General features: G+C 65.6%; 41 protein-coding genes and 1 rRNA gene (1 of these 42 running past the window's edge). 29 read left to right on the top strand and 13 right to left on the bottom strand.

The window, feature by feature from the left end; translation table 11 throughout:
• The 4 genes from rrf to adeC form a co-directional block, all read left to right on the top strand.
• Positions 1 to 102, top strand: a 5S ribosomal RNA gene (gene rrf / locus AC3FJ6_RS16120); the annotation flags it as partial.
• 1,474 nt (positions 103 to 1,576) lie between these two features.
• Positions 1,577 to 2,740, top strand: a complete 1,164-nt coding sequence (locus AC3FJ6_RS16115; protein ID WP_488772819.1) for an efflux RND transporter periplasmic adaptor subunit — start codon at positions 1,577 to 1,579, stop codon at positions 2,738 to 2,740.
• A gap of 26 nt (positions 2,741 to 2,766) precedes the next feature.
• Positions 2,767 to 5,913: an efflux RND transporter permease subunit gene (locus tag AC3FJ6_RS16110; protein ID WP_400394429.1), complete on the top strand. Its 3,147-nt coding sequence runs from the start codon at positions 2,767 to 2,769 to the stop codon at positions 5,911 to 5,913.
• Positions 5,910 to 7,391: an AdeC/AdeK/OprM family multidrug efflux complex outer membrane factor gene (adeC, locus tag AC3FJ6_RS16105; protein ID WP_488772818.1), complete on the top strand. Its 1,482-nt coding sequence runs from the start codon at positions 5,910 to 5,912 to the stop codon at positions 7,389 to 7,391. Before AC3FJ6_RS16110 ends, adeC begins: the two co-directional genes overlap by 4 nt.
• Before the next feature lie 119 nt (positions 7,392 to 7,510).
• On the opposite strand, the gene rocF is transcribed toward adeC, so the two are convergent.
• A complete protein-coding gene (gene rocF, locus AC3FJ6_RS16100; RefSeq protein WP_488772817.1) occupies positions 7,511 to 8,413 on the bottom strand; it encodes an arginase in 903 nt (300 codons plus the stop codon).
• A 218-nt stretch (positions 8,414 to 8,631) separates the two neighbouring features.
• Between rocF and AC3FJ6_RS16095 the strand changes: the two genes are divergently transcribed.
• Both AC3FJ6_RS16095 and AC3FJ6_RS16090 read left to right on the top strand, forming a co-directional pair.
• Positions 8,632 to 10,245 (top strand): MFS transporter, encoded by a 1,614-nt coding sequence (locus AC3FJ6_RS16095; RefSeq protein ID WP_488772816.1) that lies wholly within the window; start codon positions 8,632 to 8,634, stop codon positions 10,243 to 10,245.
• 24 nt (positions 10,246 to 10,269) lie between these two features.
• A complete protein-coding gene (locus AC3FJ6_RS16090) occupies positions 10,270 to 10,725 on the top strand; it encodes a MarR family winged helix-turn-helix transcriptional regulator (protein WP_092602590.1) in 456 nt (151 codons plus the stop codon).
• A 25-nt stretch (positions 10,726 to 10,750) separates the two neighbouring features.
• Here AC3FJ6_RS16090 and AC3FJ6_RS16085 read toward each other — a convergent pair whose 3' ends face one another.
• The 3 genes from AC3FJ6_RS16085 to AC3FJ6_RS16075 all read right to left on the bottom strand — a co-directional run bounded on the left by AC3FJ6_RS16085 (position 10,751) and on the right by AC3FJ6_RS16075 (position 14,147).
• On the bottom strand, positions 10,751 to 12,028 hold the full coding sequence (locus AC3FJ6_RS16085; protein WP_488772815.1) for a cobyrinic acid a,c-diamide synthase CobB: 1,278 nt from the start codon (positions 12,026 to 12,028) through the stop codon (positions 10,751 to 10,753).
• Positions 12,029 to 12,189: 161 nt separating this feature from the next.
• Positions 12,190 to 12,855 (bottom strand): response regulator, encoded by a 666-nt coding sequence (locus AC3FJ6_RS16080; protein WP_488772814.1) that lies wholly within the window; start codon positions 12,853 to 12,855, stop codon positions 12,190 to 12,192.
• 335 nt (positions 12,856 to 13,190) lie between these two features.
• A complete protein-coding gene (locus tag AC3FJ6_RS16075) occupies positions 13,191 to 14,147 on the bottom strand; it encodes a LysR family transcriptional regulator (protein WP_153949183.1) in 957 nt (318 codons plus the stop codon).
• Positions 14,148 to 14,994: 847 nt separating this feature from the next.
• On the opposite strand from AC3FJ6_RS16075, the gene AC3FJ6_RS16070 reads away from it, so the two are divergent.
• From AC3FJ6_RS16070 to AC3FJ6_RS16055, 4 genes are all read left to right on the top strand, one after another.
• Positions 14,995 to 15,285 (top strand): transposase, encoded by a 291-nt coding sequence (locus AC3FJ6_RS16070; RefSeq protein ID WP_194946572.1) that lies wholly within the window; start codon positions 14,995 to 14,997, stop codon positions 15,283 to 15,285.
• A gap of 101 nt (positions 15,286 to 15,386) precedes the next feature.
• Positions 15,387 to 15,725, top strand: a complete 339-nt coding sequence (locus AC3FJ6_RS16065) for a hypothetical protein (protein WP_153949185.1) — start codon at positions 15,387 to 15,389, stop codon at positions 15,723 to 15,725.
• Positions 15,726 to 15,818: 93 nt separating this feature from the next.
• Positions 15,819 to 17,177 carry a DUF3300 domain-containing protein gene (locus AC3FJ6_RS16060; protein WP_488772813.1) on the top strand — a complete coding sequence of 453 codons (1,359 nt, stop codon included), beginning with the start codon at positions 15,819 to 15,821 and terminating at the stop codon, positions 17,175 to 17,177.
• A gap of 2 nt (positions 17,178 to 17,179) precedes the next feature.
• Complete coding sequence (locus AC3FJ6_RS16055; RefSeq protein ID WP_488772812.1) at positions 17,180 to 18,055, top strand: DUF2950 domain-containing protein; 876 nt, start codon at positions 17,180 to 17,182, stop codon at positions 18,053 to 18,055.
• A 7-nt stretch (positions 18,056 to 18,062) separates the two neighbouring features.
• Here AC3FJ6_RS16055 and AC3FJ6_RS16050 read toward each other — a convergent pair whose 3' ends face one another.
• A complete protein-coding gene (locus tag AC3FJ6_RS16050) occupies positions 18,063 to 18,704 on the bottom strand; it encodes a Crp/Fnr family transcriptional regulator (RefSeq protein WP_488772811.1) in 642 nt (213 codons plus the stop codon).
• Positions 18,705 to 19,313: 609 nt separating this feature from the next.
• On the opposite strand from AC3FJ6_RS16050, the gene AC3FJ6_RS16045 reads away from it, so the two are divergent.
• The gene (locus AC3FJ6_RS16045; protein WP_488772810.1) at positions 19,314 to 20,162 is read left to right on the top strand and encodes an extracellular catalytic domain type 1 short-chain-length polyhydroxyalkanoate depolymerase; all 849 of its coding nucleotides are present in this window, start codon (positions 19,314 to 19,316) and stop codon (positions 20,160 to 20,162) included.
• Positions 20,163 to 20,245: 83 nt separating this feature from the next.
• Here AC3FJ6_RS16045 and AC3FJ6_RS16040 read toward each other — a convergent pair whose 3' ends face one another.
• A complete protein-coding gene (locus tag AC3FJ6_RS16040; RefSeq protein ID WP_488772809.1) occupies positions 20,246 to 21,556 on the bottom strand; it encodes an MFS transporter in 1,311 nt (436 codons plus the stop codon).
• Between the two features lie 301 nt (positions 21,557 to 21,857).
• Between AC3FJ6_RS16040 and AC3FJ6_RS16035 the strand changes: the two genes are divergently transcribed.
• Both AC3FJ6_RS16035 and AC3FJ6_RS16030 read left to right on the top strand, forming a co-directional pair.
• A complete protein-coding gene (locus AC3FJ6_RS16035; protein WP_488772808.1) occupies positions 21,858 to 25,829 on the top strand; it encodes a DUF748 domain-containing protein in 3,972 nt (1,323 codons plus the stop codon).
• Positions 25,830 to 25,958: 129 nt separating this feature from the next.
• Complete coding sequence (locus AC3FJ6_RS16030) at positions 25,959 to 26,144, top strand: rubredoxin (RefSeq protein WP_153949192.1); 186 nt, start codon at positions 25,959 to 25,961, stop codon at positions 26,142 to 26,144.
• Positions 26,145 to 26,380: 236 nt separating this feature from the next.
• Here AC3FJ6_RS16030 and AC3FJ6_RS16025 read toward each other — a convergent pair whose 3' ends face one another.
• Positions 26,381 to 26,563, bottom strand: a complete 183-nt coding sequence (locus tag AC3FJ6_RS16025) for a hypothetical protein (RefSeq protein ID WP_092602616.1) — start codon at positions 26,561 to 26,563, stop codon at positions 26,381 to 26,383.
• Positions 26,564 to 26,836: 273 nt separating this feature from the next.
• Between AC3FJ6_RS16025 and AC3FJ6_RS16020 the strand changes: the two genes are divergently transcribed.
• From AC3FJ6_RS16020 to AC3FJ6_RS15990, 7 genes are all read left to right on the top strand, one after another.
• The gene (locus AC3FJ6_RS16020) at positions 26,837 to 27,340 is read left to right on the top strand and encodes a hypothetical protein (protein ID WP_400394341.1); all 504 of its coding nucleotides are present in this window, start codon (positions 26,837 to 26,839) and stop codon (positions 27,338 to 27,340) included.
• A gap of 292 nt (positions 27,341 to 27,632) precedes the next feature.
• The gene (locus AC3FJ6_RS16015; RefSeq protein ID WP_488772806.1) at positions 27,633 to 28,799 is read left to right on the top strand and encodes a cytochrome c oxidase subunit II; all 1,167 of its coding nucleotides are present in this window, start codon (positions 27,633 to 27,635) and stop codon (positions 28,797 to 28,799) included.
• A 14-nt stretch (positions 28,800 to 28,813) separates the two neighbouring features.
• Positions 28,814 to 30,571 (top strand): cytochrome c oxidase subunit I, encoded by a 1,758-nt coding sequence (gene ctaD, locus AC3FJ6_RS16010; RefSeq protein ID WP_488772805.1) that lies wholly within the window; start codon positions 28,814 to 28,816, stop codon positions 30,569 to 30,571.
• A complete protein-coding gene (locus tag AC3FJ6_RS16005) occupies positions 30,568 to 31,233 on the top strand; it encodes a cytochrome c oxidase subunit 3 (RefSeq protein ID WP_488772804.1) in 666 nt (221 codons plus the stop codon). Before ctaD ends, AC3FJ6_RS16005 begins: the two co-directional genes overlap by 4 nt.
• 13 nt (positions 31,234 to 31,246) lie before the next feature.
• Positions 31,247 to 31,945 carry a heme-copper oxidase subunit III family protein gene (locus AC3FJ6_RS16000; protein WP_153949197.1) on the top strand — a complete coding sequence of 233 codons (699 nt, stop codon included), beginning with the start codon at positions 31,247 to 31,249 and terminating at the stop codon, positions 31,943 to 31,945.
• 8 nt (positions 31,946 to 31,953) lie between these two features.
• Positions 31,954 to 32,310, top strand: a complete 357-nt coding sequence (locus AC3FJ6_RS15995) for a cytochrome C oxidase subunit IV family protein (RefSeq protein ID WP_488772803.1) — start codon at positions 31,954 to 31,956, stop codon at positions 32,308 to 32,310.
• Positions 32,311 to 32,360: 50 nt separating this feature from the next.
• Positions 32,361 to 33,554 (top strand): DUF2252 family protein, encoded by a 1,194-nt coding sequence (locus tag AC3FJ6_RS15990; RefSeq protein ID WP_488772802.1) that lies wholly within the window; start codon positions 32,361 to 32,363, stop codon positions 33,552 to 33,554.
• Between the two features lie 88 nt (positions 33,555 to 33,642).
• On the opposite strand, the gene AC3FJ6_RS15985 is transcribed toward AC3FJ6_RS15990, so the two are convergent.
• Positions 33,643 to 35,073, bottom strand: coding sequence for an NAD-dependent succinate-semialdehyde dehydrogenase (locus AC3FJ6_RS15985; protein ID WP_488772801.1), 1,431 nt, complete (start codon positions 35,071 to 35,073; stop codon positions 33,643 to 33,645).
• Positions 35,074 to 35,331: 258 nt separating this feature from the next.
• Here AC3FJ6_RS15985 and AC3FJ6_RS15980 point away from each other — a divergent pair, with 258 nt between their 5' ends.
• The 4 genes from AC3FJ6_RS15980 (at position 35,332) to AC3FJ6_RS15965 (ending at position 39,678) form a co-directional block, all read left to right on the top strand.
• Positions 35,332 to 36,789: an MATE family efflux transporter gene (locus tag AC3FJ6_RS15980; protein WP_488772800.1), complete on the top strand. Its 1,458-nt coding sequence runs from the start codon at positions 35,332 to 35,334 to the stop codon at positions 36,787 to 36,789.
• A 426-nt stretch (positions 36,790 to 37,215) separates the two neighbouring features.
• Positions 37,216 to 37,677 carry a tripartite tricarboxylate transporter TctB family protein gene (locus tag AC3FJ6_RS15975; protein ID WP_153949202.1) on the top strand — a complete coding sequence of 154 codons (462 nt, stop codon included), beginning with the start codon at positions 37,216 to 37,218 and terminating at the stop codon, positions 37,675 to 37,677.
• Positions 37,678 to 37,690: 13 nt separating this feature from the next.
• Positions 37,691 to 39,193, top strand: coding sequence for a tripartite tricarboxylate transporter permease (locus tag AC3FJ6_RS15970; protein ID WP_488772798.1), 1,503 nt, complete (start codon positions 37,691 to 37,693; stop codon positions 39,191 to 39,193).
• 185 nt (positions 39,194 to 39,378) lie between these two features.
• Positions 39,379 to 39,678 (top strand): helix-turn-helix transcriptional regulator, encoded by a 300-nt coding sequence (locus tag AC3FJ6_RS15965; protein WP_488772797.1) that lies wholly within the window; start codon positions 39,379 to 39,381, stop codon positions 39,676 to 39,678.
• A 163-nt stretch (positions 39,679 to 39,841) separates the two neighbouring features.
• Here the strand turns inward: AC3FJ6_RS15965 and AC3FJ6_RS15960 are convergent, their stop codons facing one another.
• From AC3FJ6_RS15960 to AC3FJ6_RS15945, 4 genes are all read right to left on the bottom strand, one after another.
• Positions 39,842 to 40,633, bottom strand: coding sequence for a DUF4397 domain-containing protein (locus AC3FJ6_RS15960; protein WP_487522754.1), 792 nt, complete (start codon positions 40,631 to 40,633; stop codon positions 39,842 to 39,844).
• 351 nt (positions 40,634 to 40,984) lie between these two features.
• A complete protein-coding gene (locus AC3FJ6_RS15955) occupies positions 40,985 to 42,988 on the bottom strand; it encodes a protein-L-isoaspartate(D-aspartate) O-methyltransferase (protein WP_488772796.1) in 2,004 nt (667 codons plus the stop codon).
• Between the two features lie 161 nt (positions 42,989 to 43,149).
• Positions 43,150 to 43,581 (bottom strand): PRC-barrel domain-containing protein, encoded by a 432-nt coding sequence (locus AC3FJ6_RS15950; RefSeq protein ID WP_488772795.1) that lies wholly within the window; start codon positions 43,579 to 43,581, stop codon positions 43,150 to 43,152.
• A gap of 101 nt (positions 43,582 to 43,682) precedes the next feature.
• Complete coding sequence (locus tag AC3FJ6_RS15945; RefSeq protein WP_488772794.1) at positions 43,683 to 44,237, bottom strand: BON domain-containing protein; 555 nt, start codon at positions 44,235 to 44,237, stop codon at positions 43,683 to 43,685.
• 327 nt (positions 44,238 to 44,564) lie between these two features.
• Here AC3FJ6_RS15945 and AC3FJ6_RS15940 point away from each other — a divergent pair, with 327 nt between their 5' ends.
• From AC3FJ6_RS15940 to AC3FJ6_RS15920, 5 genes are all read left to right on the top strand, one after another.
• Positions 44,565 to 45,227: a hypothetical protein gene (locus tag AC3FJ6_RS15940; protein WP_488772793.1), complete on the top strand. Its 663-nt coding sequence runs from the start codon at positions 44,565 to 44,567 to the stop codon at positions 45,225 to 45,227.
• A 21-nt stretch (positions 45,228 to 45,248) separates the two neighbouring features.
• Positions 45,249 to 46,010 carry a meso-2,3-butanediol dehydrogenase gene (budC, locus tag AC3FJ6_RS15935; RefSeq protein WP_488772792.1) on the top strand — a complete coding sequence of 254 codons (762 nt, stop codon included), beginning with the start codon at positions 45,249 to 45,251 and terminating at the stop codon, positions 46,008 to 46,010.
• 7 nt (positions 46,011 to 46,017) lie between these two features.
• Positions 46,018 to 47,127, top strand: coding sequence for a flavodoxin family protein (locus AC3FJ6_RS15930; protein ID WP_488772791.1), 1,110 nt, complete (start codon positions 46,018 to 46,020; stop codon positions 47,125 to 47,127).
• Positions 47,128 to 47,199: 72 nt separating this feature from the next.
• Positions 47,200 to 47,850 (top strand): BON domain-containing protein, encoded by a 651-nt coding sequence (locus AC3FJ6_RS15925; protein WP_488772790.1) that lies wholly within the window; start codon positions 47,200 to 47,202, stop codon positions 47,848 to 47,850.
• A gap of 16 nt (positions 47,851 to 47,866) precedes the next feature.
• Positions 47,867 to 48,487, top strand: a complete 621-nt coding sequence (locus AC3FJ6_RS15920) for a UdgX family uracil-DNA binding protein (RefSeq protein ID WP_488772789.1) — start codon at positions 47,867 to 47,869, stop codon at positions 48,485 to 48,487.
• A 38-nt stretch (positions 48,488 to 48,525) separates the two neighbouring features.
• On the opposite strand, the gene AC3FJ6_RS15915 is transcribed toward AC3FJ6_RS15920, so the two are convergent.
• Positions 48,526 to 49,467, bottom strand: the 3' portion of a protein-coding gene (locus AC3FJ6_RS15915; protein WP_488772788.1) for a catalase. 1,305 nt of this gene lie beyond the right edge of the window; the window shows 942 of its 2,247 coding nt (coding positions 1,306-2,247); the start codon falls outside the window, past its right edge; its stop codon occupies positions 48,526 to 48,528.

Genomic DNA, 49,467 nt, shown 5'->3' with positions numbered 1-49,467 from the left:
AGCGAGTTGGAACCACCCCTTCCCATCCCGAACAGGACCGTGAAACGACTTTGCGCCGATGATAGTGCGGACTACCCGTGTGAAAGTAGGTCATCGCCAGGCTCTTATACCCAGAACCCCCAAGCCCTTAAAGCTTGGGGGTTTTGCTTTGGCGGGTGCGAAACGTGCGAGCGCATTCGAGTCCCGCACACCCTCCTGCGTCGCGCATTCCAGGCGCGCGGACAGTCGGCAGCGGTGCAGCCGTTACAGTAGTCTTGTAAAAGCGCATGCAGACACCGGCTCAACCTTCGATATTTCCCCTTATATTGTGCCCAATAAGGCGCAAATATAACCGGCACGGCTTTCGCTCCGTAGTGGCTACAGGGACAGCACCTCCGTTGTTCCACTGCTTTCCGGAGCTGACCATGCCAATGATTCGACCCCGAAGTGTTATCGCCGCAGGCGCACTTGCGCTGCTTTCGATCTCGGCTTGCGCCCAGATGACGCCGGGTCCGCGCGATCCGTATACCCAAGGTGGTGCGACCAGCGGGACTTACGATCCCAACACCAGTGGAGCCCGCGCCGGCGACAAGTTCGATCCGTACTCCCAGGGTGCGGACAGTTCGACAAGGCAAAACCTGGCCCCGCAACCGCAGACTTATCAGTCGCCTGCCCCGTCGTACCAGCCAGCGCCGACTGCTGGCATGGCTCCTGACAGCGCGCCCGGCTATCGGGGCGACATGCGCTGGAGCGGGCCGATGCTCGGCACCCGACTGGGTCCTCGCAATCGTTTCCTCGACGGCGCATAACGAACTTATCCGTCATCGAAATACGACGTCCCCGCCTGTTGGCGGGGATTTTCATTGGCGCGCCTGGCACTCACTGCCTCGAACCACTGTCCCGGCTACGCAACACACTGTCTCGCGAACCGGCAAATCGGTGCCCGGTCCCCTTCGATCCGGCGGTCATCGTTTCAAGTTTCCCCGATTCGATCGAGTATTTCACTTCATTACGCGCAATTTTCTGTCATCCTGATTTATCTCCGAGCTGGTAGCATATCGGCCGACGCGCGAAATAGGCAGCATGCTTATTGAACTGTTTGCCAGGCAGGCGGCTCAAATGCTGCATTGCGGTATCGACGGCTCACCTTGGAGGAGGGAGCGGTCAAAGCCGGCAGTTTCGGCGCATATTGTGTGAAAGGCGCCACAACAGACATGAGCGTCTGCAGATATCGGTGAAAACGATTATTGTTGTCGGTCGGCAGGACGATGCCCGCACAGATCGGCGCACGGCCTACGCATGCAACGGTAATCCCGATAATCGAAGATCGGGCAGGACATTTGAGAGTACGGGGAGCAGGATCGTCCTGATGGGCGGCCCTGTGCCGGACGCGCGCGCGGCGTGGCCGGTGTTCAGATTTTCCTCCAGGCCGGCGAAGCCGGCGAAAGCAGGGGCCCATGGTGACAATCCGTTGAGCCGTAATCCGATACGTGCCTGGTGACAGGTACGCCAATTGCGTCCACGCGCGCCGTGGCGCCCACCCGGCCCAGGCCGGGAACAAGAAGACCAATTCCGTTTCATCCTCGAGGAAATCGCTATGCAAGCAATGCGCGCCAGGCGTGCTTTGATTCCAGGCATGCTGGCTCTTGCCGTGACGGCTCTGACCGCCTGCGGCAAGAAGAATGAAGCCCCCGCGGCCCAGACGCCTGAAGTGAAAGTTGTCACGCTGAAGGACGAAACCGTCACGCTGGATACGTCCCTTCCCGGTCGCACCCTGCCTTACCGGATCGCCGAAGTTCGCCCGCAGGTCAACGGCATCATTCAGAAACGTCTGTTTGTCGAAGGCACGGACGTCAAGCAGGGGCAGCAGCTGTACCAGATCGATCCATCCACCTACGAAGCCACGGCGAAGAGCGCCGAGGCCACGCTTGCGTCGTCGAAACTGCTCGCCGAACGCTACGGCCGTCTGGTCGGCGACGAAGCGGTCAGCAAGCAGCAGTACGCCGAAGCCCAGGCGTCGTACCTGCAGTCAAAGGCTGCCGTGGACCAGGCCCACATCAACCTGCGTTACACCCGTGTGCTGGCACCGATTTCGGGCCGCATCAGCCGTTCGCTGGTGACCGAAGGCGCGCTGGTCACCAACGGCCAGGCCAACGCGCTGGCCACGATCCAGCAGCTCGACCCCATCTATGTGGATGTGACCCAACCGTCGGCGGCGATCCTGCGCCTGCGCAAGGAACTGTCCGATGGCAAGCTGCAGGGCGCCGGCGCCAATGCCGCCAAGGTGACGCTGCAGCTCGAGGATGGCAGCACCTATTCCCAGGCCGGCCGGCTGGAATTTTCCGAAGTGGCCGTGGATCAGAGCACCGGATCGGTGACGCTGCGCGCGGTGTTCCCGAACCCGCGCAATGAACTGCTGCCCGGCATGTTCGTGCACGCGCGCCTGGCCGAAGGCGTGCGGCAATCGGCCATCCTGGCGCCGCAACGTGCCGTGACGCGTGACCTGAAGGGCCAGCCCACGTCGCTGGTGGTCAACGCCAACAACGAAGTGGAACTGCGCGTGCTCAAGACGGACCGCACCATCGGCACCAGCTGGCTGGTGACCGACGGCCTCAAGGCCGGCGACCGTGTCATCGTCGAAGGCCTGCAGTTCGTGCGCCCTGGCGCCAAGGTGAAGGCTACCGAAGCCACTGCGGCGCAGGCGGGTGCAGGACCTGCCTCCGCACCGGCCGCCGCTTCGGCGCCGGCCGCCAAGTCCTGACCGGGACCGACGCATAAGGATTTTCCATGTCTAATTTCTTTATCGAGCGGCCGATCTTTGCGTGGGTGATCGCGCTCGTGATCATGCTGGCGGGCGTGCTGTCGATACGCTCGCTGCCGGTCACGCAATACCCCGCCATCGCGCCGCCCACGATCGCCATCTCGGTGAACTATCCGGGCGCATCGGCACAGACCGTGCAGGACACGGTGGTGCAGGTGATCGAGCAGCAGTTGAACGGCCTGGACCGGTTGCGCTACATCTCGTCAGAGTCGAACTCCGACGGCAGCATGACCATCACGGCGACGTTCGAGCAGGGCACCAACCCCGATATCGCGCAGGTGCAGGTCCAGAACAAGCTGGCCCTGGCTCAGCCTTTGTTGCCGCAGGAAGTGCAGCAGCAGGGCATCCGCGTGACCAAGTCGGTGCGTAACTTCCTGATCATCGTCGGCCTGATCTCGACCGATCCGGCGACCACGCGCGAAGACCTATCGAACTACATCGTCTCGAACCTGCAGGATCCGATCTCGCGGACTTCGGGCGTGGGTGACTTCCAGGTGTTTGGTTCGCAGTACGCCATGCGGATCTGGCTCGACCCGGCCAAGCTCAACAGCTTCCAGCTGGCGCCGCTCGATGTCAGCAACGCCATCAAGGCGCAGAACGTCCAGGTGGCCTCGGGCCAACTGGGCGGCCTGCCGGCGGTGCGCGGGCAGCAGCTCAACGCCACGGTGATCGGCAAGACCCGTCTGCAGACCGCCGAGCAGTTCGGCGACATCCTGCTGAAGGTGAACCCCGATGGCTCGCAGGTGCGCCTGCGCGACGTGGCCGAAGTCGGGCTGGGTGGCCAGGATTACTCGATCAACGCGCAGTACAACGGCAGGCCCGCTTCGGGTATCGCCATTCGTCTGGCATCGGGTGCCAACGCGCTCGAAACGGTCAAGAACATCCACAACACGCTGAACCAGCTGGAGCCGTCGTTCCCGCCGGGCATCAAGGCGGTGTTCCCGTATGACACCACGCCGGTGATCGCCGACTCCATCCAGGAAGTGGTCAAGACGCTGCTCGAAGCCATCGTGCTGGTGTTCCTGGTGATGTACCTGTTCCTGCAAAACTTCCGCGCCACGCTGATCCCGACGATCGCCGTGCCGGTGGTGCTGCTGGGCACGTTCGGCGTGCTGGCCGCCTTTGGCTATTCGATCAACACCCTGACCATGTTCGGGATGGTGCTGGCAATCGGCCTGCTGGTCGACGATGCCATCGTGGTGGTGGAAAACGTCGAGCGGGTGATGTCCGAGGAGGGGCTGGGGCCGAAGGAGGCCGCCCGGAAATCGATGGGGCAGATCCAGGGCGCCCTGGTGGGTATCGCGCTGGTGCTGTCCGCCGTGTTCCTGCCGATGGCGTTCTTTGGCGGCTCCACCGGCGTGATCTATCGCCAGTTCTCGATCACGATCGTCTCCGCGATGGTGCTGTCTGTGCTGGTGGCACTGATCCTGACGCCGGCGCTGTGCGCGACGATGCTCAAGCCGATCGAAAAGGGCGACCACGGCGAGCACAAGGCCGGCTTCTTCGGCTGGTTCAACCGCGGTTTCATCCGGTCCACGCAGAAGTACGAACGTGGCGTGGTGGGCATTCTCAAGCGCCGCGCCCCGTTCCTGCTGGTCTACGTGCTGATCCTGCTGGTCATGGCCTTCCTGTTCACGCGGATCCCGACGTCGTTCCTGCCGGAAGAAGACCAGGGCGTGCTGTATGCCCAGGTGCAGACGCCGCCGGGTTCGTCGGCCGAGCGGACGCAGGCCGTGCTGGACCAGATGCGCAACTACCTGCTCAATGACGAAGGCAAGATCGTGGAATCGCTGTTCACGGTCAACGGCTTCAATTTTGCCGGTCGTGGCCAGAGCTCGGGTCTCGCGTTCATCCTGCTCAAGCCGTTCAAGGATCGCGAAGGCGATGCCACGAGCGTGTTCGACCTGGCCAAGCGTGCGCAAGCCAAGTTCGGCACATTCCGCGACTCTTTGGCCTTTGCCTTTGCGCCGCCCGCCGTGCAGGAGCTTGGCAACGCCACCGGCTTCGACTTCTACATGCAGGACCAGGCCGGCCTGGGCCACGAGGCGCTGATGGAAGCCCGCAACAAGTTCCTGGCGCTGGCCGCCAAGAACCCGGCGCTGCAACGCGTGCGGCCGAACGGCCTGAACGACGAGCCGCAGTACGTGCTCGAGATCGACGACGAACGCGCGCGGGCGCTGGGCATCTCGCTGAGCGACATCAACAGCACGGTGTCGATCGCGTGGGGTTCCAGCTACGTGAACGACTTCATCGACCGTGGCCGCGTCAAGCGCGTGTACCTGCAGGGCCGTCCCAACGCGCGGATGAACCCCGAGGACCTGAACAAGTGGTTCGTGCGCAACGACAAGGGCGACATGGTGCCGTTCTCGGCGTTTGCCACCGGCAAGTGGGGGTATGGCTCGCCGAAGCTGCAACGCTACAACGGCGTACCGGCCGTGGAAATCCTGGGCGAGCCGGCAGCCGGCAAGAGTTCGGGTGAGGCCATGGCCGCTGTCGAGGAAATCATGAAGCAGATGCCGCAGGGTATCGCGTACTCGTGGACCGGCCTGTCGTACGAAGAGCGCCTGTCGGGTGCGCAGGCGCCGGCGCTCTACGCGCTGTCGCTGCTGGTGGTGTTCCTGTGTCTGGCGGCCCTGTATGAAAGCTGGGCGATTCCGTTCTCGGTGATGCTGGTGGTGCCGCTGGGCGTGATCGGCGCCCTGCTGGCGACGCTGGCGCGCGGACTGTCGAACGACGTGTTCTTCCAGGTGGGCCTGCTCACCACGGTGGGCCTGTCGGCCAAGAACGCGATCCTGATCGTCGAGTTCGCCAAGGACCTGCATGACCAGGGCAAGGGCGTGATCGAGGCGGCGGTCGAGGCCTGCCGCATGCGTCTGCGTCCGATCATCATGACATCGCTGGCGTTCATGCTTGGCGTGTTCCCGCTGGCGGTGTCGCAGGGCGCCGGCGCGGGCAGCCAGCACGCCATCGGTACCGGCGTGATCGGCGGCATGATCACCGCCACCGTGCTCGCCATCTTCTGGGTGCCGCTGTTCTTCGTCGTGGTGACGTCGATCAAGGAGCGGCGCCGCAAGTCCGGACCGTCCTCCCAGGAAACGGGAGCCCAAGCATGAGAAAGACGCTACTTTGCCTGGCCGCAGCGGCGGCCCTTGCCGGCTGCAGCCTGATCCCATCGTATGAACGCCCGGCCGCGCCGGTCGATGCCGCGTATCCGCAAGGAGACGCCTACGCCGCTTCTGCCGGCGATGCGCAGGTGGCTGCCGCGGCGGAGCTTGGCTGGCGCGATTACTTTGCCGATCCGCGCCTGCAGCGGCTGATCCAGATCGCGCTGGACAACAACCGCGACCTGCGCGTGGCGGCGCTCAACGTCGACGCCTATCGCGCGCAGTACCGCATCCAGCGTGCCGACCTGTTCCCCGAGGTGGGGGCGACCGGCCAGGGCACGCGCCAGCGCGTGCCGGCGGATCTTTCCTCTACCGGCCAGCGTGTGATCAGCAGCCAGTACGGCGTGTCGCTGGGCACCACGGCATGGGAGCTCGACCTGTTCGGGCGGCTGCGCAGTCTCAGCGAAGCGGCGCTGGAGCAATATTTCGCCAGCGAGGAAGCGCGCCGCAGCACGCAGATCGCGCTGGTGGCCAGCGTGGCCAATGCCTATCTGACGCAACTGGCGGACGAAGCGAACCTTCAGGTCACGCGTGACACGCTCGGTGCGTACGAGCGCACGTACAACCTCACGCGGCGCAGCTTCGAGGAAGGCATTGCATCGCGGCTGGACCTGCGCCAGTCGCAGACGCAGGTCGAGAACGCGCGGGCACAGCTGTCGCGCTATACGCGCCTGGTGGCGCAGGATGTCAACGCGCTCACGCTGCTGCTGGGCGCCGGTATCCCGGCCGACCTGCCTGCGGGCCTGACGCTGGACCAGAAGCTCGTGGCGGAAGTGCCAGCCGGCATGCCGTCGGACCTGCTGCAGTTCCGCCCCGACATCCTGTCGGCCGAGCACCGCCTGAAATCGGCCAATGCCGATATCGGCGCGGCGCGCGCGGCGTTCTTCCCGCGCATCACGCTGACGGCGTCGGGTGGGACGGCCAGTCGCCAGCTGTCCGGCCTGTTCGATGCGGGATCGGGCACGTGGCTGTTCTCGCCGCAGATCACGCTGCCGATCTTCACGGCCGGCAGCCTGCGCGCAAGCCTGGACTACGCGAAGATCCAGAAGGACATCAACGTCGCCACGTACGAGCGCACCGTGCAGTCTGCGTTCCGCGAGGTGTCCGATGGCCTGGCCGCACGCGGCACGTTCACCGATCAGGTGGCGGCACAGACCCGGCTGGTAGAGGCTAGTTCGGACTACTACCAGCTGGCGGAAGGGCGCTACCGTACCGGCGTGGACAGCTACCTGACCGTGCTAGATGCGCAGCGCCAGCTGTTCACGGCGCGCCAGGCGCTGATCGAGGCCCGCCTGAACCAGCTGACCAGCGAGGTCAACCTCTACAAGGCGCTGGGCGGCGGCCTGAACGAGGCCACCGGCGCACCGGCGCCCGACGCCGGCACCACCACGGGCAGCACGTCGAACGGCAGCAAGTCGGCGTCCTGATCGGCACTGCGGCATGGTCCGCAGGCAATGAGGGAGGCAGCTTCGGGCTGCCTCTTTTTTTGGCCGACGATGCGTCCGGTGCCATGCGCCGCGAGCGGCAGGCATGGCGCCGTAGCCGCCTACAACGTCGATTTGCCGAACAGGCTTTCGAGCAGCTCCACCACCAGTTCGGCCGTCTGGTTGTGCACGTCGCGCGCGGGATTCAGTTCGAGCACGTCGAGCGAGCCGAGCGCGCCGGTATCCTCGATCATCTCCAGGGCAAGGTGGGCTTCGCGGTAGGTCGGGCCGCCGCGCACGGGCGTGCCCACGCCAGGCGCGATCTGGCTGTCCAGGAAATCGACATCGAAGCTGACGTGCAGGTGCGTATTGCCGTCGATACCCGCCAGGGCGTGCTCCATGGTCAGGCGCATGCCGTTCTCGTCGATATAGCGCATGTCATAGACCGTCAGGCCCAGTTCCCGCAGCCGCATCTTCTCTTCGGCATCGACGCTGCGGATGCCGATCTGGCGGATCTGCCGCGCCGTCACAGCCGGGGTGACGCCGCTGAGCGCAGTCAGCGGTGCCGGCCCGTCGCCGCAAAGGCAGGCCACCGGCATGCCGTGTATGTTGCCGGTAGGGCTGGTGCTGCCGGTATTGGCATCGGCGTGGGCGTCGAGCCACAGCACCATCAGTCGCTTGCCCTGTTCGCGACAGTGGCGGGCGGCCGCGCTGACCGACCCGATGGCCAGGCAATGATCGCCCCCCATCAGCAGCGGCATGTGGCCCGCCGCCAGCGTCGCATAGGCGGTCTCGAAAACCTGCTCGTTCCAGGTCAGCACCTCCTGCAGATGCCGCATGCCGTCGACCGGCGCCTGCCACGGGTTGCCCGGCCCACTCAGGTTGCCCAGGTCGCGGACCTGCAGCCCGTTGCGGGCCAGCGCACTGGCGATGTCGGCCACGCGTAATGCGTCCGGGCCCATCGAAGCGCCGCGAATGCTGGCACCGACATCGGTGGGCGCGCCAATCAATGTGACTGACTTCATGCAATCTCCCCGGAGCTGGATGAATGTGTCGTGGGCCCGGTGCATCGAATGTCTCCTGTGATGCACCCGTGGCCCGCTGTCAATGAATGTGCTGATACCCATCATCGCACCGATCCTGAAAACCATCGTAGGAACGCCAAAAATCTTCTGCCGGAACAAATTGCCGCCCCTATAATCTGAAGATCATTGATCGCACAATTATTGATCGGGCAATAGATATGGCATCGGATTCGGGGCACACGCAGGGCAAGGCACAGGCAGGCAGCCAAGGGCAGGTCTTGCCATTTCGCGAGTCGCTGCTGGCGATGCTCGGCATTGCCTTTGTCGTGATGCTGGTCGCACTGGACCAGACCGTGGTGTCCACGGCGCTGCCGACCGTGGTGGCCGAGCTGCAGGGGTTCGAGTACTACGCGTGGGTGGCCACGGCATATCTGCTCACTTCGGTGGTCACGGTGCCGATCTTCGGCCGGCTCGGGGATTACTACGGGCGCAAGCCGTTTGTGCTGGCGTCGATCGTCGTCTTTCTGGTGGCTTCGGTGTTATGCGGCATGGCTTCGAGCATGCCGTACCTGGTGGCGGCGCGTGCGCTGCAGGGAATTGGCGGCGGCATGCTGGTCGGCACGGCGTTCGCCTGTGTTCCCGACCTGTTTCCCGATTCGCATGTGCGTCTGCGCTGGCAGGTCATCCTGAGCACGGCATTCGGGCTGGCCAACGCGCTCGGCCCGTCGCTGGGCGGGCTGCTGACCGAATGGTATGGCTGGCGCGCGGTGTTCTATATCAATGTGCCCGTGGGCCTAGTGGGGCTGGTGATCGCCTGGCGCTACCTGCCGCATCTACGCCAGTCGCGGCATGAGGGGCCGATTCGCATCGACTGGCTCGGGGCGCTGCTGATTGCGGCCGGGCTGGGCAGCCTGCAGCTGTCGGTGGAATGGTTGCCGGAACGCGGCTTCGACATCGTGACCATCGGCCTGCTGGTGCTGTCCTTCGCGTCGTTCATCGCGCTGTGGCAATGGTCGCGCCGGTGCGAGGCGCCGATCCTGCCGCTCGACATGTTCCGCAATCCGGCGCTGGCGCCGCTGTTCCTGCTGGGCGTCCTGGGCGGTTTTGCGATGTTCGCGCTGCTGCTGTACGCGCCGCTGCTGTTCCAGGGCGGATTTGGCTATTCGCCGAAGGAAGCCGGCCTGCTGGTCACGCCGCTGGTGGTCTGCATTACCGTCGGCAGCATCGTCAATGGCCGTATCATTACGCGCATTCCGCAGCCCAACAGCATGCTGTATGCAGGGTTTGCCATGCTGGCGCTGGCGCTGCTCGGCCTGTCGCAGGCGACGCGCAGCATGCATCACAATGTGCTGCTGGCCATCATGCTGTGCGCCGGCCTGGGGCTCGGCTTCGTCCTGCCTAACCTGACCGTATTCGCACAACAGACGGCGGGGCGCGCGCACCTGGGCATCGCCACCGCCATGTTGCAGTCTCTGCGCATGGTGGGCGGCATGGTGGGCACGGCGCTGGTGGGGACGCTGGTGACGCGCAGCTACACCACAGGGGTGACGGCGTCGCTGGCAGCGGCGAATGCATCGGACTGGGCGTCCCGGCTGACCGATCCGCAGATCCTGATCGACAAGGCCGCCCAGGCGGAATTGCTGACCCATCTGCAAAAGGCAGGGCACAATGGAGCCCTGCTGCTGGAACAGGCGCGGGTGTCGCTGGTAAGCGCCATCCATCTTGGCCTGTTGCTGGCGGCCGTCGCGGCGCTGATCGGCATATGGCGGGTGCGCCGCGTACCGCCGATCAGGCTGGCGCGGGTGCATGAACCCGCGATGGCCGCGGACTGATATCTGCCAACTGGAGACTCGATTTTGGAACTGGAGCGACAAAGCCTGGCCGTGCTGCAACAGTTCGGACGCACTTACCGCGCATACGCCGCCGCGTTCGAACAGCGCATCGGGCATCCGTTGCCGCGCTGGCGCATTCTGTTTGCCCTGTACGGACACGAAGGCCCGATTGCGCAAAAGCCGCTGGCCGACCGCGTGGGCATGGACCCGGGCGCCCTCACGCGCCAACTCAAGGCGCTCCAGGAACTGGGCTGGATCGAGCGTTCCACGAGCGAGCGCGACAACCGCATGACCAACGTGACGCTCACCCAGCTGGGCCGCGACATCGTTGACCAGGCCATGCCGCGCCGTTCGGCATTCCTGCAGGACGTACTGACGGGCGTGTCGGAAACAACGATGCACAACCTGTCGAAGGGGCTGGCCCAGCTGGAAGCCGGCATCGCCGACGCCGTGGCACGCACCGAACGCGACGCCGCCTGACCCGCCGCCCGCTATCGCGCTTCCGTCAGCATGCGCCCAGCACCGCCGCAATCGCGGCGGGATTCGACGGAAAATAAAAATGGACGTACGACGCGGTGAGGCTGCCGGCCTGATAGACCGCTTCTCCCGTGCCGCCATCGCGTGGCGACACGGCCCTGACCGCTGGCGTCAGCGGCGTTGCTGCGCTCGAATAGTGGAACGTATGGCCGCGCAGCACTTCGCCTGTGCCCGGTAGTGTGACGGCCTGGTGGCCAATCGCAGCGAGCCTGCGCTGCATCGTCACCGTTCCGGGCAGCAGACCGGCCATGGCATGGCTGACGCCGTCCTTGTCGAAGAGGCGCTCGAACAGCGCCATCATTCCGCCGCATTCCGCCAGTATCGGCACGCCGCGCGCATGCGCGTCGCGCAGTGCATCGTGCATCGCCGAGTTGGCTGCCAGTGTGGCGCCATGCAGCTCAGGGTATCCGCCCGGAAGCCACACGGCGTCGCAAGGCGGCAAGGCGTGGTCGCGCAGCGGCGAAAACCATGCGACATGCGCGCCCATAGCCGTCAGCGTATCGAGGTTGGCCGGATAGATGAAGCGGAAGGCGTCGTCACGCGCAATGGCGATGCGCTTGCCCGCCAGCAGCCGTGGCAGCGGGGCCGCAGTGTTGGCCGGCCCAAACGTCACGGGCGCGGGCAGGTGCGACAGCGGCAGTGCGGCCAATGCGTCGGCCAGCCTGTCGAGCCGCGTCATCAGGTCCGGCAGTTCGTCGGCACTGAACAGTCCAAGATGCCGCTCAGGCAGGCTGGCCGATGCGTCGCGGGCCAGCGCGCCGGCCCACGCAATGCCCGGCGGCACGCTTTCGCGCAGCATCTCGGCATGACGGGCCGTGGCAACGCCATTGGCCAGCACATGCATCGCCCGGAACGGCTCGCCGTAGTGCGCCAGCCCGTAGGCCAGCGCACCGAACGTCTGGGCCATCGCGCCGGCCTGGATCACCGCCAGCACCGGCAGGCCGAACAGGCGCGCCACATCGGCGCTGCTCGGCGTGCCGTCGTGCAGGCCCATCACGCCTTCCACCAGGATCAGGTCTGCGTCGGCCGCGGCGTCGCCCAGGCGCGCCCTGGCATCGGCTTCGCCCGTCATCCAGAGATCGATCGACTGCACTGGCGCGCCGCTTGCCGCGGCCAGCAGCGTCGGGTCCAGGAAATCGGGCCCCGTCTTGAAGACCCGCACGCGGCGGCCCTGGCGTGCGTGCAGCCGCGCCAGCGCCGCGGTGACGGTGGTCTTGCCCTGGCCTGACGCTGGTGCGGCGATCATCAAGGCGGGCACCGCGCGGCCAGGGGGCGCGTCGGGAGGTAGCGAAGGCGGTGGCGATGTCGGCAACATGAACGTAGCGGGTGCGGCGGGCCGGTCCCCGCACGGTGAGGGCTTCGGAGGGGCCGGTTGGCGTGGCCGATTATAGCGAGCGGCGTCCATGGTCATCCGCCTTGTGGCAGCACCATGCCCTGCAGGGCCGCACATTCGAACAGCTCGCGGTCGTTGGTGACCCCGAGCTTGTGCATGGCGCAGTTCTTCTGCCGGCTGATGGTCTTGACGCTGCGGCACAGCGTGGCGGCAATCTCGGTGACCGAGCGTCCGGTCAGGTACAGGCGCAGCACTTCCGTTTCGCGCGCCGACAGCCGCTGCATGCCTTCGCGCCCGATCGGCATCATGGGGCGCACTTCGGTCGGCGCCAACGCCCGTAGCGCCGACTTGCCGATATAGGTGAAGCCGCGCTGGGCACGGGCAATCGCTGTCACGATTTCGGAAAGCTGGCTGTCCTTGAGCAGCAGGCCCTGCACGCGGACATCGAGTATCGTGCGCAGCACCAGCGGATTCGTGATCATCGTCAGCACCACGACCGCCATGGCCGGATAGCGGCGGCGCAAGGCCGTGAGCAGGCGTACGCCATCGAGCTCGGCCGGCCCGGGCATGTGATAGTCGGTGACCACGACATCGGGCCGCAAGTTGTCGGCCTGCTGCAGCAGGTCGGTGGCACTGATCACTTCCCCGCAGACCTCCCAGCCGGTCTGCGTCTGCAACCTGGCCCGGATCGCCGCCGTAATGACGGGGTGGTCGTCGGCCAGCAAAATCCTCAACGTCATCCATCGACTCCTGTCCTGTTCACATGGCTCTTCAGCGTTCGGCTTCGCGCTGGCGTCAAAAAATGCGCCGCACGCGGGAGTGGCGTGCGGCGCCAACACGCATCGACTGCGTGCACGCGCATGGCGGACTGCATGGGAGACAGCCCGCAACACTGCGATGCCCGGCGAGGTTAATGCCCGCAGGCGCGGATGGGAGTAAGAGGATTCGCAAAATGCACGAAAGACTGCTGCGATTGCGCAGGGGAAATGCAGACGGCCCCGCGATGTCGCCATCGCGGGGCCGTGTCAGTGGGTCGGGGCCGTAGTTGGGGCTGGTGCTGGCCGGATCGCCAGGCTCAGGCGATCGCCGCCAGCGCGGGGGTGCGGTGCTGTGCGTGGCGGCGCCCGTCGATGGCCTTGAGCGGATCGCGCAGGATCGACGCGCCCACGTCCATGATGTCGCGCAGCGCGGCGGGGTCCTGTGCCCGCTGCGGCGTCCAGAAATGCAGCGCCGCCCAGGCCGGAAACGCGGCAGGCGGTGCCAGCAGCCGGGTTTTGCGGTCGCGGGTGACCAGCGGCACGTTGAAATCCAGGACCGGGCAGATGCCGCCGGCGGAATGCAGCAGCGTGATCTGCGTATGCCATGACGGCACCACGGTCTCGCGATGGCCTGGCGTATTGGCGCGCCGCGCCAGAAACGCATGCAACGGGCTGCCGCTTTCGCAGTCCTCCTGCAGCAGGATCCAGTCGGTTTCCGCTTCGTCGTTCGTGCCCCCACGCGCGGCGCTTACCAGGCGGCGCGGCGTGGCCAGGATGCTATGCGGCAGCACGCTGTCGGGCACGTTGGCGCCATCCACCACGAACGCGCAATCGAGATGGCCGGCGTCGAGACTGTCCCCCAGCGACGCATCGGCAATGACCGGCCGCGTGACGAAGCTGTCATGTGGAAAGCGTTCGCACAGCGTGGTAAGGATTTCCGTGATGACCGGATCGCCGATCGACGATGAGAATCCGATCGAAATGCGCCGACGGTTGCCGGTGGCATGGGCCGAGTGGTCCTGCGGCTGGACCAGATGGTTCCAGCGCGCCAGGATTTGCCGGGCCGTCTGTTCGAGCCGCAGCGCGTGGGGCGTAGGCTCCAGCGTGCCATTGCGCTTGACGAACAGCGCATCGCCGGTGATCTCTCGCAGGCGGGCCAGGCTGTAGGCCACGGTTGGAATGCGTCCCTGTGTGCAAGCTGCCACCGCGCCGAGGTCGCGGTACTCCATGAGCAGGACGAACACATGCAATAGCTTGGTACTGACGTGCCGCATACTGACTTCTCCCGATCCGAACTTCTGTTTTTCTTGTTGTGGCGAAGCGTTGCAACTTCGTGACTGCGAGACCTGCCGTTGCCGGTCCTGCCATCACGCAACGCCTGCGACCTGTACAGCATGAAACTACGGGGGGGGGGAACGAAAAACATGTGCGCCCGGGCAATGCCACCCGCGTCTTTGCACGCGGGTATATCCACGATTGCCGCGCTTCTTCGACAGCGCATCGAAGGCATGTGCGGTACGGCAGTGGCTCCTCTTCCTCAGGCCCGGACCCGGCAATCGCCATCATCACCATGGCGGTGAAGGGGCTGCCGGACGCCTGTCTGGGTGCGCCGGGGAGGCGTGCCCTGCAGGCGTTTGAAATTTAGTTGATGCGAAGAAATCTTAATACAACATTTTGGAAACTACTAGAACGGCGTGTGATGTCATGTTTGTCATCTGACTTGCAAAGGCCCCTTTGTTCGCACATCCATACAAAGCGAAAACCCGCATGACACGTACGTCGCAGGGCGATGCACCTGACGCGGCACTGACCCGGAGGCGATTGCACGGTGTGCCAGAAAAGTGTTTCAACCCGATGTTCCGGCATGAATTCGGAATCGGAATATTCCAAGATGGAAAAACAAAATTTGGTCGCGGTGCCAAGGCTTGCGCCATAGGGGCGGAGTCCGCATGGGATGGCCGCCGCCAGCGTCGTTGATCATGCCGATGCTTTCATTCAATTTGCTTAACTCGTGCGGCGAAGACACTGAATTCCTTTTGCGCAAGGGCTGGGCTACCTTACCGGCATGAACGGCAGGCCGTTGCGCCCGCCGCGCGGGGGGAGCCACGAGCGGAGGCATCGGTGAACAGACGCTATTCGGAGGAGCAGATCCGCATGTACCTCGCCGAGGCCGCGAATGGCGTGCCCGTGCGGGAACTGTGCGCGCGCTATGGTTTCAGCGATGCCTCGTTCTACGGCTGGCGTGCCAGGTATGGTCCGACACGGCATGGCGACGGCGCCGACACGCGGCGCGTGCGTCAGCTCGAGGAAGAAAATGTGCGCCTGAAGAGTATGCTTGCGGATGCGCTGCTGCAACTTGAGCTGCTGCGCAACCGAACCGGCAGGCGGAGCCACGGCAAGACGGATGCATGACATCGTGCCCGGACACCTCGCCTGCCGGAAGCCGTCGCAAGGCAACTTCGATGTTGCCAATGAATTCTGGAGTTTTTCTGGTGAGAAAGGTTTTGGCAGCCATGGCTGCAGCCGTATGCGTGGTCCCATTCGTTGCCTACGGGCAGGCGCCATCGACGGATCCGTCCACGCCGATGATCGCCCCGCCGCCCCCGCGCATGCTTGATCCCGCCACGTCCACGGTAGATGATCCGGGCGGCGCGTCAGGCACATCGCAGCGCGAGCATTGCCGCCAGCTGCTCGACAAGATCAATGCATTGCCCGCGGGGCCGCAGTGGTCGCAGGGCCAGTCGAATGTCACCACCGCCGACGGGCGCAGCTATTCCACGCTCGAACGCGCGCCGGAACGCAAGCGCCTGGAAGAAGCCTACCGGCAGGAGTGCGCGCAGGCCCGCAAGTAAGTCAATCAGTCAGCCAGTCAGTCGGGGTAACGGGCCTGGGCCAGCATTGGCAGGCAGGTGTAGCGGTCCTTTTTCGTCATTGAGGGAGTGATCATGTTGCGCGTGCGACGAATCGTGGCCTGGCTGCTCGGGCTGACCCTGCTTGCCACGGCTGGCAGTGCGTTGGCCCAGGCCAAGCTGGACAAGCCTCATCTTGACCAGTTGCTGGCGCCCGTGGCGCTTTATCCCGATGCGCTGCTGTCGCAGGTGCTGATGGCTTCGACCTATCCCGCCGACGTGGCGGCAGCCGCGCAGTGGTCGAAATCGAATGCAAGCCTGTCGGGCGATGCCGCCACCAAGGCCGTGGCCAATGAGCCATGGGACCCGAGCGTGCAGTCGCTGGTGGCCTTTCCGTCGGTCATGGACATGATGGGGCGCCAGCCGCAATGGGTGCAGTCGGTGGGCGATGCGTTCCTGGCGCAGCCTGACGACGTCATGGATTCGGTGCAGCGGCTGCGCGTGCAGGCCCAGAAGGCCGGCACGCTGAAGACCACCGAGCAGCAGAAGGTGGTGACGCAGCAAAGTGGCGGTACGACGATCGTACAGATCGAGCCGGCCAATCCGCAGGTCGTGTACGTGCCCGCCTACAACCCCACCGTGGTCTATGGCACGTGGCCCTATCCTGCCTATCCGCCCGCCTACTATCCGCCGCCGCCGGGCTCGGTGTTCGCGACGTCGCTGGTGGCCGGCATCGGCTTCGGGCTGGGTGTGGCGGCGGTGAATTCGATGTGGGGCGGATTCAACTGGGGCGCGCATGACGTCAACATCAACGTCAACCGCTATAACAATATCAACGTGAACCAGCGGCTCGACGTCAACCGGGCCAACGTGAACTGGCAGCACAACCCGGCCAACCGCGGCAACGTGCCGTACAACAACCCCAACGTCGCCAACCGTTTCGATGCGCAGCGGCAGCAGGCCCTGGCCAATCGGCCCCCGCCCGGACAAGCCGGTGGTCAGCGGCTGGGGCAGGGCGGTGGCGGCGTCCAGAACCCGCAGCGGCCAGGACAGGCCGGGGCCGCCCAAAGCCAGCGGGGCGCCGCGCGCGACCGCGCCGCACAGTCGTTCCAGGGACGGACCGGCCAGTCGATTGCGGGACACGGCTCGCCCGGCGTCAATCGCCCGGGCGGCGGGCAGAATCCTCGCCCGGCCGGTGCAGACCGCCAGCACGCCGATCAGATGGACGCGCGCAACCGGGCCCGCGACACCAATCATGCCAACGCCTTCCACGATGCCGGCAATGGCGACCGCATGCGCCAGCAGGCCGAGCGTGGCGGTACAGGACTGCAGAGCTTCGGTGGCCAGCGGACCATGCCGGACCACGGTGGATTCCAGGGTGGCGGCGGAGGCGGCGGCCATTTCGGCGGCGGAGGCGGTGCTGGCGGCGGTCATTTCGGTCACGGTCGGAGATAACGATGAAGCACAACCAGGGAACTCGCGGAAACGCACGCGGTTGGAAGTCGTTGCGCGCGCTGGCCATGGCCGTGCTGGTCGGCGCGTCGATATCTGCGCCGGCCGTGGCGTTGGCGCAGCAGGTATTCCCGTCGCCCGAGGCGGCCATGGACGCGCTGGGCGATGGCGTGGCACGCAGCGACACCGACGCGCTCAAGCGCGTGCTGGGCGCGCAGTATCGCCGGATCGTGCCGCCCCATCTGGACCAGCAGGACATCTACGATTTTCTTGGCGCCTGGGCCAATCACCATGCTGTCCGCAAGGACGGCGAGAATACCGCCAGCGTGGAAGTGGGCGGCAGCGGCTGGACGTTTCCGGTGCCGATCGTGAAACGCAAGGCCGGATGGCAGTTCGACCTGACGGCAGGCGAGCGCGAGGTCAGGGTTCGCCGGATCGGCCGCAACGAGATCGTGGCCATGGACACGCTGCTGCAACTGGCCGATGCCCAGCAACGCTATGCCGAGCAGGTGGGCAAGGGCGCCTACGCCGGGCAACTTGTCAGCACGCCGGGCAAGACCAATGGCCTGTACTGGCCGTCGGCATCGAAGGAAAACGATAGTCCGCTGGGGCCGGATGCCCTGGCCATGGGCCCGGAGACGCCGCCCGACGAGGCGTTCTTCGGCTATCGCTACCGCGTCATCGCGCCGCCGAAGGGCAGCGACGCAAAATTCGCGTTCATCGCGTGGCCGGCGCGCTATGGCGATTCCGGCGTGCATTCGTTCATGCTGGACAGCGAGCGCCGATTCTACGAGCGCGACCTGGGCAAGGCGACGGCGTCGCGCGCGGCGGCCATCCGGACGTTCGCGCCGCAAGGGTGGAAGCCGGTGGCAAAGGAGTAGGAGTTCTTCAGTCGCCCGGGCCCCGCAGCGCCACGCGGTCGGGGTCCGCGTAGACGTCTGCCAGTCCGTCCGGATCGACGATCCGCAGCATGCGGTGCCGTACCGTAATCAGTCCCACCGACCGGAACCGCGATAGCAGCCGGGACACCGTTTCCAGGGTCAGGCCAAGGTAGCTGGCGATGTCGTTACGCGTCATCGCCAGCGTCAATCCGCCGTCGGAAATGCCGCGACGCGCCTGTTCGGCAGCCAGGTCGAGCAGCAGCATGGCCAGCCGTTGCGACGCCTTCATCGACCCAATGGCGACCATCAGTTCGGCTTGACGCCCGGCCTGCCGCCGCAGGTTGGCCAGAATGGCGGCGCGCAATGCCGGATCGGCAAGGCTGTCATGCAAGGCCTCGATGGGGATGGTGCAGCACTCGGTGTCCTGGAGCGCAACGGCGCTGGCCCCATGGGCGGCGGATTCGTTCGGCTCCAGGCCGCATACATCGCCGCACTGAAAAAAGCCGCTTACCTGCCGCCATCCCAGGCGGGATTCGTAGACCAGCTTCAGCCCACCCGTGCGCAGGGGGAAGACCGCCAGCGTAGGCCGGCCCTGCGCATACAGCACGTCGCCCGCCCGTAACCGCACCCGGCCGGGCGCAAGCGGCACGGGTGCCCGCAATGCGCTATCGCCGCAGGCATGGCGACATGCCTGGCGGAATGGACAAATTGTGCAGGATGGGGCGCTTGCGCCGGGACGTTCGAAGGACATCGTCGCGCCGATCGGTCCATGGGGTGTTTATGCGTTTCAGTATAAGTGTCCGCAAATGGCACGGATTTTCCACCGTTCTGCATTCTTTCGTCGCCATGACGTAAGTTTTTTCGAAGGCATTAACCCGTTCGGGGGCAGGACGAATTCCACAAGGAAATCTTTGTTTCCAAAATTCATGTTGCATCTTGCAAACATTGACGACAGTTCGTCACGTCGGCTGTGTTATGCTGCGTCGCACAAATAGAGGAGGAGACTCGTTCCTAGATGAGCAGGAGTCTTCATATGGCCAAAAGCCTGTCTCCGACTTGGGATGCGCAGTGGCGACAATTCGGTCGCCCGCACTCCCAGGCCGCGAAGCAAATTCGTTCCTGGCTGGGGCGCCTTGATCCGGCGCAGCCGGCTGCACGGCGGCTGCGACACCCCGCGGCGGGTGAGCCCGCGCCAGCCGAACTGCCCGGATCGTGGCAATCCCACAAGCTGGGCCTGGAACCGCTGCCGGGCGAGCTGGTGCCGCAGCTGTCGTATCGTCTCTATATTCCGTCTGGCGCCAAGGGCGCGTTGCCGCTGGTGGTGATGCTGCACGGCTGCCAGCAGACGCCCGAAGATCTGGCTGCCGGCACGCGCATGAACGCACTGGCCGAGCGCGAGGGATTCATGGTGGCTTATCCGCAGCAGCCGTTGCGCCGCTCCGTACACCGCTGCTGGCAATGGTTCGACCTGGGCGACGGCGTGGGCGGTCGCGAGGCGCAGGCCGTGGCCATGCTGATCGACGAACTGTCCAGCCGGCCTGACGTGCGCACGGGCGAGATTTATCTGGCGGGTTTGTCCGCCGGGGCGGCCATGGCTGCCGTGGTGGCGCTGCGTTATCCCGAAAAAGTCGCGGCGGTGGGTTTGCACTCGGGCGTCGTGATCGGCGCGGCCGGCAATCCGGGCGCGGGCCTGAAGGCGATGCGCCATGGCACCGAGCTGGAACCGGCTTTGCTGCTCGATGCCGCCGGCGTGACGCCGGGCGGCCCGGAAATGCCCGCCATCGTCGTGCATGGCATGACCGATGACGCCGTGAATCCCATCAATGGCCGCCTGCTGGCCCGCCAATTTCTGACCTACAACGGGCTGAGCGAACGCACCGGCGCGCGTCTGGACTGCGCCAACGATGCGCCGCCGCTGGAAGCGGGCGACTATCGGGAAGCCCGCTTTGGCCGGTGGAATCGCGACGTCGTGCGGCTGGTGGAGGTGGCTGGCCTCGATCACGCGTGGAGCGGCGGCGACGCCAGCGTGCAGTACCACAGCGACGTTGGGCCGGACGCAAGCTGGATGATGTGGCAGTTCTTCCGGCAGCATCGCCGCCTGGCGTGACGCGGCCGCCGCGGAATGGAAAAAGGGGAAGGCTTCTGGCCTTCCCCTTTTTTGTCCGCACGTGCCGGTGAATGCGCCCTGAATCAGGCTTCCCGCTTGCGCACGAACAGCGCGGTGATGATGCCCATGACGCAGACACCGACCACGTAGTGTGCCGGGGCCAGCTTGTCGGTCTTCAGCATCAGCGAGACGATGACCGGCGTCAGCCCGCCGAAGATCGCGTACGAGACGTTGTACGAGAAGGACAGTCCCGAGAAACGCACCTGCGCCGGGAAGGCATGCACCAGCACATACGGCACGGCGCCGATCGTGCCGACGAAGAAGCCGGCCAGTGCGTACAGCGGCAGCAGCAGGTCAGGGCGCGTGCCGATGGTGGTGTACAGCAGGTAGGCCGTCGCCGCCAGCAGCGCGCCGCCGATGGACAGCGTCAGGCGGGCGCCGATGCGATCGGCCAGCACGCCGGCCACCACGCAGCCAATCGACAGGAACAGCGTGGCCGCACTGTTGGCAACCAGCGCCGTGCGGGCGTCGAAGCCGAACAGCGTCTGCAGGTAGGTGGGGGTCAGCAGGATCACCACCACGATGCCGGCCGACAGCATCCAGGTCAGCAGCGCCGAGATCAGCACGGCGCCGCGATGGTCGCGCACCACGGCCTTCAGCGGCATTTCGGCGGCCAGCGCCTTGCGCTGCTGCAGTTCGGCGAACACCGGCGTCTCGTGCAGCCAGCGGCGCAGGTACATCGAACCCACGCCGAAGATGCCGCCCAGCACGAACGGCACGCGCCAGCCATGGGCCAGCAGTTCCTGCGGGTCGAAGATCGCATTGATGCCGGTGGCCACCAGCGAGCCCAGCAGGATGCCGGCCGTCAGGCCCGCCGTCAGCGTGCCGCAGGCATAGCCGATGTGGCGCTTGGGCACGTGTTCGGACACGAATACCCAGGCACCCGGCACTTCGCCGCCCACGGCGGCACCTTGCAGGATGCGCAGCACCAGCAGCAGCACCGGGGCCAGCAGGCCGATGGTCGCGTAGGTGGGCAGCAGGCCCATCAGCAGCGTCGGCACCGACATCAGCAGGATCGACAGCGTAAACATCTTCTTGCGGCCCAGCAGGTCGCCGAAGTGCGCCATGATGATGCCGCCCAGCGGGCGCGCCAGGTAGCCGGCCGCGAAAATGCCGAAGGTCTGCAGCAGGCGCAGCCAGTCCGGCACCGAAGCCGGGAAGAACAGCTGGCCAATGACCTTGGCGAAAAAGACAAAAATAATAAAATCGTAGAACTCAAGCGCGCCGCCCAATGCTGCAAGGGCAAGCGTCTTGTAGTCCTGGCCGGTCAGCGGGCGGGCGGCGTGGCCGCCTTGCGCGCCCAGTTCCCCGGCAGTACTGCTGGACGTGGACATGAAAAGACTCGCATGGATACATTCACATGCGAAGCGCGCAACACGGATGACGTGGAGGAAGACGGCCGAGGGATGACGACACGAACTTGGCGAACCGGGGCCGGCGGGTAAGCCGGCGGGCACGACGGGACGCTTCGCAAAGGCGTAAAGATACCAGATCGATGTGTTTCATCTGCGATTTTGATCAGATTGAATACTAAATCGGCCGTCGCGCTGCCATAATCCGTCTCCATAATACAAAAGCAAGTGAAATCCGGGGCACAAAGCGCGAAATGCGCGGGGTCATATATTCTGGGGTGACATGGCTTTCAAGGATTCCATCCAGGCTGCAACAGGGGCGGCCATGGCAACGCCGCGCCGGCGCGTGGCCGTGCGCGTGGCGGGCGGCGTGGTGGCTGCGCTGGCTGTTTTCGGGCTGGCCGGCTATGTTGGCGGGCCGCCGCTGATCAAATATCTGGTAGAAAAGAACGCGACCGAGGCGCTGGGCCGCAAGGTCACGCTGGGTGGCGCGCAGGTGCGGCCATTCGAACTGGGCGCGACGCTGAACGACCTGACCATTTTCGAGCCCGATGGCAAAACGCCCATGCTGACGCTGGGCGAGGTCGAGGCCAATACCTCGGCCGCGTCGATCTGGCATCTGGCGCCGGTGGTCGATTTCCTGCATGTGGACCGGCTCAGCGTGCATGTGGTGCGCAATGCCGACGGCCGCATGAGCTTTGCCGACATCCAGGAACGCTTTGCCGCCCAGCCGCCCAAACCGGCCGACAGCAAGCCGGCGCGGTTCTCGGTCAGCAATATCGCCGTGTCCAACAGCAGCTTTGTTTATGACGACAAGCTGCTTGATACCGTGCAGCGCGTGGAGAACTTCACGCTGACCCTGCCGTTCCTGTCGAACCTGCCGCACGATGTAGCCATCAATACGCGACCGTCATTGTTTGCCAAGATCAATGGCACGCCGCTGGCGCTGGACGGCACCTCGCAACCGTTTTCCGATACTCACCAGACCGACCTCAACGTGAATCTGGACGGTCTGGAATTGGCGAAGTACATGGCATTCGCGCCAAAACTGAAGGATGCGGAAGTCAAGGGCGGTCTCGTCGATACCCGGCTGAAGGTGGGCTTCCGACAGGAAAAGGACAAGCAGGACCTGTATGTGTCCGGCACGATTGCGCTGCGCGATGCCGACGTGCAGACGCACGCCGGGGCGCCGATCGTCAAGGCCGGACGTCTGGCCGTCGATCTGGACCGCGTGCAGCCGCTGGCGCACACGGCCCATGTGAAAAGCATCGAACTGGAGGGATTCGACCTGCAGGCGCTGCGTCGCCGGGACGGTACGCTGAACCTGGCCACCGCGTTCCTGCCGGCAGCGGCCCCAGCACCGAAGGCCGCGGCGCAGGCCCCGGCCAAGGCCGCGGCGCCGGCATCGGCGGCATCGGCGGCATCGGCATCCGCGCCCGCGGCCGCAGGGGTTCAGTCGCCGCCGAAGGCCGAGGAGGTGCCGTGGTCGTATGCCGTGGACCGCGTGACGGTCAAGGAAGCCAGGCTCGGGTTTGTCGACGAACTGGCGCCATCGGGCCCCGGCAAGCTCGACGTCGGCCCGGTCAACGTCGATATCGTCAATCTCGCCAGTACCGGCGACAAGCCCGCGAAGCTTGACGCCAGTATCACGATCGCCAACGGGCAGACCGTCAAGCACACCGGCGAACTGGGCCTGAAGCAGGGCACGCTGACGGGCACGCTGGAAACGGCGGGCCTGCGGCCGCAAGGCTTCTCGGCGTGGTGGCCGCGCGCGCTGCACAGCCAGCTGGGCGAGACGGCCATCAACGCCGCGCTGCATTACACGATGGCGTGGGCGCAGCCAGTGTTCCAGTTCACGCTGCAGAAATCGCGCGTCGAGCTGTCGCCGGTCTATGTGGCCACGCGCGATCCGGTCAAGGTGCCGGCCGCGCAGGGCGCATCGGCCGCCGCCAATGACAGCGATGACGATGCCAAGGCCGCACCGGCCCGGCGCGGGGCCCGGGCGGCACGTACGGCGCGCGTGGCGGATACCGCAGGCGCCAACCTGCCGCTGATCCATGCCGACAAGCTGATCCTCGACGATATCCAGCTCGACCTGGCCAAACAGACTTTCGAAGCCGGGCAAGTGGCGCTGGTGAAGCCGCGCATCGCGGCCACGCGCGATCGTCGCGGCGAGTTGCTGGAATCGGCGCAAATCTGGGCCACCGAATCTGCCGAACAGAAGGCAGCGGACCAGAAGGCCGCTGCGAAGCCGGTACCGCAGGCCAATGGCGGTGCGGCGGCGCCGGGCTGGAAGGTGCGCGTGGGCAAGGTGGCCGTGGACGGTGGCGAGGCACGGCTGGCGGACTACGCGCCTGCCGAAGTCAATCGCGGCCGTCCGGTGATCCACCAGTTCCGCAATATCGGATTGAGCACCGGCACCATCACGTGGCCGCTGTCGCCGGGCGCGTTGCCGATGAAGCTGCATGCCGAAAGCGGCCGCAAGGGCGTGATGAACATCGACGGGCAGGTCGTGCCGACCGGGCCCGCCGCGCAACTGCAACTGGACCTGCGCGATCTCGACATGGCGCCGCTGCAGCCTTATCTGGCCGATCGCTTCAACGCGGCGCTGCGCAGCGGCACGATGACGGTCAAGGGCAAGGTGGCGTACGACGCGCCGGCCGGCAAGCCGATCGCCGTGCGCTTCAGCGGCAACGCCTTTGCGGGCAACGTGCGTACCGTCGATCGCATTTCCGGGGATGACTTCCTGCGCTGGCGCGCACTGGCGGTCAATGGCATCGACTTCAGCATGGACGATGCCAAGGGGCCGATGCAGGTCGGCGTGAGCAACGTGGCGCTGAACGACTTCTATGCGCGCGTGATTCTCAATGCCAACGGCCGGCTGAACCTGCAGGACGTAGTGGCCGGTGGTGCCGAGAAGGGCGAGGCGGCGCCATCCACGAGCCTGACGCAGGCGAGCCCGGCGTCGGCCCCGGAGGCCAGGCCCGCACCGCAGGCCGCACCCGCCAGGCAAGCGGCCGGCCCGAAACCGCAGATTCGCCTGGGCGGCGTGACGATCAACAAGGGCAACATCAACTTCTCGGACTTTTTCGTCAAGCCGAACTACTCGGCCAACCTGACCGACATGAAGGGTTCGGTGTCGAAGGTGTCGTCGGCCGATCCCACGCCGGCGGACCTGGTGCTCGACGGCCGGCTCGACGACGACGCGCCGGTCAGCATCAGCGGCAAGCTTAATCCGCTGGGCGAGCAGCTCTATCTGGACATCGCGGCCAAGGCAGCCGGCGTGGAACTGACACGCCTGACGCCTTACGCGGCCAAGTACGCCGGCTACCCCATCACCAAGGGCAAGCTGACTGTCGATGTGGCGTACAAGATCGAGAACGGCAAGCTCGACGCGAGGAACCACCTGTACCTGGACCAGCTCACGTTCGGCGACAAGGTGGACAGCCCCGATGCCGTGAAGCTGCCGGTGCTGCTGGCCGTGTCGCTGCTCAAGGACCGCAATGGCGTGATCGACATCAACCTGCCGGTGTCGGGCTCGCTGTCGGATCCCGAGTTCAGCATTGGCGGCGTGATCATGCGCGTGATCGTGAACCTGCTGACCAAGGCGATCACGTCACCGTTTTCGCTGATCGCCTCGGCGTTCGGCGGCAGCGGCGAGGAGCTTGGCTATATCGAGTTCGCGCCGGGATCGTCCACGCTGACCGATGAGGGCCGCAAGAAAATCGAGACGGTGGGCAAGGCGCTGAACGACCGCCCGTCGCTGCGGCTGGAAATCAGCGGGCGGATCGACCCGGCCACCGATGCCGATGGCGCGCGCCGCGTCTGGCTGGACCAGCGCGTGGCCGAAGCCAAGCAGCGCGATCTGCGCCGGTCGGCCCAGGCTGGCGCGCAGGCCGAGGAAGGCGAGGGCGGCGACCAGGGGGCCAAGGTGACCGTGTCGAAGCAGGAGTATCCAAAGTACCTGGAAGCGGTGTACAAGCGCGAGTCGTTCAAGAAGCCGAAGAATTTCATCGGCCTGAACAAGTCGCTGCCGCCGGCCGAGATGGAAAAACTGCTGCTGGAAAACGCCCCCGTCACCGATGCCGAGCTGCGGGCGCTGGCGGACCAGCGCGCGCTGGCGGTCAAGCAGTCGCTGGAACGCGACGGCAAGGTGCCCGAGTCGAAGCTGTTCCTGACCGCGCCGAAGCTGACCGCCGAGGGCATCAAGGACAAGGGCACGCCCAACCGCGTCGACTTCTCGATCCGGCAATAGCCGTCGCCCGGCATGCTGCCCGGTGCGGCGTTTGAACGAAAGCTTCGAACGCCGCAGCCGGGGTGCCTGCACCGAAACCGCGTATCATTCGCCCCGGACTGACCGATTGACGATCAAAAGGAGCGAGTGTTGGAGCAGGAAGCGATTGCCTACAAGACCTGGGTTTGCCTGATTTGCGGGTGGGTGTACGACGAGGAACAGGGTTGGCCCGAGGACGGCATCGCGCCTGGCACGCGCTGGGAAGCGATTCCCGAAGACTGGCGTTGCCCAGAGTGCGACGTCAGCAAGGGCGACTTCTCGATGATCGAGATCTGAGTTCCGGCGGGAATTCAGGGGATGTGGGAGTGCCTCTGCCGCAACTCCCTGCAAAGGCCGGCGCGGGCGCGCCGGCGCGCGCATCGCGTGTAGCGCATCCGGAAGGGATGGCTGCATCGCCATAGCGCGGACGCCACGGTCAGGACCAGCAGCGCCGCCATCAAGGCAGCGAGCAGTGTCAATGACATCGCGCCTCCTTCTCTCTCACAGGCGCTTCACTTCCAGCGGTCGCGCAGCTATATCAGCAGCGGCAACGCCTCCAGCACGAGCACCCCAAGGAGTACCCCGATGATTGCGCCCGCGCACCGGCAGCTGATACGCAGCGCCTTGGCGGCCACCGGGATCGCACCCATCGCCAACAGCCCGACGAGCGCCATGGGGATCAAAAACACAAGATCGTGCGCCTGTACGTGAATCATGGCGGTCTCCTGTCTTGTTTCGTTCTGATTCCAGTATAGGCCGTGGGTGGCGAATACAAGGCCGGAAGCGTCAGGGTTGTCCCGCAATGTTTGAAACGCTTGCAGAGTTCTGTCCTGCGGCGCATGTCGCGTCCCAGCGGCTCCGATGGGACCGTTCGTGCGCTGCGCCGCGCTGCACAACGTGACAGGAGGGTGGGCCGTCTGCATCTGCCGCGGCCGGTGTCCTATGCTGGACGCATGATGGCTATCGTCGGCCACCAATGGGAGGAAGCTATGGAACTTCACATGCATTCGCACCACTACGTGCGCCGCCTGCCCGACTGGTCTGCCGCCGCAGTATCGGGCCTGGCCGCAGGGGCGTTGCTGATCGTCGTGGAGATGTTCTGGTCGAGCATGGTGGCCGGCGTGCATCCGTGGGGCACCACGCGCCTGATCGCTGCCATCGTGATGGGCCCCGACGTGCTGCAGACGTCGATGTTCAGTGTCAGCACGGTGGCCGTGGCGCTGATCATTCACTTCGTGATCGGCATTGTGCTGGGGTGTGTGCTTTGCGCCATCATCGCGCCGTTCCAGCTCGATTCGAGCGTGGGCATGTCGATGCTGGTGGGCGCCGGATTCGGGCTGGTGGTCTACCTGTTCAACTTCCATGTGATGACGGCCGCGTTCCCGTGGTTCATCGACGCGCGGGGCTGGCATACGCTGGTGGGCCACCTGATCTTCGGCATGTGCATCGCGCTGTGCTACTGGAAGCTGGAATCGCGCGATGTCGTGCACTAGATACATCGTCTCGTGATGCAAGGTGTTGAGCGCATGGCATGGCTGTGAGCCACCGCCCGCGTGCGCCCACGGATGGCAGTTGGGACCAGGATGTCCCCACTGCCATTTTTGCTGTGCTGCACGCGTGACATGCCGGGTGCGGCCGCGCGAGTGTCTCCGAACGATATGGGGCACATGTCGCCTTGCAGTGGCCTGAACCGATGCACTAGTCTTATTCCACGTGCGTGAACGGGCGCACCTGCCTGCCCCTGCCTTCCGGCCCGTTCCCTTGCGTGCGTAAGAGGAGGGGGACATGGCGATCGCGGTCGTGCTCGTCATCATGGTCGCTGCTTCGGTGCTCTTTCATTTCCTGAGCCCGTGGTGGCTGACACCGCTGGCGTCCAACTGGAAACAGATGGACGACACGCTCACCATTACCCTCGTCATCACCGGCGCGTTCTTCGTCGGCATCAATGTGCTCCTGGGCTATATCGTCTGGCGCTTCCGGCATCGCGCGGGGCATCGGGCCGCCTACGAGCCCGAAAACCGCCGGCTGGAGCATTGGCTGATCGGCCTCAGCGCGGTGGGCATCATGGCACTGCTGGCGCCCGGGCTGATTGTCTACGCCGACTATGTCAGGCCGCCGCACGAGGCCATGGCGATGGAGGTGGTGGGCCAGCAATGGCAATGGGCATTCCGTTTTCCCGGCCGGGGCGGCACGCTGGGCACCACGGACCCGCGCTTCACCAGCGCCACCAATCCGATGGGCCTGAATCCGGACGACCCGAACAGCCAGGACGATGTGATCGTACTGGGTCCGGAAGTGCACCTGCCGTTGAACCGCCCGGTCAAGGTGCTGCTGAGATCGAAGGACGTGCTGCACGATTTCTATGTGCCACCGTTCCGGGCCCGCATGAACATGGTGCCCGGCATGGTGACCTCGTTCTGGTTCACGCCCACGCAAGTGGGCAAGTACGACATCCTGTGCGCGCAGCTTTGCGGCGTGGGGCACTACAACATGCGCGGCCATGTGGTGGTGGAGGAACCCGCGGCATTCGACGCCTGGCTGGCCAAGCAGCAGACCTTCGCGATGACCCAGGCCAAGGCGCCGCAGCCGGCCGCGCTGCCGGGAACCGGCGTTGCCCCCGGCGCGGGCGCCAGTGGCAACGTCGAGCAGGGTCGGGCGCTGGCGCAGAGCAAAGGTTGCGTGGCATGCCACAGCATCGACGGCACGCAGGGCGTGGGCCCGTCGTGGAAGGGCTTGTATGGCAGCACGCAGACGTTTGCCGATGGCAGCAGTGCCACCGTCGACGACGCCTTCCTGAAGAAGGAAATCGAGGATCCGCAGGCGCGTGTGGTCAAGGGCTTTGGGCCGGTCATGCCGAAGGTGCCCGTGACCGATGCGGAGGTGGCGGCGCTGTCCGCCTATATCCATTCGCTGGGCTCCGGCGCCGGTGCGGCGCCCCAGGCCGGGAAGTAGGCAAGGAGGACACGATGGCCTATGCCGACGACGCCACCCATCACGGTCCGCAGAGCTTCTGGACGCGCTACGTCTGGAGCCAGGACCACAAGGTGATTGCCGTGCAATACACGCTGGTGGCCATCTTCGTGGGGCTGGTCGGCGTGGCGCTGTCGAACCTGATGCGCATGCAGCTGGGGTTTCCGGGGAAGTTCGAGTTCATCGACGCCAACCGCTACTACCAGTTCGTCACCATGCACGGCATGATCATGGTGATCTACCTGCTGACGGCACTGTTCCTGGGCGGCTTCGGCAATTACCTGATCCCGCTGATGGTGGGCGCGCGCGACATGGTGTTCCCGTTCCTGAACATGCTCAGCTTCTGGGTCTACTTCCTGTCGGTGATCGTGCTGCTGGCCAGCTTCTTCGTGCCAGGCGGGCCCACGGGCGCGGGCTGGACGCTGTATCCGCCGCAGGCGATCCTGCCGGGCACGCCGGGGCATGACTGGGGCATCATCCTGATGCTGGTGTCGCTGCTGATCTTCATCGTCGCCGCCACCATGGGCGGGCTGAACTACGTGACCACCGTGCTGCAGGCGCGTACCGAGGGCATGACGATGTTGCGCATGCCGCTGGCCGTGTGGGGCATCTTCATGGCCACCATCCTGGCGCTGCTGGCGTTCCCCGCGCTGTTCGTCTCCGGGGTGATGATGCTGCTCGACAAGACGCTGGGCACCAGCTTTTTCATGCCGGCCATGGTGTCGATGGGCCAGCAGCTCAACTACAAGGGCGGCAGTCCGTTGCTGTTCCAGCACCTGTTCTGGTTCTTCGGGCATCCCGAGGTGTATATCGTGGCGCTGCCGGCGTTCGGCATCGTCTCCGACCTGGTCAGCGTGCATTCGCGCAAGAGCATCTTCGGCTACCGTACGATGGTCTGGGCCATCCTGGCGATCGGCCTGCTGTCCGTGGTGGTCTGGGCGCACCACATGTTCGTGAGCGGCATGAATCCGTACTTCGGCTTCTTCTTCGCCACGACCACGCTGATCATCGCCGTGCCAACGGCCATCAAGGTGTACAACTGGGTCATCACGCTGTGGCGGGGCGACATTCATTTCTCGGTGCCGATGCTGTTCGCCATCGCGTTCATCAGCACCTTCGTGATCGGCGGCCTGACGGGGCTGTTCCTCGGCAACGTCAGCGTCGACATACCGCTTTCCAACACCTATTTCGTGGTGGCGCACTTCCATATGGTGATGGGCGTGTCGCCAATCCTGGTGGTGTTCGGCGGCATCTACCACTGGTATCCGAAGGTGACCGGGCGCATGCTCAACGACACCATGGGCCGCATTCATTTCTGGGTGACGTTCGTGGGCACCTATGCGATCTTCTTCCCGATGCACTACCTGGGCATCATGGGCATGCCGCGCCGCTACTACGCCTGGGACAACTACAGCTTCATTCCGGAATCGGCGCATACGATGAACATGTACATTTCCATCGCGGCCTTCGTGGTGGCGGCGGCCCAGCTGCTGTTCGTCTTCAACCTGTTCTGGAGCCTGCGCCGCGGAAGGGTGTCCGGCCCCAATCCCTGGCGCGCGGCGTCACTGGAATGGCAAACGCCGCAGACGCCTCCCGTGCATGGCAACTGGGGGCCGCATCTGCCCGTGGTGTATCGCTGGGCCTATGCGTACAGCGTGCCGGGCGCCAGCGAGGACTTTATCGCGCAGAACGCGCCACCCGATGCCGGGGGTGGCGAGCCCGAGCCGTATCCCAGCCGGGGAGCCGTGGCATGAATGCCGATCCGATGGCGGCCGCTTCGGGAGCCGGCGTTTTCCGCGTATCGCCCGATTCGCCCGGCAGCGGCGCGGGCGGCGACGCCATGCACGGCCACGGCCAGCGTGCACCGGGCAGCACGGGGCTGTGGGTATTCATGGGCGTGGTGGCCGCGTTGTTCACGCTGTTCCTGGCGGCCTACGTCATGCGCATGGACAGCCCGGACTGGCATCGGATTGCCTTGCCGTGGCAGGTGTGGCTGTCAACGGGCCTGCTTGCGATGGCCAGCGTGGCGATGGCGGTGGCATCGCGTGCGGCCAGGGCTGGGCGCATGGCGCGCGCGCGCGGGGCGCTGCGGCTGGGCGGACTCGGCGCGTTGGCGTTCGTGGGATCGCAGCTTTGGGGGTGGGCGGCGCTTTATGCCGCGCATGTCGTGCCCGCCAGCAATCCGGCCGGCAGCTTTTTCTACCTGCTGACGGCCATGCACGGTCTTCACATGATTGGCGGGCTCGTCGCCTTTGCATTCGTGGCGTTCGATCGCGGCAGCGGCATGCGCACGCAGGTGCGCATCGGTCTTTGCGCCCGGTACTGGCATTTTCTGCTGGGCGTATGGATCGTACTGCTGGCCGCGCTGGCGTGGTTGACGCCCGAGCTCGTCAACTACATCTGCGGCCGGGGATGAGGGAGGTACACCGATGAGTTCGCAACTCTCCACCCCGGCGGCGTCGCCGCACGATCATCCGCCGGGCGGCCTGCGCGGCCTGGTCGCCGACTGGTCTTCGGACCAGCGCGCGTTCAAGGTGTCGTGGGGCAAGGCGATGATGTGGATCTTCCTGCTGTCCGACACCTTCGTCTTCAGCTGCTTCCTGACCGGCTACATGACCGTGCGGATCGCCACCACGGTGCCCTGGCCGAACGTGGCCGAGCTTTTCGGCATGAACATTGGCGGCCGGCAGGTGCCAATGCTGCTGATTGCGATCATGACGTTCACGCTGATCACCAGCAGCGGCACGATGGCCATGGCGGTCAACTGCGCCTACCGGCGCGACCGCATGAACTGCGCCAAGCTGATATTCGTGACGGCGTGGCTGGGCGAAGTCTTCGTCTGCATGCAGGCATACGAATGGACCAAACTCATCGTCCTGGAAGGAGTGCGGCCGTGGGGCAACCCGCATGGCGCTGCGCAGTTCGGTTCCGTGTTCTTCATGATCACGGGATTCCATGGCTTTCACGTGACGTGTGGCGTGATCTATCTGCTGGTGATCGCCAGCAAGGTGCTGCGCGGCCATTACGACATCGGCGGGAACTACCAGCCCGTGGAGATCGCCGGCCTGTACTGGCACTTCGTGGACCTGGTCTGGGTCTTCATCTTCGCGCTGTTCTACCTGTGGTGAGGCGCATCATGGCATCGACACCAACCCAAGCGGCGCCGCACGGCGAACCGGCCCAGGAGCACGGGGGGCAAACGCATTCGATCAAGCTGTACCTGAAGGTGTGGCTGCTGCTGTTCGTGCTGTCCACCATGTCGTACATGGTGGACTACTTCAACCTGACCGGGTACCTGCGCTGGTTCCTGCTTCTGCTGTTCATGTTGCTCAAGGCCGGGCTGATCGTTGCCGTGTTCATGCACATGGCGTGGGAACGGTTGGCGCTGATCTGCGCGATCCTGTTGCCGCCGCTGTGCCTGCTGGTGCTGGTATGGCTCATGGCTGCGGAAGCGGATTACACTTTCCTGACCCGCGGCGTGTTTTTCCGCTAGCGTCCCCATGCTGGCGGCGGGCGCCGCGACGTTTCCCAGGGACCTCGCACATGCACGCCGTCACCGAAAGCATCCTGCTCTACAACCATGGCCGCGACCCGGACCGGCTGACCATGAAGCTGGCCGCCATCGCGGCGGAGCCGTTCGCATTCTTCCGGGGCACCAACCATCTCTACGCGGCATCGCTGCGGGCCGAGATCGGGCTGGATGCGCCCCGCACCTATGTCTGCGGCGATCTGCACGTGGAGAATTTCGGATCGTTCAAGGGCGACAACGGGCTGGTGTACTTCGACCTGAACGATTTCGACGACGCGCTGGTGGCGCCATTTACCGTGGACGCCGTGCGCATGCTGTCGAGCGTGCTGGTGGCCGCGCACCAGTACGGCCTGTCCGAAGCGGACGCCCACGTGGCCTGCGCCAACATGCTGGGCGAATATACCCATACGCTGCGCACCGGCAAGCCGCGCTGGATCGAACGCGCGACGGCAACCGGGCTGGTGGCCACGCTGCTGCGCCAGGTGAAACGCCGCCGGCGGGGGGCGCTGCTGGCGGCGCGCACCACGCTGCGTGGCGGGCGCAGGCGGCTCAATCTTGACCGGCGGGCGCTGCGCGCCGAACGCGATGCGCGCGAACGGGCCGCGCATATCCTGGCCCTCTACTCGCAGCAGGAGCATCACGGTCATCGCTTTGTTGCCGAAGATGCCGCCCGCCGCGTGGCCGGCGTGGGCAGCCTGGGACTGGAACGCTACGTCGTGCTGGCGCATGACACGCAATTCCCCACATCGCAACGACTTATCGATATCAAGCGCGCGGCGCCCAGCGCCTGGCTGGATTTGCAGCGTCACCAGCCGCACTGGAGCAGCGACGCCCAGCGCGTGGTGACGACCCAGCAGATCATGCAGGCGGCCTCGCCGGCGCTGCTGTCATATGTCGCGCCAGGCCGGCGCGAGTCGTTTGTCGTCAAGAGCCTGCAGCCGACCACCGATCGCGTGGACCTGGCGTATTGCCGTGACAAGGCCGCATTGGTCGATGTGCTGGCCTGCATGGCGCGCGCGGCTGCCTGGGCCCACCTGCGTGGCTGCGGCCATCAGGCGGCGGACCGGATCGAGAAACTGCAGGATTACGCCGCGGGCGGGCGCTGGCAGTCGATGGCGCTACGGCTGGCCCGGCACGGCCGCGACGTGTCGCTGGCGCAGTGGAAGGCGTATGCGGAGGACTACAGGAAGGCCAGGGGCGGAAAGTAAGGCGCAGGGGCGGTGAACAACAGGCGGGGACAGCAAGGGCAAGGCGGAAGGCGCCCCTCTCCGGGTGGGAGAGGGGCCGCAACGGCGCTTAGACCTGCGTAATAAACTTGGTCACGAGGTAGCCGTCGAAGGTCTCCTGGCCGCCTTCGCTGCCGATGCCGGAATCCTTGATGCCGCCGAACGGCGTTTCAGACAGCGCCATGCCGAAGTGGTTGATATTGACCATGCCGGCTTCCAGGCCGTTCGAGACCTGGTGGGCCGTCTTCAGCGAGTTCGTGAACACGTACGAGGCCAGGCCAAACGGCAGGCTGTTCGCGCGGCGCAGTACTTCCTCGGTGTCCTTGAAGCGGGTCACCGGCGCGACCGGGCCGAACGGCTCGTCCACCATCAGCTTTGCGTCGTCGGGCAGGTCGGTCACCACGGTGGGGGCAAAGAAGAAGCCCTTGTCGCCGATGCGCGAGCCACCGGCGACGATCTTGCCGCCACGATGGTTGGCATCGTCGAGGAACTGTTCCATCGAGGCAATACGGCGCTCGTGCGCCAGCGGGCCCATTTGCGTACCGTCGTCGAGGCCGTTGCCGACCTTGATCGATCCGATCACCTCGGTAAAGCGCGCCAGGAAGCGGTCATATGCCTTTTCCTGGACGTAGAAGCGCGTCGGGGACACGCACACCTGGCCGGCGTTGCGCAGCTTGAAGCGAGCCAGCATCTCGGCGGCCGGCTCGATGTCGGCGTCATCGAACACCAGCACCGGGGAATGGCCGCCGAGTTCCATCGTCACGCGCTTCATGTGGGCGCCGGCCATGGCCGCAAGCTGCTTGCCCACCGGCACCGAGCCCGTGAACGAGATCTTGCGCACGATCGGCGACTCGATCAGGTAAGTGGACACTTCGCTCGGCACGCCCCAGACGATGTTCAGCACGCCCGGGGGCAGGCCTGCATCGTGGAACAGGCGCGCCAGTGCCACCACGGCGCTGGGCGAATCCTCGGGGCCCTTCAGGATCAGCGTGCAACCGGCGCCGATGGCTGCCACGATCTTGCGGATGGCCTGGTTGAACGGGAAATTCCACGGCGTGAACGCGGCGCAGACGCCAATCGGCTCGCGCACCACGATCTGACGCACATTGGGATTGCGCGGCGGAATCACGCGGCCGTAGATGCGGCGGCATTCCTCGGCGTGCCACTCCGCGTGTTCGGCGCAGATGGTGACTTCGGCCACGGCTTCGGCCAGCGGTTTGCCCTGGTCCAGCGTGATGTCGCGGCCGATTTCCTTGGCGCGGGTGCGGGTCAGTTCCGCCACGCGGCGCAGAATGGCCGAGCGTTCCAGCGGTGACGTTTTCTTCCACGTCTCGAAGGCACGCTGCGCGGCGGCCAGCGCGCGGTCCAGGTCGGCCTTGCTGGCGTGGGGCAGCTTGCCCAGCAGTTCCTGGGTGGCCGGGTTGATGACGTCCTGCTCGCGCCGGTCGCCTCCCTTGACAAATTCTCCATCGATGTAGAGGGCGAGATCCTGGTACGCCATGCGTGTCTCCTGTACGGGTTGGGACGGCCGGCCGGCGGCCGCGAACGATCGGTCGGAAAGCCGCAAGCTTAACGCGTCGCGGCTAAATGCGCATAGAGATCAGCGGTGGTCGATAATCGGCCGGGGCGTGTCAGCGCAATGCCGGTGGCGCGGCGGCGGACCGCCAACTAGACTGGCGGGTCCGCTGCCCGCTCCCGACTCATCCAACCGCGCCCTGCTGGTCTTTATTGCTGCAGTGCGGAAAAAATAGATTCCCCTATGAAGCCCGATGCCAGACTGACCACCGGCCCGATTGGCCGGACGCTGCTGATGTTCTCGCTGCCCGTGCTGGGCAGCAACATCCTCCAGTCGCTGAACGCCTCGATCAATTCAGTGTGGGTGGGCCGCTATCTGGGCGAAGCGGCACTGACCGCCACGTCCAACGCCAACATCATCCTGTTCTTTCTGCTGGGCGTGGTGTTTGGCATCAGCATGGCCAATACGATCATGATCGGCCAGGCTATCGGGGCACGGGACATCGACGAGGCGCGCCGGGTGGTGGGCACCAGCACCACGTTCTTCGTGGGCATGTCCGTGCTGGCATCCGCGCTGGGTTTCGTGTTCACCCCGCAGATCCTGGCGGCAATGCAGACGCCGCACGATGCCGCGCCACTGGCCGTCATCTACCTGCGCATCATTTTTGTCGCGCTGCCGTTCATGTATTTCTACAACTTCGTGATGATGACGCTGCGCGGCGCCGGAGACTCGCGCACGCCGTTCTATTTCATGCTGCTGTCGGCGGTGCTCGATGTGGTGCTGAATCCGGTGCTGATCTTCGGCGTCGGGCCGCTGCCCGCGCTGGGCATTGCCGGATCGGCGCTGGCCACGCTGATTGCCCAGCTGACCAGTCTGGTGGCGATGATTGGGCTGCTCTACCGGCGCAAGCATTTCCTGCTGCTGCATCGTACGCAACTGGCGCTGCTGAAGCCCGATGCGGCCATCCTCAGGGCGCTGGTGGCCAAGGGCCTGCCGATGGGCCTGCAGATGGTGGTGATCTCGTCGTCGGCCATCGTGATGATGTCGCTGGTCAACGGCTACGGGTCACAGACCACGGCCGCCTACGGCGTGGCGTCGCAGCTGTGGACCTACGTGCAGATGCCGGCGCTCGCGGTGGGCGCCAGTGTGTCGTCGATGGTGGCGCAGAACGTGGGCGCGGGCCTGTGGGCGCGCGTGTCGCGCATCACGCAGGTGGGCCTGCTGTTCAACGTGCTGATGACGGGCGCGCTCGTGGCGCTGGTCTACCTGTTCAACCGCCATTCGCTTGGCATCTTTCTGGGCGACGACAGCGTGGCCATCGAGATCGCCCAACACATCAACCGCGTGGTGCTCTGGTCGTTCATCCTGTTCGGCTTCACGATCGTGGTGTTCGGCACGGTGCGGGCAACCGGTGCGGTGATGGCGCCGCTGGTCATCCTGTTCATTTCGATGTGGGTGATCCGGCTGCCGTTTGCCTGGGGGCTGGCCGGTCATATCGGGGCCGAATCGATCTGGTGGAGCTTTCCGCTGGGTTCGGTGGTCTCGGTGGCGCTGGCCTTCCTGTACTACCGTTTTGGCAACTGGAAGCGCAGCCATATCCTGCCCGCCACGCCGCAACCCGAAGCGGTGGGCCAAGCGCCCGACACGAGCATGGGATGTCCGTGCGAGGACGTCGACGCAGGCGCCGAAACGGTCCGCTGAAGAAAAAAGACGCATGCACACATGCATCAGGCCCTCCGCATGACAACACATATGATTTCCACGGCCCGCGGCCCGATGCATCTGTAAGCCAGTCGAAAGCTGCGCGGCACCCCGGACGCCGCGCGGCCGCTTCACTGCGCAATCTTTCCTTTCATTCGTCTTACCACTCTGCCTTTCAGTTGGCTTGCACCGATGTCGTCGATGCCGGGCATTTGTATCACGATGTGATGTATTGCGGCAAGGTGCCCGCCGAAGTGGAGATCGGGAAATACCCTAAACCCCAGACAAATGAAAGGCGGCTGAAAGTTCCTATTTTTATCGTTCGCCCCATCGCGTCGAACGTGTCCACACTCGCGCGTTCGCAGCGTGGCGTGCCAGAGCCGGTGAACCACGCGTACCGCTTTCACAACTTTGAGGAGAATCGTTTTGCGCATACGCAGCCAAAAGGACTTTGCCTCCGGCCTGATGTTCGTTCTGGTCGGCCTGGGCTTTTCCTTCGTCGCTCGCGGCTATTCCATGGGAACTGCCGCCAAGATGGGCCCCGGATATTTTCCGTTCCTGCTCGGGCTCGTGCTTGCACTGCTGGGCGCGGTCGTGACGATCGGGGCCCTGTCGTCCAAGGGTGAGCAAGACCAGCTCGCCCGCTGGGACCTGAAGATCCTGTTGTGGATTCTCGGTTCCGTCGTGCTGTTCGGCCTGCTGCTCAAGCCGCTCGGCATGGTGTTGTCGGTGTTCGTGCTGGTGATCGTGTCGTCGATGGCCAGCCATGAGTTCAGCTGGAAGGGCGCGCTGCTCAACAGCGTCGTGCTCGTGCTGATCAGCATGGGCGCGTTCGTGTACGGCATCAACCTGCAGATGCCGGTGTGGCCTGCCTTCATCACCGGCTAAGGAGTCGCCTCAAATGGAATTGTTTGAACACCTTGCCTTGGGCTTTTCCACGGCACTGACGCTGCAGAACCTGGCGTACGCGTTTCTGGGCTGCGTGCTGGGTACGCTGATCGGCGTGCTGCCGGGCCTCGGGCCTCTGGCCACCATCGCCATGCTGCTGCCGGTCACGTACTCGCTGCCGCCGGTCGCTGCACTGATCATGCTGGCCGGCATCTACTACGGCGCGCAGTACGGTGGTTCCACCACCGCCATCCTGGTGAACCTGCCCGGTGAATCGTCGTCCGTTGTGACCACCATCGATGGCTACCAGATGGCACGGCGCGGCCGCGCCGGTGTGGCGCTGGCCACTGCCGGTCTCGGTTCGTTCTTCGCCGGTTGCGTGGCCACGCTGATCCTGGCCGCATTCGCAACGCCGCTGTCGGAACTGGCGTTCAAGTTCGGCCCCGCCGAGTACTTCTCGCTGATGGTGCTGGGCCTGATCGGTGCCGTGGTGCTGGCGTCGGGCTCGCTGGTCAAGGCGATTTCGATGATCGTGCTGGGCCTGCTGCTGGGCCTGGTCGGGACGGACGTGAACTCGGGCGCGGCGCGCTTCTCGTTCGACGTGCCCGAGCTGACCGACGGCCTGAACTTCGTGTCGGTGGCCATGGGTGTGTTCGGCTTCGCGGAAATCATCGCGAACCTGGAACAGAAGGAAGCCCGCGAGACCTTCACCGATCACGTGACCAACCTGTTCCCGACCAAGGAAGACTTCAAGCGCATGATCCCTGCCGTGCTGCGTGGCACGGCCCTGGGTTCGGCGCTGGGTATCCTGCCGGGTGGCGGTGCGGCACTGGCTTCGTTTGCAGCCTACTCGCTGGAAAAGAAGACCTCGAAGTACGCACACGAATTCGGCAAGGGCGCCATCGAAGGCGTGGCAGGTCCGGAATCGGCCAACAACGCCGCGGCACAGACGTCATTCATCCCGCTGCTGACGCTGGGTATCCCGCCGAACGCCGTGATGGCGCTGATGGTGGGTGCGATGACGATCCACAACATCCAGCCGGGCCCGCAGGTCATGACCAGCAACCCGTCGCTGTTCTGGGGCCTGATCGCCTCGATGTGGATCGGCAACCTGATGCTGATCATCCTGAACCTGCCGATGATCGGTATCTGGGTGAAGCTGCTGACCGTGCCGTATCGCTTCCTGTACCCGGCCATCCTGACGTTCTGCTGCATCGGCGTGTACTCGGTCAACAACCAGACCTTCGACGTGTTCATGGCAGCCGCCTTCGGTGTGATCGGCTACCTGTTCCTGAAGCTCAAGTGCGAGCCGGCGCCGCTGCTGCTGGGCTTCGTGCTGGGACCGATGATGGAAGAGAACTTCCGCCGTACGCTGCTGCTGTCGCGTGGCGAGTTCACGGTATTCTTCACCCGTCCGCTGTCTGTGGGCCTGCTGATTGCCGCAGCCGCCCTGGTTGCCGTGGTGGCGCTGCCGTCGATCAAGGCAAAGCGCGAAGAAGCGTTCCAGGAAGAATAACGCTCCGTGGCGTTCCTGAACGATCGCGCCGCCCAGGCGGCGCGACACTAGCAAGCTTTCGGGGTGCCACTGCGTGCACCCCGTTTTTTTGGCATTCAAGACGATGAGGGCCTGGCTGCGCAAGCAGTCTCGGGCTGCGCATGATGATTAGACTTACCGCACCTCTGGCTGCGTCACCTGCGCCTATGAAACCGCCTTCGCTCGACCGGATCGTTTCCCGGCTGTACATCCTCAAGCTGGTGCAGTCCAGCCCATCCACGGTGTTCAACCTGATGGAGCGTCTGCGCGAGCGCGGCATCGACAAGAACATCCGTGCCTTGCGGCCAGTGCTGCGCAGCCTGATGATGGCTCGCGCGATTACCGCCGAGCTGGTGGAGGGCAACGGGCGCGTGTACACGATCACCGATCAGGGCCGTGCCGAGCTGGATAGCTACCTGTCGCACCTTGCGGTGCTCAAGGACGAAGCCGGCATCGGCCAGGACTGACCGAGGCGGACCCGCCGGGATAGCCGGGGCGTCTGCCGGAAGCCGCTGGCGGTCGTGTGGACACTGCGGCGGATAGATTAAACCTGGCTGCCCCAGGAAAAACGCCCCGATGCCGCAAGGGCATCGGGGCGTCGCTGCCGAAAGGACCGGCGCAGGTCTGGCGTTACTGCGACGATGTCTGCGTCACCAGTTCCTGGGCCGTCGCATTGTTGGTGTTGCTTTGGGCCACCAGCACCTTGATCTTGTTCGGCACCACGGCGCCAAAGCCATCGGCCGGGATCGTGGTAATCAGCCAGTCGGCGTTCTTGCTGATGGTCAGCGCGCCCGAGTCGAAGATCACGTTCTTGGTGCCCGCCGTAGTGATGCGCAGGCGATAGGTGCCACCATCCACATATTGCGAGTCCTGGCCCGACGCTGGTACGGCGGCCTTGTACTGAACCGATGCCATGTTCGGCGACACCGAGTTCAGATCCACCGCGGGCGTGGTCAGGTACACGTCGATGTTCTGCGCGTTGATCGACGCATTGAAGGTCCGCACGCGCGCCGACGTATCAAGCAGCCCCTTGCCATACGGATCGTCAATCTGCGCCACGTCGGCGGTCGTGGTGCCGGGCAGGGCGATCACGGTGTACTTGTGGCCTGTGTGCGCATCCACGGTGGCCGAGCCAATCTGCGTCGACGTGCCCGTCAGATTGAAGGCGAACAGGTTGTTGCCCGTCGAGACGTCGAAGTAGCCCGACACTGTCTTGTACGGGATGTTCGTCAACGACGTCTTCGCGCCATTCTGCAGCACGTCGACATTGGGGCCTGCCGTGACTGCATGGATCACGCGCACCGCCGGCTTGCTGACGCCGATGCGGTCATCGATGCCGTCGTCGCCACCGCCGCAGGCCGCCAGTACGGCGGTCGTTGCCAGCGCCAGTCCCAGAATGATCCTTTTCCTGAATTGCGTCATGCTTTCACCTCGTTTCCGTTTGAAGTTCAGGGAGCGAGCCAGACATGCCTGCGACGACAGAATCTCCCGGCACCGACGTCGCGGTGCGTACCAAGGAAGATGCGTCGTTGCGTGCGATGCGCGCCGCGCTCGGCAATCGTTGATGCGGGTTGCAGCTGGCAGCCTTGTGTCATTGCGCTTGCCGTGATGACACGATAGGCATCCGGCCACAGGCGAAACAGACGCGGGGCTCCGAAATGGCTGTCGGAGGAATCCGACAATTTGGTTGCAAAGCTGACACACGCGCGTACGTTTCAAACGCTGGGCGAGTTGTCGCGCGATCGATGCATCCGCCGGCCTGCGGGGGACGCGCTAGAGGCCGAAAGGCCACGTCTCTGGCATGCCCATGCCGGGCGTCTGGTCCACGGGCAAGGGCGTGACGGCCGAGGTCTCCTCGAACCAGACCCACCCGTCGAACTGTTCTGGCAGCACCGCGCGTGCATAGTGGCTGACCAGTTCGGTCTCTGGACGGTAGATAACGCCGATAAACCGCTCCTGCCGGGGCGCCATCAAGGCCGCGCGCAGCGCCGCGCTGGAGGACGCCACATTGCCGCGCAAATCCACGAATGCGCGCGGCACCTCGGCTTCATGGGCGACGAAGCCGTAGCTGTCGGTCCGGGCGGGCAGCACGCGCTTGACCTCCATCGGACCATCCCAATCGGAGGCCGCCGCCACAGTGCCGACATAGGTGTCCTGGCCGATCAACGCTGCGCGGGTTCCGAAACGCTCGCGGCACAGTTGCCCGATGTTCAGTTCCTGGCGGTCGGTGCCCATGGCGGTGGCTGCCGCATTGCCAATATGCGAGTTGTGAGCCCAGACCACCGCCTTGGCGTGCTGGCCGTGTGCGTCGAGCAGGCGGGTGAGGACATCGAACATGTGGGTGTCGCGCAGGTTCCAGCTCGCGGCGGCACCGTAGTACATCAGCCGATAGTACTGTTCGGCCGACGCAACGAGCCGCGCGTTCTGGGCCGCGTCGAAATAGTCTTCGAAGCCTTGGGTGCCGTAGTCGATGCGTTGGGCCAGCAGCGACTGCAACTGCGCGATCACGGCGTCTTCGCATGCCGAGTATGCGCCTGACAGGACCGCGCGACCGTAGACAGCGGGCTGCTGCCGCCAGGGGTCCAGGCAGGCGTAGCGTTGCCGCGCCTCGGCCGCCGCTGCGGGGTCGATCCTGTCGAGGTAGGCCAGCACCGACGCCATCGACGCCTTCATGCTGTACAGGTCCAGCCCGAAAAAGCCCGCCTGGTCTGGCGCGGGGCGCTGCGCGTTGTAGCCGCGCAGCCATTGCACGAACGCCGCCACCTCCTGGTTGCGCCACATCCATGTAGGGAAGCGCGAGAACGGCGCGAACGCGTCGATGCCGCTGCTGGCCCGGGCGCCGGACGGCGGCGGCCGCTGGCGCACATAGCGGTCGATGGAGGCGGCGTCGGGCCAGTCCGCTTCCACGGCAACGATCGTAAAGCCGTGCCGTTCGATGAGCCGCTGCGTGGCGCGGGCACGGGCGCGATAGAACTCCGACGTGCCGTGCGACGATTCGCCCAGCAACACCACGCGGCAATCGCGGAAACGGTCGATCCAATCGGCAAAGTCGGGGGCGTCGATATCGGGAAGCGGGATCGCCGCATCGGCGAACGCCCGCGCAGCGGGGCTCATGTTGCCCGCGCGAGGGTCCTCCCATCCTTGCTCGCCGATCAGCGGCACGAACATGACCTGTCCGAGGTCGTCGCGCGTAATGCGTCCATCGGCCTCGCGAACGAGCCGCACCAGCGTTTGCTGCGAATGCAGGGCGCCCAGCGGCATGATCAACGCGCCGCCCGGTGCCAGCTGCTCGATCCATGCATCCGGGATGCGGGGGCCTCCCGCCGTGGCGATAATGGCGTCGTACGGTGCGCCCGCGGGCCAGCCAAGCGTGCCGTCCGCAATGTGAATCTCTACGTTCGATATACCGAGCGCCGCGAGCCGTCCGGCCGCTGCGTTCGCCAGCGCACCGTGCCGTTCCACGGAGACAACGTGGGCCGCGACGCGCGCGGTCACAGCGGCCGAATAGCCCGACCCTGTGCCGATCTCCAGCACGCGCGCAGCGGGCGACAGGCGCGCCGCTTCAATCATGCGCGCGACGATATAGGGCTGGGAGATCGTCTGGCCCTGTCCGATGCCAAGCGGCGCATCGTCGTAGGCGCTCGGCGTGGCCGCCTCGGGGACGAACCGCTCACGCGGCACGTCGCTCATGGCTTGCAGGACACGGGCATCCACGATGCCGCGCCGGCGTAGCTGCAGCGCCACCATGTTTCGGCGGCGATCAGCGGGGGTATCCATTCGGTGCCCCGGACATTGCGGCGGCTACCGCGCCGGCTTTTGAATCACCGGTTTGTAAGGCGTGCAGTCGCGGGTAGATACGCGCCCCCGCCGACGCCGCGCACCCGTGTGGTACGAATGCGCGGTGGCAGTCGGCGCGACGCGTCATCCGGTGGCGAAGGTCAGACGGGGCCGCCCACATTGGTCCAGTACGGGTCGCGGCCGTAATACTGGTGGACGGTGGTGGCCCACTGCGGATCGGCCATTCTCGGCCAGCTGTCCTTGTTGAAGCCGGGGGAGTTCTTGATGCGGTCGGCGGTCATTCCAAGCCGGAAGCACTTCGCGTCGGTGTCCATGACCAGCGCGCTCCAGGGAATCGCATGCAGCGTATCGCCAATGCCAAGAAAGCCGCCAGTCGTCAGCACGGCGTATGCGACCCGCCCGCTTTGAACGTCGATCATGATCTCCTTGATCTCGCCCACGTGCTCGCCATCGGACGCATAGACCTTCGTGTCGTCGAGGCTAGACGCGGCCATGACTTCGGGGCCCGGGCCTTCGCCCACGCCCGAACCGACGATGCCGGCGCCCTGGGAGGAAGAGAGATTGGATGCCATTGCAGTCTCCTGTGATGTGCCATCGGAAACCACCGTGGCGCAACAAGCGTGCCCGTCGATGTCACTGGCACCGACTGCCGCTTGCGTCGCCCGGCGACTGCTTATCCGGTAACGGCTAGTTCCAGCTGGTTGCGGATCTCATGGGACGGCAGGCATTCCTGCGCCACGCGTCCGATCCGGGCTTTCGTTTGCACGTCGTGCACGTGCCCGGTCAGCACGCAGACGCCGTCCGAGATCGTTGCCTTGACGGTGCCGGGATCGACCCACTGGGCCAGGCGCTCGTCCAGCACCTCGCGCTGCTGGATGGCGCTGCGTGGCGCGATGGCCTGCATGTCGACGTTGTCGTACTGGCCAAGAGAAGCGGGCCCGGGCAATGGTCGGGTGGATTCGGCCATGGTGGGCGGCGCGGCCGGGCGCGGCGCGGTGCCGTACATGCCGTGCTGTTCGATGCCGGCTGGTTCCGTCGTGCCGCACGGCGAATAGCGGGGCGTGGGAGCGTTATCGAGATGCGCAGGCATGGCCTGCTCGTATTGGCGCTTTCGATGATCGTCGCTCACGCCGCTGTGGCCGCCATAGCGATGGTTCGTCAGCGGCGCGCTGGTTTCAGGGCCGGCCGGGTTCTCCAGCTGCACGCCTTCCGGTGTCGTGTCGCTCATGGTTGCGCTCCTCATGCATGGGTTGCGAAGGGCTTTAGTCGACGCATCGACCGTGCCAGCCCGCAAAGGCACGACGCAGAGCACGGATGCAGCCGTTGCACGTACATCTGACGATCGGGCGGAGATTTTTACTACCCAATGGTCTATTGCGGCACCGCACGCGCCACATGCCGGCGACGCTGCGTTGCCGGCCCCGGCGGGTGACGGCAGGTGGCGCAAAGGCGGGATCTGACGCTTGAAGGCACGGCGTGCTGGAGCGGCCCGTCACCCGGCATGGGCGTTGCGAGGATCGTGCAGATCTTTCATCCACCGATTGGGAGAAAAGGCATGAAATCAGGCAAGCTGATCGCGATGACAGCAGTCGTGCTGTGCACGGGCGCCGTATATGCGCAGACAGGCAGCGGCGTGGGTGCAGGGGGCACCGGTGGCGGCGCCGGTTCGACGTCGCCCGGCGCGACGACGGTGCCCGGCGGTACCGGCTCCAACGCTGCCGGAAATCAGGCGGGCCAGCGCGGCCGCGCCAATCCGTCGAACTCGGGCAATCCATATGGCGCGCCGAATACGCGCCCGGGCACGGGGCCCACTGACAGCAGCAACTATGGCAGCGCGACGCCGTCCCCGGGCATGCCTGGGACGACGGGGACGCCGGGTACCGTGGGCAGGCCCGGCACGCCGGGAACGCCGGGTACTGCCGGCAGGCCCGGTACTTCCAGCGTGAACCCTGGCGACGGCAGGACCGATACGCCGACTGGCCTGCCACCGGGAACGGGCATGACGCCGGGCGGACGCGTGCCGGGCGGCAGCGCGGGAAGTGGCACGACGGGTGGCGCCACGGGCACCGGCACCATGGGTGGCGGTACCTCGGGCGGCGGGGTGGGTGGCACCTCCGGTGGCGGGATGGGCGGCACCTCGGGCGGCGGGATGGGCGGCACGTCTGGTGGCGGCGCGGGTGGCGGCGCGGCGGGCGGCGCCGGCGGTGGCGCGCGGTAATCGGCACCGGGGAGGAACACCATGAACCGGTTCCAGGACAAGGTCGTGATCGTGACAGGTGCGGGCTCGGGCATCGGCGCAGCGGCCGCGCGCAGGTTTGCATCGGAGGGTGCGGCCGTGGTACTGGCAGGGCGCACACGCGACAAGCTCGAACGGGTGGCCAGCGATTTGCCGAACGCGCAACGCCTCGTACAGGTGACCGACGTGAGCCAGCTCGACCAGGTGGAAGCCCTGGTCCGCGCCGCAGTGGATCGCTTCGGCAAACTCGATGTCATGGTCAACAACGCCGGTGTGGCGCCTGAGGGCCGTGCGACGGAAGCCAGTGTGGAGGATTGGCGCACTGTCATGGCGACCGACCTCGACGGGGTGTTCTTCGGCGCACGGGCAGCGCTGCCGCACCTGATCCGCACCAAGGGCTGCATCGTCAATACCGCGTCGGTGTCGGGGCTTGGCGCCGACTGGAAGCTCTGCTTCTACAACGCGGCCAAGGGCGGCGTGGTCAATCTGACGCGCGCGCTGGCGCTGGACTATGGCCGCGATGGCGTGCGCATCAACGCGGTGTGTCCCACGCTGACGCGCACCGACCTGACCGTCGACATGTTCAAGGACGAGGCGCTGCTCGACAAGTTTCGCGAGCGCATCGCACTGGGACGCACGGCGGAGCCGGACGATATCGCCGGGGCGATTGCCTTTCTGGCCAGCGACGATGCGCGCTTCATCACGGGCGTGAACCTGCCCGTGGACGGCGGCCTGAGCGCGTCGAACGGCCAGCCGCCGCAGTAACCGGACGATGGCGGACAAGCAACGGCAGGCCCCCCACGCAGAGGCCGCGCAGGACGTGCGCAAGGGGCAGGTCACGGCACAGATGCCGCGCGAGGTGTTCCGCGAACGCTTTCGCGCCCGGTTTTATGACCCCGCCTTCCGGACCGAGGACGCCGCGATCGACCGGCTGGAAGCCATCGCGTGGGATGCCTACCGCGAGGGGCGCAAGGCACCCGTGACCGCGAAGGCAGGCCCCGGTGCGGCCGATCCGGACTACGACCTGTCCGTCGAATGGCGCCAGTCGCGCGATGCCGTGCGCGATGCGCAGCGCGAGCATGACGATCCTGCCAGCCCATCGCGTGTGCTGCTCGTGGTTGGCGCGGCCAGGAATGACTACACCTGTCCTGGCGAGATCTCCAAATCGTGGCGCCTGGCCGGCATCGCCCGGGCAAGGATGGAAGCCCTGCGGATGACCGTCGACACGCTGGACCTGAGCCTGCTGACGTCCGATCCGGACCGGCATATCCACCCCTGCAAGGGGTGTGTCTCCACGTCGATGCCGCTTTGTCACTGGCCATGCAGTTGCTATCCGAACCATTCGCTGGGGCAGGTCAATGACTGGATGGCAGAGATCTATCCGCGCTGGGCCCGCGCGCATGGCGTGCTGATCGTGACGCCGACCTACTGGTATCAGGTAGCGAGTCCGCTGAAGCTGATGATGGACCGGCTGGTCTGCGCCGATGGCGGCAACCCCGATCCCAGCAGCACGCATGGCAAGAAGGTTCCGGAAGCCAAGGCGCTGGAACTGCAGGGCTGGGACTATCCCAAGCACCTGGCGGGCCGCGTCTTCGGCGTGGTGGTGCATGGTGACGTGGCGGGCATCGAAGGCGTGCGCCGGTCGCTGTCGGACTGGCTGAACTGGATGGGACTGCTCGAAGCGGGTCCCCAGGCACAACTCGACCGCTTTATCGGGTACTACGCTCCCTATGCCACGTCGCACCGGGCGCTCGACGCGGATACGGGCGTGCAGAAGGAGGTCGAGAATGCCGCCGCTGCCGTGGCGCAGGCCGTCACATTGCGCCGGCAGGGCAGGTTGCCCGCCGTGGGCGAAGACCTGAAGCCGCCGCGTCCGAAGTAACCGGGCAGACCCCGGTGCGCACGGCATGCTTCTTGCGCCAGCCACGATATCGGCAACCATGAGGAGCGGATCATGTTCGATTTTTTGCGCCGGCACAGGCATGACCCTGCCGGCGACGAAGCCACGCGCGATGCGGCACGCGATACCGAACCGCAGCGCCGCGAGTCCCGTGCGTCGTCCGGCGCCGAGAGCTGGCGTGCCAAGGCGCACCGCGACCGCGACCAGCGCCACGATGAGCCCGGCTATGGCGGTGCCGGGTACTTTGGCAACAGCGACAGCGGTGGCCAGTCATTCAACGGTGCCCAGCGCGTGTATCCCCGCGATCCCGGCTACCGCGCGCATCCCACGCAGCAGGTCAATTCCGCGCGTATCGGCGCCGCGCGCCATGCCGGCCCGAAAAACTACCAGCGCGCCGACGACCTGATCCGTGACGAAATCTGCGAGCGGCTGACCCTGCACGATGGCGTCGATGTGTCGGAGGTGTCGGTCGAGGTGGCCGCCGGCGTCGTGACCCTGTCCGGCATGGTCGAGGACCGCTATGAAAAGCACCTGATCGAGGATATCGCCGATGATGTGTTCGGGGTGCAGGATGTCGAAAACCGCATCCGCGTGCAGCGTCGTGAAGATCTCCACGACCGTAGCGATGGCCGGGTCGATAACGGGGCCGCGTCCGGGCAATCGGCATCCACGGCGCCCTCGGAGCGAACCCTGAACCTGAGCTGACGGTACAGGCCTGCGCATGGCGGCGAAGCGAGACATCCCGATTGCCGATGCGGCGCACCTGAATGCGTGCCGACGCTGCGACCTCTGGCACGACGCCACGCAGGCCGTGCCGGGCAAGGGGCCTGCGCACGCGCCGCTGATGCTGGTCGGCGAGCAGCCCGGCAACGACGAGGACCTCCGGGGCGAAGCCTTTGTCGGGCCCGCGGGGCGCCTGCTGGACGAGGCGTTGGCGCGGGCCGGCGTGCTGCGCAGCGCCGTCTACGTGACCAATGCCGTCAAGCATTTCAAGTTCGAACTGCGCGGCAAGCGCCGCATGCACAAGACGCCTGGGCAGCTTGAAGTCGAGGCCTGCCACCTGTGGCTGGAACGGGAAATCGCACAGGTGCGCCCCAAGGCCATCGTGGCGCTGGGCGCTACCGCCGCCGGGTCGGTACTCCACCGGAAACGCGTGACGCTGTCGGAACTGATGCGCGCACCTGTTGCGTGCGACGACATGCTGGTGGTCGTGACGTACCACCCCTCGTTCGCCTTGCGCCAGCGATCGTCAGAGGCGCGCGACGCGGCGCTGGACAAGATTGTGGCAAGCCTGCGCGAAGCCGCTCGCCTGGCCCATCTGGACACCGCGCGTACAGGCTGACCTGGCCGGGTGCAACGCCGGCCGGTCAGCCGCACCGCCTAGGCCGGAATCTTCATCGCATCGGGCCGTTGCCACCAGCGGTGCTGGCCCACCGCGTCGAGAAACGCCTGATGGGTCTTGGCATCCTCGCTTTTGCCGATCACCAGGCCCGGACCGGCAAAGCCGCCCTGTATGCCGGCGCGCCGCGCGGCTTCGGCCACCAGCATTGCACCGCTACCGCCGGCACCCACCGCCTTGAAGTGCTTGTAGGCCTCGCTGACGAACAGCAACGCGCGCGGATCGGGGTCAGCCGGCGGGTTCTTGCCGTCTGGCACGTAGACCGCATCGAACAGCACCGAGCCGACGGACGCCAGTGCATAGTCCACCGGCAGCGCGGCGCCGCCTGCCGTGGTCACGCTGCTGGCGCGCGGGCCGACGATCTTCGCGCTGGCGCGCAGCCCTTCAGCCAGCGATTGCAGCGACTGGATCGCGGCATCGTCCACGCCGTCGTTGACCAGCACCGCGATCTTGCGGCCCGTGATGTCGCCCTTGGGTTGCGCGTCGAGGCTCAGCGCAGGCGATGTCTGCACGCCATAGTCGTTGATCTGCACCGCCGGCCCGACCGGCTCCACGGCGATGCCCAGCTGCTGCGCCACGCCGTCTGCCAGCTCCTGCGCGATATGCACGATCTGCCCCACCACGCGCGAGCGGATGGCCGGGTCCTGCACCTTGGACAGCTCGAAGCTGTAGGCGTCGATGATCTGCTGCTTTTCCACGTCGGACTGGCTGCGCCAGAACAGGTTGGCCTGCGAGAAGTGATCGGCAAACGTATTGCTGCGCACGCGCGCCTTGACCGCGCCATCTTCGGCCGGCGCCGGATAGTGGCGGTACGCGTCCTTGTCGCCGGCCAGGAACGGGCAGCCGCCACTGACCGAGTTTGGCTGATAGCTTTCCTTGCCCTGCACCACGGTTTGCCGCATGAAGCCGTCGCGCTGGTTGTT

The sequence above is a fragment of the Cupriavidus sp. 94F1 genome, from assembly GCF_057798875.1.
Note: the sequence above shows the minus strand (reverse complement) of the source record. Positions and strands in the feature narration are given on the sequence as shown.

What these genes read in the sequence shown, in the direction of transcription:
- ctaD (WP_488772805.1), top strand. Translation starts at nt 28,814, where the DNA reads ATGGCCTATGCCGACGACGCCACCCATCACGGTCCGCAGAGCTTCTGG.
- AC3FJ6_RS16085 (WP_488772815.1), bottom strand. Translation starts at nt 12,028, where the DNA reads ATGATCGCCGCACCAGCGTCAGGCCAGGGCAAGACCACCGTCACCGCG.
- AC3FJ6_RS16025 (WP_092602616.1), bottom strand. Translation starts at nt 26,563, where the DNA reads ATGATTCACGTACAGGCGCACGATCTTGTGTTTTTGATCCCCATGGCG.
- AC3FJ6_RS15985 (WP_488772801.1), bottom strand. Translation starts at nt 35,073, where the DNA reads ATGGCGTACCAGGATCTCGCCCTCTACATCGATGGAGAATTTGTCAAG.
- AC3FJ6_RS16095 (WP_488772816.1), top strand. Translation starts at nt 8,632, where the DNA reads ATGGCATCGGATTCGGGGCACACGCAGGGCAAGGCACAGGCAGGCAGC.
- AC3FJ6_RS16055 (WP_488772812.1), top strand. Translation starts at nt 17,180, where the DNA reads ATGAAGCACAACCAGGGAACTCGCGGAAACGCACGCGGTTGGAAGTCG.
- AC3FJ6_RS15965 (WP_488772797.1), top strand. Translation starts at nt 39,379, where the DNA reads ATGAAACCGCCTTCGCTCGACCGGATCGTTTCCCGGCTGTACATCCTC.
- AC3FJ6_RS15950 (WP_488772795.1), bottom strand. Translation starts at nt 43,581, where the DNA reads ATGGCATCCAATCTCTCTTCCTCCCAGGGCGCCGGCATCGTCGGTTCG.
- AC3FJ6_RS15980 (WP_488772800.1), top strand. Translation starts at nt 35,332, where the DNA reads ATGAAGCCCGATGCCAGACTGACCACCGGCCCGATTGGCCGGACGCTG.
- adeC (WP_488772818.1), top strand. Translation starts at nt 5,910, where the DNA reads ATGAGAAAGACGCTACTTTGCCTGGCCGCAGCGGCGGCCCTTGCCGGC.
- AC3FJ6_RS16110 (WP_400394429.1), top strand. Translation starts at nt 2,767, where the DNA reads ATGTCTAATTTCTTTATCGAGCGGCCGATCTTTGCGTGGGTGATCGCG.
- AC3FJ6_RS16000 (WP_153949197.1), top strand. Translation starts at nt 31,247, where the DNA reads ATGAGTTCGCAACTCTCCACCCCGGCGGCGTCGCCGCACGATCATCCG.
- AC3FJ6_RS16115 (WP_488772819.1), top strand. Translation starts at nt 1,577, where the DNA reads ATGCAAGCAATGCGCGCCAGGCGTGCTTTGATTCCAGGCATGCTGGCT.
- AC3FJ6_RS15970 (WP_488772798.1), top strand. Translation starts at nt 37,691, where the DNA reads ATGGAATTGTTTGAACACCTTGCCTTGGGCTTTTCCACGGCACTGACG.
- AC3FJ6_RS15945 (WP_488772794.1), bottom strand. Translation starts at nt 44,237, where the DNA reads ATGAGCGACACGACACCGGAAGGCGTGCAGCTGGAGAACCCGGCCGGC.
- rocF (WP_488772817.1), bottom strand. Translation starts at nt 8,413, where the DNA reads ATGAAGTCAGTCACATTGATTGGCGCGCCCACCGATGTCGGTGCCAGC.
- AC3FJ6_RS16005 (WP_488772804.1), top strand. Translation starts at nt 30,568, where the DNA reads ATGAATGCCGATCCGATGGCGGCCGCTTCGGGAGCCGGCGTTTTCCGC.
- AC3FJ6_RS15930 (WP_488772791.1), top strand. Translation starts at nt 46,018, where the DNA reads ATGGCGGACAAGCAACGGCAGGCCCCCCACGCAGAGGCCGCGCAGGAC.
- AC3FJ6_RS15940 (WP_488772793.1), top strand. Translation starts at nt 44,565, where the DNA reads ATGAAATCAGGCAAGCTGATCGCGATGACAGCAGTCGTGCTGTGCACG.
- AC3FJ6_RS16015 (WP_488772806.1), top strand. Translation starts at nt 27,633, where the DNA reads ATGGCGATCGCGGTCGTGCTCGTCATCATGGTCGCTGCTTCGGTGCTC.
- AC3FJ6_RS15990 (WP_488772802.1), top strand. Translation starts at nt 32,361, where the DNA reads ATGCACGCCGTCACCGAAAGCATCCTGCTCTACAACCATGGCCGCGAC.
- AC3FJ6_RS16080 (WP_488772814.1), bottom strand. Translation starts at nt 12,855, where the DNA reads ATGACGTTGAGGATTTTGCTGGCCGACGACCACCCCGTCATTACGGCG.
- AC3FJ6_RS15955 (WP_488772796.1), bottom strand. Translation starts at nt 42,988, where the DNA reads ATGGATACCCCCGCTGATCGCCGCCGAAACATGGTGGCGCTGCAGCTA.
- AC3FJ6_RS15920 (WP_488772789.1), top strand. Translation starts at nt 47,867, where the DNA reads ATGGCGGCGAAGCGAGACATCCCGATTGCCGATGCGGCGCACCTGAAT.
- AC3FJ6_RS15995 (WP_488772803.1), top strand. Translation starts at nt 31,954, where the DNA reads ATGGCATCGACACCAACCCAAGCGGCGCCGCACGGCGAACCGGCCCAG.
- AC3FJ6_RS15925 (WP_488772790.1), top strand. Translation starts at nt 47,200, where the DNA reads ATGTTCGATTTTTTGCGCCGGCACAGGCATGACCCTGCCGGCGACGAA.
- AC3FJ6_RS15960 (WP_487522754.1), bottom strand. Translation starts at nt 40,633, where the DNA reads ATGACGCAATTCAGGAAAAGGATCATTCTGGGACTGGCGCTGGCAACG.
- AC3FJ6_RS16040 (WP_488772809.1), bottom strand. Translation starts at nt 21,556, where the DNA reads ATGTCCACGTCCAGCAGTACTGCCGGGGAACTGGGCGCGCAAGGCGGC.
- AC3FJ6_RS16075 (WP_153949183.1), bottom strand. Translation starts at nt 14,147, where the DNA reads ATGCGGCACGTCAGTACCAAGCTATTGCATGTGTTCGTCCTGCTCATG.
- AC3FJ6_RS16065 (WP_153949185.1), top strand. Translation starts at nt 15,387, where the DNA reads ATGGCTGCAGCCGTATGCGTGGTCCCATTCGTTGCCTACGGGCAGGCG.
- AC3FJ6_RS16060 (WP_488772813.1), top strand. Translation starts at nt 15,819, where the DNA reads ATGTTGCGCGTGCGACGAATCGTGGCCTGGCTGCTCGGGCTGACCCTG.
- budC (WP_488772792.1), top strand. Translation starts at nt 45,249, where the DNA reads ATGAACCGGTTCCAGGACAAGGTCGTGATCGTGACAGGTGCGGGCTCG.
- AC3FJ6_RS16035 (WP_488772808.1), top strand. Translation starts at nt 21,858, where the DNA reads ATGGCTTTCAAGGATTCCATCCAGGCTGCAACAGGGGCGGCCATGGCA.
- AC3FJ6_RS16020 (WP_400394341.1), top strand. Translation starts at nt 26,837, where the DNA reads ATGGAACTTCACATGCATTCGCACCACTACGTGCGCCGCCTGCCCGAC.